The organism is Streptomyces sp. NPDC090741 (assembly GCF_044769045.1).
GTDB lineage: Bacteria > Actinomycetota > Actinomycetes > Streptomycetales > Streptomycetaceae > Streptomyces.
This window is the reverse complement of the sequence record NZ_JBIVXF010000006.1, coordinates 1-56049: the sequence shown is the minus strand read 5'-3', so window position 1 is coordinate 56049 and position 56049 is coordinate 1. Positions and strand designations below refer to the sequence as shown.

Annotated in this window: 52 protein-coding genes and 9 pseudogenes (1 of these 61 only partly in view); 42 read left to right on the top strand and 19 right to left on the bottom strand. The window is 69.9% G+C overall.

The window, feature by feature from the left end:
* Positions 1-539, top strand: partial view of an LLM class F420-dependent oxidoreductase gene (locus tag ACIQU4_RS17830; RefSeq protein WP_403731131.1) — the 3' portion only. Its footprint begins 427 nt before the window's first position; the window shows 539 of its 966 coding nt (coding positions 428-966); its start codon lies beyond the left edge, outside the window; its stop codon occupies positions 537-539.
* 118 nt (positions 540-657) lie between these two features.
* Here the strand turns inward: ACIQU4_RS17830 and ACIQU4_RS17825 are convergent, their stop codons facing one another.
* Positions 658-1008, bottom strand: coding sequence for a hypothetical protein (locus tag ACIQU4_RS17825; RefSeq protein ID WP_403731128.1), 351 nt, complete (start codon positions 1006-1008; stop codon positions 658-660).
* Between the two features lie 402 nt (positions 1009-1410).
* Between ACIQU4_RS17825 and ACIQU4_RS17820 the strand changes: the two genes are divergently transcribed.
* Positions 1411-1734, top strand: a complete 324-nt coding sequence (locus ACIQU4_RS17820; protein WP_403731125.1) for a plasmid stabilization protein — start codon at positions 1411-1413, stop codon at positions 1732-1734.
* Positions 1735-1752: 18 nt separating this feature from the next.
* The gene (locus tag ACIQU4_RS17815; RefSeq protein ID WP_403731122.1) at positions 1753-2460 is read left to right on the top strand and encodes an HAD family hydrolase; all 708 of its coding nucleotides are present in this window, start codon (positions 1753-1755) and stop codon (positions 2458-2460) included.
* 158 nt (positions 2461-2618) lie between these two features.
* Here the strand turns inward: ACIQU4_RS17815 and ACIQU4_RS17810 are convergent, their stop codons facing one another.
* From ACIQU4_RS17810 to ACIQU4_RS17800, 3 genes are all read right to left on the bottom strand, one after another.
* A complete protein-coding gene (locus tag ACIQU4_RS17810) occupies positions 2619-4346 on the bottom strand; it encodes a thiamine pyrophosphate-dependent enzyme (RefSeq protein WP_403731119.1) in 1728 nt (575 codons plus the stop codon).
* Between the two features lie 47 nt (positions 4347-4393).
* The gene (locus ACIQU4_RS17805; RefSeq protein WP_403731116.1) at positions 4394-5995 is read right to left on the bottom strand and encodes an FMN-binding glutamate synthase family protein; all 1602 of its coding nucleotides are present in this window, start codon (positions 5993-5995) and stop codon (positions 4394-4396) included.
* 203 nt (positions 5996-6198) lie between these two features.
* On the bottom strand, positions 6199-6387 hold the full coding sequence (locus tag ACIQU4_RS17800; protein WP_403731113.1) for a DUF6381 family protein: 189 nt from the start codon (positions 6385-6387) through the stop codon (positions 6199-6201).
* Between the two features lie 337 nt (positions 6388-6724).
* Between ACIQU4_RS17800 and ACIQU4_RS17795 the strand changes: the two genes are divergently transcribed.
* A complete protein-coding gene (locus tag ACIQU4_RS17795; RefSeq protein ID WP_403731110.1) occupies positions 6725-7210 on the top strand; it encodes a hypothetical protein in 486 nt (161 codons plus the stop codon).
* An 81-nt stretch (positions 7211-7291) separates the two neighbouring features.
* Positions 7292-7990, top strand: a complete 699-nt coding sequence (locus tag ACIQU4_RS17790; protein WP_403731107.1) for a DUF6766 family protein — start codon at positions 7292-7294, stop codon at positions 7988-7990.
* Positions 7991-8800: 810 nt separating this feature from the next.
* Here the strand turns inward: ACIQU4_RS17790 and ACIQU4_RS17785 are convergent.
* The gene (locus tag ACIQU4_RS17785) at positions 8801-9058 is read right to left on the bottom strand and encodes a hypothetical protein (RefSeq protein WP_403731104.1); all 258 of its coding nucleotides are present in this window, start codon (positions 9056-9058) and stop codon (positions 8801-8803) included.
* Between the two features lie 52 nt (positions 9059-9110).
* The gene (locus ACIQU4_RS17780) at positions 9111-9671 is read right to left on the bottom strand and encodes a TetR/AcrR family transcriptional regulator (protein ID WP_403731101.1); all 561 of its coding nucleotides are present in this window, start codon (positions 9669-9671) and stop codon (positions 9111-9113) included.
* Between the two features lie 121 nt (positions 9672-9792).
* Here ACIQU4_RS17780 and ACIQU4_RS17775 point away from each other — a divergent pair, with 121 nt between their 5' ends.
* The 4 genes and pseudogenes from ACIQU4_RS17775 (at position 9793) to lepB (ending at position 13140) form a co-directional block, all read left to right on the top strand.
* Complete coding sequence (locus ACIQU4_RS17775; protein WP_403731098.1) at positions 9793-10479, top strand: SDR family oxidoreductase; 687 nt, start codon at positions 9793-9795, stop codon at positions 10477-10479.
* Between the two features lie 107 nt (positions 10480-10586).
* Positions 10587-11576 (top strand): hypothetical protein, encoded by a 990-nt coding sequence (locus ACIQU4_RS17770; protein ID WP_403731096.1) that lies wholly within the window; start codon positions 10587-10589, stop codon positions 11574-11576.
* A 530-nt stretch (positions 11577-12106) separates the two neighbouring features.
* Positions 12107-12323 (top strand): annotated as a pseudogene (locus ACIQU4_RS17765) (MerR family transcriptional regulator); the annotation flags it as partial.
* Positions 12324-12486: 163 nt separating this feature from the next.
* Complete coding sequence (lepB, locus tag ACIQU4_RS17760; RefSeq protein ID WP_403731093.1) at positions 12487-13140, top strand: signal peptidase I; 654 nt, start codon at positions 12487-12489, stop codon at positions 13138-13140.
* Positions 13141-14065: 925 nt separating this feature from the next.
* Here the strand turns inward: lepB and ACIQU4_RS17755 are convergent.
* Entirely contained in the window at positions 14066-14386 is a 321-nt protein-coding gene (locus tag ACIQU4_RS17755; protein ID WP_403731090.1) for a hypothetical protein, read from the bottom strand.
* A gap of 289 nt (positions 14387-14675) precedes the next feature.
* On the opposite strand from ACIQU4_RS17755, the gene ACIQU4_RS17750 reads away from it, so the two are divergent.
* From ACIQU4_RS17750 to ACIQU4_RS17720, 7 genes and pseudogenes are all read left to right on the top strand, one after another.
* Positions 14676-14915, top strand: a complete 240-nt coding sequence (locus ACIQU4_RS17750; protein ID WP_403731088.1) for a hypothetical protein — start codon at positions 14676-14678, stop codon at positions 14913-14915.
* 172 nt (positions 14916-15087) lie between these two features.
* Positions 15088-15175 (top strand): annotated as a pseudogene (locus ACIQU4_RS17745) (transposase); the annotation flags it as partial.
* 105 nt (positions 15176-15280) lie between these two features.
* The gene (locus ACIQU4_RS17740) at positions 15281-15757 is read left to right on the top strand and encodes a cupin domain-containing protein (protein ID WP_403731085.1); all 477 of its coding nucleotides are present in this window, start codon (positions 15281-15283) and stop codon (positions 15755-15757) included.
* Between the two features lie 67 nt (positions 15758-15824).
* Positions 15825-15962 (top strand): annotated as a pseudogene (locus tag ACIQU4_RS17735) (VWA domain-containing protein); the annotation flags it as partial.
* A gap of 629 nt (positions 15963-16591) precedes the next feature.
* A complete protein-coding gene (locus ACIQU4_RS17730; RefSeq protein WP_403731082.1) occupies positions 16592-18373 on the top strand; it encodes an N-acetylglutaminylglutamine amidotransferase in 1782 nt (593 codons plus the stop codon).
* A 172-nt stretch (positions 18374-18545) separates the two neighbouring features.
* On the top strand, positions 18546-20633 hold the full coding sequence (locus ACIQU4_RS17725; protein ID WP_403731079.1) for a S9 family peptidase: 2088 nt from the start codon (positions 18546-18548) through the stop codon (positions 20631-20633).
* A gap of 124 nt (positions 20634-20757) precedes the next feature.
* Positions 20758-21291 (top strand): TspO/MBR family protein, encoded by a 534-nt coding sequence (locus tag ACIQU4_RS17720; RefSeq protein ID WP_403731076.1) that lies wholly within the window; start codon positions 20758-20760, stop codon positions 21289-21291.
* Positions 21292-21967: 676 nt separating this feature from the next.
* Here ACIQU4_RS17720 and dhaK read toward each other — a convergent pair.
* Complete coding sequence (gene dhaK, locus ACIQU4_RS17715; protein WP_403731073.1) at positions 21968-22975, bottom strand: dihydroxyacetone kinase subunit DhaK; 1008 nt, start codon at positions 22973-22975, stop codon at positions 21968-21970.
* A gap of 305 nt (positions 22976-23280) precedes the next feature.
* On the opposite strand from dhaK, the gene ACIQU4_RS17710 reads away from it, so the two are divergent.
* The 4 genes from ACIQU4_RS17710 to ACIQU4_RS17695 all read left to right on the top strand — a co-directional run bounded on the left by ACIQU4_RS17710 (position 23281) and on the right by ACIQU4_RS17695 (position 28245).
* Positions 23281-24132, top strand: a complete 852-nt coding sequence (locus tag ACIQU4_RS17710) for an MIP/aquaporin family protein (protein ID WP_403731070.1) — start codon at positions 23281-23283, stop codon at positions 24130-24132.
* A gap of 99 nt (positions 24133-24231) precedes the next feature.
* Positions 24232-25749 carry a glycerol kinase GlpK gene (glpK, locus tag ACIQU4_RS17705; RefSeq protein ID WP_403731067.1) on the top strand — a complete coding sequence of 506 codons (1518 nt, stop codon included), beginning with the start codon at positions 24232-24234 and terminating at the stop codon, positions 25747-25749.
* Positions 25750-25786: 37 nt separating this feature from the next.
* Positions 25787-27499: a glycerol-3-phosphate dehydrogenase/oxidase gene (locus tag ACIQU4_RS17700; protein ID WP_403731064.1), complete on the top strand. Its 1713-nt coding sequence runs from the start codon at positions 25787-25789 to the stop codon at positions 27497-27499.
* A 440-nt stretch (positions 27500-27939) separates the two neighbouring features.
* Positions 27940-28245, top strand: a complete 306-nt coding sequence (locus ACIQU4_RS17695) for a hypothetical protein (RefSeq protein WP_403731061.1) — start codon at positions 27940-27942, stop codon at positions 28243-28245.
* Between the two features lie 567 nt (positions 28246-28812).
* On the opposite strand, the pseudogene ACIQU4_RS17690 reads toward ACIQU4_RS17695, so the two are convergent.
* A pseudogene (locus tag ACIQU4_RS17690) lies at positions 28813-29716 on the bottom strand (LysR family transcriptional regulator).
* Positions 29717-29786: 70 nt separating this feature from the next.
* On the opposite strand from ACIQU4_RS17690, the pseudogene ACIQU4_RS17685 reads away from it, so the two are divergent.
* Both ACIQU4_RS17685 and ACIQU4_RS17680 read left to right on the top strand, forming a co-directional pair.
* A pseudogene (locus ACIQU4_RS17685) lies at positions 29787-30673 on the top strand (SDR family NAD(P)-dependent oxidoreductase).
* Positions 30674-30731: 58 nt separating this feature from the next.
* Positions 30732-31661, top strand: a complete 930-nt coding sequence (locus tag ACIQU4_RS17680) for an SDR family NAD(P)-dependent oxidoreductase (protein WP_403731058.1) — start codon at positions 30732-30734, stop codon at positions 31659-31661.
* 326 nt (positions 31662-31987) lie between these two features.
* On the opposite strand, the gene ACIQU4_RS17675 is transcribed toward ACIQU4_RS17680, so the two are convergent.
* Complete coding sequence (locus ACIQU4_RS17675) at positions 31988-32869, bottom strand: SDR family NAD(P)-dependent oxidoreductase (RefSeq protein WP_403731055.1); 882 nt, start codon at positions 32867-32869, stop codon at positions 31988-31990.
* Between the two features lie 84 nt (positions 32870-32953).
* Here ACIQU4_RS17675 and ACIQU4_RS17670 point away from each other — a divergent pair, with 84 nt between their 5' ends.
* From ACIQU4_RS17670 to ACIQU4_RS17660, 3 genes are all read left to right on the top strand, one after another.
* On the top strand, positions 32954-33409 hold the full coding sequence (locus ACIQU4_RS17670; protein ID WP_403731052.1) for a MarR family winged helix-turn-helix transcriptional regulator: 456 nt from the start codon (positions 32954-32956) through the stop codon (positions 33407-33409).
* A gap of 285 nt (positions 33410-33694) precedes the next feature.
* Positions 33695-34480, top strand: coding sequence for a relaxase domain-containing protein (locus tag ACIQU4_RS17665; RefSeq protein ID WP_403732076.1), 786 nt, complete (start codon positions 33695-33697; stop codon positions 34478-34480).
* Positions 34481-34697: 217 nt separating this feature from the next.
* Entirely contained in the window at positions 34698-35198 is a 501-nt protein-coding gene (locus ACIQU4_RS17660) for a hypothetical protein (protein ID WP_403731049.1), read from the top strand.
* A gap of 675 nt (positions 35199-35873) precedes the next feature.
* On the opposite strand, the gene ACIQU4_RS17655 is transcribed toward ACIQU4_RS17660, so the two are convergent.
* Positions 35874-36101 carry a hypothetical protein gene (locus ACIQU4_RS17655; RefSeq protein WP_403731046.1) on the bottom strand — a complete coding sequence of 76 codons (228 nt, stop codon included), beginning with the start codon at positions 36099-36101 and terminating at the stop codon, positions 35874-35876.
* Between the two features lie 23 nt (positions 36102-36124).
* Positions 36125-36247 (bottom strand): hypothetical protein, encoded by a 123-nt coding sequence (locus tag ACIQU4_RS17650; RefSeq protein WP_403731043.1) that lies wholly within the window; start codon positions 36245-36247, stop codon positions 36125-36127.
* 541 nt (positions 36248-36788) lie between these two features.
* On the opposite strand from ACIQU4_RS17650, the gene ACIQU4_RS17645 reads away from it, so the two are divergent.
* From ACIQU4_RS17645 to ACIQU4_RS17625, 5 genes and pseudogenes are all read left to right on the top strand, one after another.
* Positions 36789-37667 (top strand): hypothetical protein, encoded by an 879-nt coding sequence (locus tag ACIQU4_RS17645; protein WP_403731040.1) that lies wholly within the window; start codon positions 36789-36791, stop codon positions 37665-37667.
* 473 nt (positions 37668-38140) lie between these two features.
* Positions 38141-38527, top strand: coding sequence for a hypothetical protein (locus ACIQU4_RS17640; RefSeq protein ID WP_403731037.1), 387 nt, complete (start codon positions 38141-38143; stop codon positions 38525-38527).
* A gap of 118 nt (positions 38528-38645) precedes the next feature.
* A complete protein-coding gene (locus tag ACIQU4_RS17635) occupies positions 38646-39764 on the top strand; it encodes a sulfite exporter TauE/SafE family protein (protein ID WP_403731034.1) in 1119 nt (372 codons plus the stop codon).
* Positions 39764-40027 (top strand): cation transporter, encoded by a 264-nt coding sequence (locus ACIQU4_RS17630; RefSeq protein WP_403731032.1) that lies wholly within the window; start codon positions 39764-39766, stop codon positions 40025-40027. Before ACIQU4_RS17635 ends, ACIQU4_RS17630 begins: the two co-directional genes overlap by 1 nt.
* Positions 40028-40186: 159 nt before the next feature.
* Positions 40187-40435, top strand: a pseudogene (locus ACIQU4_RS17625) (HAD family hydrolase); the annotation flags it as partial.
* A gap of 45 nt (positions 40436-40480) precedes the next feature.
* On the opposite strand, the gene ACIQU4_RS17620 reads toward ACIQU4_RS17625, so the two are convergent.
* The gene (locus tag ACIQU4_RS17620; RefSeq protein ID WP_403731029.1) at positions 40481-41824 is read right to left on the bottom strand and encodes a hypothetical protein; all 1344 of its coding nucleotides are present in this window, start codon (positions 41822-41824) and stop codon (positions 40481-40483) included.
* Positions 41825-41941: 117 nt separating this feature from the next.
* A pseudogene (locus ACIQU4_RS17615) lies at positions 41942-42580 on the bottom strand (NAD(P)/FAD-dependent oxidoreductase); the annotation flags it as partial.
* Positions 42581-42692: 112 nt separating this feature from the next.
* Here ACIQU4_RS17615 and ACIQU4_RS17610 point away from each other — a divergent pair.
* From ACIQU4_RS17610 to ACIQU4_RS17580, 7 genes are all read left to right on the top strand, one after another.
* Entirely contained in the window at positions 42693-43127 is a 435-nt protein-coding gene (locus tag ACIQU4_RS17610) for a hypothetical protein (RefSeq protein ID WP_403731026.1), read from the top strand.
* A gap of 94 nt (positions 43128-43221) precedes the next feature.
* A complete protein-coding gene (locus ACIQU4_RS17605; RefSeq protein ID WP_403731023.1) occupies positions 43222-43794 on the top strand; it encodes a YceI family protein in 573 nt (190 codons plus the stop codon).
* A gap of 193 nt (positions 43795-43987) precedes the next feature.
* Entirely contained in the window at positions 43988-44698 is a 711-nt protein-coding gene (locus tag ACIQU4_RS17600) for an SDR family NAD(P)-dependent oxidoreductase (RefSeq protein ID WP_403731020.1), read from the top strand.
* A gap of 38 nt (positions 44699-44736) precedes the next feature.
* The gene (locus tag ACIQU4_RS17595) at positions 44737-44961 is read left to right on the top strand and encodes a hypothetical protein (RefSeq protein ID WP_403731017.1); all 225 of its coding nucleotides are present in this window, start codon (positions 44737-44739) and stop codon (positions 44959-44961) included.
* Positions 44962-44981: 20 nt separating this feature from the next.
* Positions 44982-45467: an ester cyclase gene (locus tag ACIQU4_RS17590; protein ID WP_403731014.1), complete on the top strand. Its 486-nt coding sequence runs from the start codon at positions 44982-44984 to the stop codon at positions 45465-45467.
* A 67-nt stretch (positions 45468-45534) separates the two neighbouring features.
* Positions 45535-46191 carry an NADPH-dependent F420 reductase gene (locus ACIQU4_RS17585; protein WP_403731011.1) on the top strand — a complete coding sequence of 219 codons (657 nt, stop codon included), beginning with the start codon at positions 45535-45537 and terminating at the stop codon, positions 46189-46191.
* 182 nt (positions 46192-46373) lie between these two features.
* Positions 46374-47408, top strand: a complete 1035-nt coding sequence (locus tag ACIQU4_RS17580; RefSeq protein WP_403731008.1) for an AAA family ATPase — start codon at positions 46374-46376, stop codon at positions 47406-47408.
* 485 nt (positions 47409-47893) lie between these two features.
* On the opposite strand, the gene ACIQU4_RS17575 is transcribed toward ACIQU4_RS17580, so the two are convergent.
* Both ACIQU4_RS17575 and ACIQU4_RS17570 read right to left on the bottom strand, forming a co-directional pair.
* The gene (locus ACIQU4_RS17575) at positions 47894-48292 is read right to left on the bottom strand and encodes an STAS domain-containing protein (protein ID WP_403731005.1); all 399 of its coding nucleotides are present in this window, start codon (positions 48290-48292) and stop codon (positions 47894-47896) included.
* Between the two features lie 72 nt (positions 48293-48364).
* Entirely contained in the window at positions 48365-49033 is a 669-nt protein-coding gene (locus ACIQU4_RS17570) for an HSP18 transcriptional regulator (protein WP_403731002.1), read from the bottom strand.
* Positions 49034-49162: 129 nt separating this feature from the next.
* Between ACIQU4_RS17570 and ACIQU4_RS17565 the strand changes: the two genes are divergently transcribed.
* The 3 genes and pseudogenes from ACIQU4_RS17565 to ACIQU4_RS17555 form a co-directional block, all read left to right on the top strand.
* The gene (locus ACIQU4_RS17565) at positions 49163-49597 is read left to right on the top strand and encodes an Hsp20/alpha crystallin family protein (protein ID WP_403730999.1); all 435 of its coding nucleotides are present in this window, start codon (positions 49163-49165) and stop codon (positions 49595-49597) included.
* Positions 49598-49705: 108 nt separating this feature from the next.
* A pseudogene (locus tag ACIQU4_RS17560) lies at positions 49706-49945 on the top strand (DUF2267 domain-containing protein); the annotation flags it as partial.
* Positions 49946-49997: 52 nt separating this feature from the next.
* Positions 49998-50540: pseudogene (locus ACIQU4_RS17555) on the top strand (alpha/beta hydrolase fold domain-containing protein); the annotation flags it as partial.
* Here ACIQU4_RS17555 and ACIQU4_RS17550 read toward each other — a convergent pair.
* Positions 50497-51444 carry a LysR substrate-binding domain-containing protein gene (locus ACIQU4_RS17550; protein ID WP_403730996.1) on the bottom strand — a complete coding sequence of 316 codons (948 nt, stop codon included), beginning with the start codon at positions 51442-51444 and terminating at the stop codon, positions 50497-50499. The pseudogene ACIQU4_RS17555 and the gene ACIQU4_RS17550 sit on opposite strands and share 44 nt — an antisense overlap.
* An 83-nt stretch (positions 51445-51527) precedes the next feature.
* Here ACIQU4_RS17550 and ACIQU4_RS17545 point away from each other — a divergent pair, with 83 nt between their 5' ends.
* Complete coding sequence (locus tag ACIQU4_RS17545) at positions 51528-52451, top strand: EamA family transporter (protein ID WP_403730993.1); 924 nt, start codon at positions 51528-51530, stop codon at positions 52449-52451.
* 606 nt (positions 52452-53057) lie between these two features.
* Here the strand turns inward: ACIQU4_RS17545 and ACIQU4_RS17540 are convergent.
* Both ACIQU4_RS17540 and ACIQU4_RS17535 read right to left on the bottom strand, forming a co-directional pair.
* The gene (locus tag ACIQU4_RS17540; protein ID WP_403730990.1) at positions 53058-54401 is read right to left on the bottom strand and encodes a hypothetical protein; all 1344 of its coding nucleotides are present in this window, start codon (positions 54399-54401) and stop codon (positions 53058-53060) included.
* Positions 54402-54440: 39 nt separating this feature from the next.
* Positions 54441-55160 (bottom strand): transposase family protein, encoded by a 720-nt coding sequence (locus ACIQU4_RS17535; RefSeq protein ID WP_403730987.1) that lies wholly within the window; start codon positions 55158-55160, stop codon positions 54441-54443.
* A 339-nt stretch (positions 55161-55499) separates the two neighbouring features.
* Between ACIQU4_RS17535 and ACIQU4_RS17530 the strand changes: the two genes are divergently transcribed.
* A partial coding sequence (locus ACIQU4_RS17530) for a hemopexin repeat-containing protein (RefSeq protein ID WP_403730984.1) occupies positions 55500-56049 on the top strand: 550 nt, incomplete at its 3' end.

Here is a 56049-nt window from a genome sequence, read left to right as displayed (position 1 = left end):
ACGTCAGCCATCACGGCGCCCACTTCGACGTCGAGAACGCCAGACTCTGGGACCTCCCCGAAGATCCGCCCCCGATCGGGATCGCCGCCTCCGGGGACCGCTCCTGCGAGATCGCGGGCCGCTACGGCGACCTGGTCATCGCCACCGAACCGAAGAAGGAGCTGCTGACCGCATTCGGCGCCTACGGAGGCTCCGGCAAACCGCGCGTGGGCCAGCTCCCGGTCTCCTACGACCCCGACCGCGACGCGGCCGTGGCCCGGGCGCACGACCAGTTCCGCTGGGCGCTCGGTGGCTGGAAGGTCAACGCGGAACTCCCCGGCCCCGCGGGCTTCGCCCAGGCTTCGCAGCACACCAGGCCCGAGGACGTCGCGGGTGCCGTCCCCTGCGGCGACGACGTGGACGCCTTCGTCGAAGCGGTGCGTCCGTACATCGACGCAGGATTCACCGAGGTCGCTTTGATCCAGATCGGCGGCGACCAGCAGGAGCCCTTCCTGGACTGGTCCGAACGGAAGCTGCTGCCGGCTCTGAGGGAGCTGTGAAATCGTCTCCTGCGCAGGCAGGGCAGGCGCCACCTTGACCTGTGCGCCACCTTGACCTGTGCGCCACCTTGACCTGTGCGGGTGCTTGACCTGTGCGGGTGCGCCCGGTGCGGATCTCTCAGGGGTAGTTGTGCAGGCCGGCGTCGGTTCTGACCCCGTCAGCGGTGAACACCTGTGCGGCTTGCTCGAGGCGGAGGGCCTCCAGGCTCCGGATCTGCCGCTCGGCACGCCGCAGCGGCTCCTGGACCCGTGCGCCGTCGATGCGTGGGTCGGTGTCGGCCAGGGCCGCGAGCGATCGCCAGGCACACGCCTTGCCCTCGACACCCAGGCGCATGGCTTCCAGCTCAAGGACATCGCTGAGCGGTGAGCGGGAGACGAGACGGCCGTTGAGCTTGAGTCGGCCGGCCTTTTCGGCGAGCCATCCGAGCGCGATCCGGTTTCGCATCACGGGGATGTCGAGGTCGGCCATGATGCGGCGCAGGCTCTCGCGGTCCTGGGCGACTTCCAGCGCGAGGGACGCGAGTGGAGGTCCCAGGGCGCTGCCCCGATGGACTCGCGCCGCGCGGCGAAGGAGAAACCGGGCCTCTACCCGCCGCGCGTTTTCCCGGATGAGATCCGTCCGCGCCCGCGTCCGCCAGGGGCAAGCCCGGGCACCGGGGCGTGAGGAGTGCGAGGGGGAGGAGTGGGTAGACGGCCGACGTGATCCAGTCCTGGCATCCCGCAGGACGACGGGGCGCGGGCGCCGGCCGCCGATGCTCGTTCTCGACGTTCCGGAGCAGGGCAGGGTCTGCGGATCCCGTTCGACCCGATCCGGAAACGGCCGCGCGAAGGCTCCACCGCGTCGGCCGCCCATCTCGCAGAGGAGTCCGTCATGCCCCGAGGATCCAATCCGAAGCGTGAGCGGCAGTACGAGCACATCAAGGACAGTGCGCAGGAGCGCGGCGAGAGCCCGAAGCGGGCGAAGGAGATCGCAGCGCGGACCGTGAACAAGGAGAGGGCCCGCGCGGGCGAGTCCAAGACGGCGAGCAAGAGCTCGACCCAGGAGATGTCATCGGCCAAGCGTGGCGGACAGCGCTCCCACAGCGGCTCGGAGGGACCCACCTACGACCAGCTCTACACGGAGGCCCAGCGCCGCGATCTGCACGGCCGGTCCTCCATGAACAAGGCCGAACTCAAGCGCAAGCTCGGCCACTGAACCCGCCGGGAGGCGCGCATGAACCGGGCCGCGCTGTTCGACGTCGACGGAACCCTGGCCGACACCAACCACCTGCACGTCACATGCTGGTGGGAGGCCCTGCGGCAAGGCGGCCACGACGTCGCCATGCACGACATCCACCGCGCGATCGGTCTGCCCGGTGAGGACCTCCTTGCGCATCTCCTGGGTGAGGATCGCGACACGGACCAGGACGACACGCTGACCAGCGCGCACGACACTCTCTACGGCACGTACTTCGACCGGCTGCCGCCGCTGGACGCGGCATCCGACCTGTTGCGCGAGCTGGACCGGCGCGGCTGGCGCGTGGTGCTCGTCACCTCTGCCCAGCAGGCCGAACTCGATGCCCTGCGGCGTGCCGTCGACGCCGACGACGCCATCACCGCGACGGCCAGCGCAGACGACGTGGAGGAAGGCAAGCCCGCACCCGACCCGGTGCACCACGCCCTCGTCCTCGCGGACGCACCCGCGCGCGGCTCCGTCCTCGCGGACGCACCCGCGCGCGGCTCCGTCTTCGTCGGCGACACGGTCTGGGACATGCGTGCAGGCAGTCGCGCCGGTGTCGCCTGCGTGGGACTCCTGTGCGGCGGCATCCCCCGCGGCGACCTCGAAGAGGCCGGGGCCCGGGCCGTGTACCGGCATCCCGCCGATCTCCTCGCCCACCTCGGCGACAGCCCGTTCGCCGACACGGCCGGCCTCGGCCGCTGAGAGCGAAGCGGCGATCGGTTCCAGGACACAAAGGGCCGACCGGTCACGAAGGCGTCCCGGCGCGACCACGTACCGGCGAGGGCGGGAGACGATGGAGCCGACGGCGTCAGCTCCCCGAGCCGGGCTGGGGAGGCTGACCGCCGGTCCGGGGTGCTCCGTCAGTCCTCGCGGCTCGACAGGGTCTCCTTGACCTTGGCGATGGCGAAGCCCCACCCCTGGGCCACGGTCGGCTTGCCCGGCACGGCCACTTCCTCGGGGTTGGTCAGTACGTCCAGCAGGACCGGCCCCGGGGTCTCGAACGCCCGGTGCACACTGGCGTGGAGCTCGGCTGGATCGGTGACCCGGATGCCCGTCAGGCCGATGGCCGTGGCGACCGCGGCGAAATCGGGGTTGTCGAGTTGCGTACCGAACTCGGGCAGTCCTGCCTGCTCCTGTTCCAGTTTGACCATGCCCAGCCGGCGGTTGTCGAAGACGACTAGCTTCACCGGGAGCCCGTACGCCTTGATCGTCATCAGGTCGCCGAGCAGCATGCTCAGCCCGCCGTCGCCGCAGAGGGCGACGATCTGCCGGTCGGGCGCCCAGAGCTGGGCCCCGAGGGCCTGCGGCATGGCGTTCGCCATCGAGCCGAGGTTGTACGAGCCGATCAGCCGCCTGCTTCCGCGCATGCTGACGAAGCGGGACAGCCAGACGGTGGCCATGCCGGTGTCGGAGGTGAACACGGCGTCCTCGTCGGCATACCGGTCCACCGCGGCAGCCAGGGCCTCCGGGCGGATCTCGTGGTCCCGGTTGTCCAGGGCGGCCCGCAGTTTGCCGGTCCAGCGGCGCTCGTGGCCCGGGTCGGCCACACGCTGCTGCCCCTCCTCCCAGCGTACGAACCGGTCCCGGGCGCCGTCCAGGTGCGTACGGTCGGGAGCCTCCTCCAGCAGCGGCAGCAGGGCGCGCAGGGTGGCCCCGACGTCGCCCGCAAGACCCACGTCCACCGGGACCCGGCGGCCCAGGTGCTCCGCGCGGGTGTCGACCTGAACCACCTTGCAGCCCGTCGGGTACCAGTCGAGGTAGGGGAAGTCGGTGCCCAGCATGAGGAGCGCTTCGCCGCTGTCGAGCGCGTGCGCCGCGGCGGGATTGCCGATCAGGCCGGTCTGCCCCACCTGGAAGGGGTTCTCGCCCTCGAAGCCCTCCTTGGCCTTGAGCGTGAGCACCATGGGCGCGGCGAGCAGCTCCGCGGCCCGGAGCACCTCGGCGCGGGCCTCGCGCGCCCCGCGGCCGACGAGCAGCGTGATGCGGGAGGCGGAGTTCAGCAGCTCGGCGGCCTCGGCGAGGGCCGGGTCGTCGGGGCGCGTGCGGGGCGCGGCGAGAGCGAAGCGCGTGGGGCGGTCCTCGCTCGGCTCCTGGTCGCCCAGGTCGCCGGGGACGGTCAGGACGGCCACGCCGCCCTGGGTGACGGCGGCGCGCACGGCCGACTCGAGCATCCGCGGCATCTGGTCGGGCGAGGTGACCGTGGCGCGGTAGACGGCCACGTCGCGGAAGATCAGGTCGTTGTCGACTTCCTGGAAGTAGTCGCTGCCGACCTCGGCGAGGGGGACCTGTCCGCAGATCGCCAGGATTGGCGTGCGGCTCTTGGCCGCGTCGTAGAGCCCGTTGAGGAGGTGCACGGACCCCGGCCCGACCGTGCCCATGCACACCCCGAGGGTGTCGGAGAGCTGCGACTGCGCCGAGGCCGCGAAGGCCGCGGCCTCTTCGTGGCGGCAGCCGACCCAGTCCAGGTCGTCGCTGGTGCGGATGGCGTCGGTCAGGGGGTTCAAGGCGTCCCCGACGACGCCGAAGACGTGCCGGACACCCAGTTCTTCGAGTGCGTCGACGATCACGTGGGCGACGGTACGTGCCACAGGAGTGCCCTTCCGTCCGGTGCGGCCCCGGGGCGAGGGCCGGCTTGTCAGTGGGTGAAGCGGTCCGGGTCGGCCGCCCGCCAGTCGGATGCCCAGCCCTCGGGCGCTGATGCGAGCAGTTGCCCCGGTGCGAGCAGTTGCCCCGGTGTGAGCCACTCATGTAGTTCCGCGTAGGAGCGGACGGTATGCGGATCCACCCGCTGGACCAGCTGGTGCGGGCGCAGCCCGGACGGCTCGTCGACTCCCATCGCCGCCATGATCTGCAGGGCGCTCTTGACCGTGGCTTCCTGGAAGCGCCGCACGCGTTGCGCCTTGTCGCCGACGTCGAGGGCGCGGGCGCGCCGCTCGTCCTGGGTGGCGACGCCCACGGGGCAGGTGTTCGTGTGGCAGCGCTGGGCCTGGATGCAGCCGACCGCGAACATCATGGCGCGGGCGGCATTGGTGTAGTCGGCTCCCTGGAGGAGGCGTTTGACCAGGTCACTGCCGGTGGCGACCTTGCCGCTGGCCCCGATCCGGATCCGCTCGCGCAGACCTGCCCCCACGAGGGCGTTGTGTACGGTCATCAGCCCCTCGCCGAGCGGCAGGCCGACGTGGTCGGCGAATTCGAGCGGTGCGGCGCCCGTTCCACCCTCCGCGCCGTCGACGATGATGAAGTCCGGCGTGGTGCCCTCCTCCAGCATGGCTTTGCACACGGCGAGGAACTCCCGGCGCGAGCCGACGCAGAGCTTGAAGCCGACGGGCTTGCCGTCGCTGAGTTCGCGCATCCGGGCGAGGAAGCGCACCAGCTCGCGCGGCGTGGCGTAGACGCGGTGAAAGGGCGGCGACACGACGGTCTTGCCCTGCGGAACGCCGCGGACCTTCGCGATTTCAGCGTTGACCTTGGCTCCCGGCAGGACACCGCCGATACCCGGCTTGGCGCCCTGGCTGACCTTCAACGACACGCACTTGACCTGCTCGTGCGCAGCCTTCTGGGCGAACTGCCGCTCGTCGAAGCCCCCTTCGTCGGTCCGGCATCCGAAGTAGCCGGTGCCGATCTCCCAGACGAGGTCCCCGCCCGGGCGCAGGTGGTACTCCGACAGCCCGCCCTCGCCGGTGTCGTGGGCGAAGCGGCCCAACTGCGCGCCGGCGTTGAGCGCGAGTACGGCATTGGCCGACAGCGAGCCGAAGCTCATCGCCGACACGTTGAGCAGGGCCATGTCGTACGGGCGGGTGCAGTCGGGTCCGCCGATCCGTACCCGGGGCGGATCCGTCCGCACCGCCCGCGGCGCCATCGACGGTGTGAGGTACTCACTGCCGGGCCGGTACAGGTCGAGCTCGGTGCCGAACGGCTCCTCGGCGTCGGTCCCCTTGGCCCGCTCGTAGACGATGCTCCGGGTGTCCCGGTCGAAGGGGCGGCCGTCGAAGTTCCGCTCGATGAAGTACTGCTGGATCTCCGGCCGCAGGGCCTCCAGGGCGAAGCGGAGGTGCCCGAGCAGCGGGTAGTTCCGCAGGATCGAGTGCCGACGCTGTACGAGGTCGTGTGCGGCCACCAGCGCGAGCAGGACCAGGGGGACGGCCAGAGCCACGAACCAGGGCGTGGCCAGTACGGCGGCGGCCGACGCACATGCGGCGAGCAGGACGAGCAAGACCACGAGGAGTATCTTCAGCACGTCGTGCTTCTGTCCCGAAGTCTCCTCGTCAATCGCCCACGGGGTGCGCGCCCGGCATGGTAGCCGAATATCGAGAAATCGCCGCCGACGGGCCCGGCATCGTAGAACGGCGTTGGGCTGTTTGGCCGGTCGTACGGTGACGGGGTCGCCGCCGCCGGCGCCCTTCGATCCGGACGGGAGCCTAGGCCACCCGTGGGCCTGGTCTACATGGGGTCCATGGTTCCGCTGCCCCTGCCGTTCTCCTGCTCCGTCTTCTCCCGGATACGCATGGCCTTGTCCTTCAGCCGCTGCCGCTCTGCCGGATCGCTGGCGTGCTGCGCCGCCTGCTCCAGCTCTTCAGCCTTGGCGCGCATCTGCTGGGCTCGCCTGCTCGGCTGGCTGTCGCCGCTCATGATCACTCCTCGGGTCTGGGGTGCGGGTCCCTCCAGGCAAACAGCGGGAGGGCTGACGCGCCACCGCAGCCCTCCGGCCAGGCAGGACTTTCGAGAGCCTCCACAACAGCGCCATCAACAACGCCACCACCGCCCTCCACCAGCAGGCGATCTTCCGCCCCACCCCCTCCTCGACCGGCCCGACGCATCTGAGCCACCCCCACCCGGGCCGCTGGTCCGGGTGGGCGGTCTCCTGCGTGTCCGTCGCTACCAGCAAGGGCCCCCCGGCGTCTGCGGAGGGATGGTGGCCGTCGGCATCCGGTCGCCTCGACCGCACGCCGTGCTGGAGGAGGCGGACATGGACGTGACCGCGCTGCTGCGCGAGGACCACAAGGCGCACCGTTCCCGGCGCGCCCCGCAGCCCCGTGGCCGGGCGATGACGGCGGTGGTCGCCGTCGCAGCGGCGGCGGCAGCGGCGGCGGCGATGCTGTGCGGGTGCGGGGCGCCTGCGCCCCGGCTGGACGGCGCCCGGCACGCTGCGGAAGCCTTTGAACAGGCCCTCGCCGACGCCGACTACACCCGGGCCTGCGCGCTGCTGGCACCGCAGACCCGGCAGCAGCTCGAAGAGGACCAGCACCAGCCGTGCGGCCCGGCGCTGTACGGCCAGGATCTGCCGGCGGCCGGCCAGGTGGACGACACGCAGGTCTACGGGCGGCAGGCGCTGCTGCGCCTGCGGAACGACACATTGTTCCTGTCGCAGTTCGACGACGGCTGGAGAGTGGTGGCCGCGGACTGCGCACCACAGGGCGATCAGCCCTACCGGTGCTCGCTGAAAGGCGGTTGACGTGCGCTTCCTGTTCGCTGCCTGCCTCGTGATAATCCTGGGCGGCTTGGGTTACTTCATCACGATCGGAGCGCTGTACCGGTGAGCGGAGGACGGGAGTACCGCAAAAGCGGCTTCTGGCGGGACAACAGCCTCACCCTCGCCTTCGGGGGTGCGTTCCTGCTCGTCCTGGCGGGCCAGGCACTCGCCGGGCAGACCGGGTTCAACGAGGACCTCGCCGTCGACGGGCTGCAGCAGCTGACACTAGGGGAGTACCTGATGTCGTCCGACTTCGCCGTCGACGTCAGCGAGAACTGGCAGTCGGAGTTCCTCCAGTTCTTCCTCTACATCTTCGGCACCGTCTGGCTCCTCCAACGCGGCTCACCCGAATCCAAGAGACTCCACAAAGCCGGACCGGAATCCGACCAGGAGCAGCGCATCGGCGACCACGCCCGAGCCGACTCGCCCCGCTGGGCGGGTACGAAGGACTGGCGGCAGCACCTGTACTCACGCTCCCTGGGGACCGTGATGGCCTTGCTGTTCTTCCTGTCCTGGCTCGTACAATCCATCGCTGGTACGGCCGCCTACAACGAGCAGCAACTACGCCGACTGCAGCCGCCCGTCTCCTGGGGCGCCTATCTGGGATCCGCCGATTTCTGGAACCGCTCCCTGCAGAACTGGCAGTCCGAACTCCTGGCCGTGGCCGCGATGGCCATCCTCTCCGTCTACCTGCGCCAGCGCGGATCCCCGGAATCCAAGCCCGTCGGTGCCTCCCACGCCTCCACGGGGGTGGAGGGCTGAGACTTCGGACCGTACGGCCTTCCCGGTCGATCTCTGCCCCACAGGGCGGCCGGAGTCGACGAGCTCCGCGTCGCTTTGCGGAGCCCCGCTGGGGAGAGGCAAGGAGACGCCGTCCTCTTGGTGGTGGCCCGCGCGCTCAAGGGCGAGGCGAGGCAGAAAAGTGCAACCGTGCAGCCCATTCCGGAGGCCCGTCGATGTCCTTCATATCTGCTCTGATCACTGTCCATCTGGACGTGATGAGGGGCCGTGTGCCGCTCCTTGCCCGATTCTCGTACGACGGCGAGGACCCGTACGCGGGCCAGGCCAGGTTCCTCGACGGCCCCACGGTCCTGGCCCGTGTCTCCAGCGACACCACCGAGACCGCGTCGTTCGCCACGGCCACGAGCAGGTCGGCCGACTCGCCCGCCTGGGCCGCGCAAAAATGCCGTGCGGACCTACCGTGTAGGGGAGCGCGCCCCGGAGGACTCGTACGAGTTCGGCAAGCCGCCCGGGACTCCGGACGGTTCGTACTGCTTCCGGCACGCGTCCCAGCGCACCCGCGGTGCACCGAGCATTAGGCAGGCCGAACCTTCTGACACCGTGCTGGGAAACGTGAGGAGGGTGTCCAGGATCGTCGTGTGACGAAGGACTTGGACACCCTGCCGACCTCGCTGCCTGTGAAGATCGATGCGCGCTCGCATCGGACTGGCGGATGGGGAGGCCGCCGCAGTTGATCGCTGGAAGCCGCCGGCTCAAGGTGCGCGTCATCGACGCGACGATCACCATCACCACGAGCGCCCAGACGCTCTGCGAGCACCACCGCATCGCCGGTCATCCGCCGGGGCACGGGGTGCTTCGGTCGGTTGTGAGGGGCTCGATGTTGCCCACCGCGGTCGGCAGTCCCCGGCCGCCGGCTTCGGGGCGGATGTAGGCGCGCCGGGTCCAGCATCGGCCGGTGTGGGCGGCGACCTCTTCGCGGACGACGGCGGCCATCAGCTCGCCCTCCGTACCGGCGGCGAGGTCGCGGACCCGGCGGCCCAGCAGCGGGTGCTTCTCGTGTCCGAAGCCGAGGTCGGTGGCCTTCTTCATGCCTTGCCCCCGGCCGCGGTGCCCTGTTGGTCCCCCATTTCTGTCCGTTCCGTCAGGGCGCGGGGGTCAGTGCGGCCCGGGCGGCGTCCAGGATCTCGTCGGAGAGCGGGGTGTCCTTGGTGGCGCGGGCCAGTACGACCGCGCCGAGCATCGTGCACAGCCGGACGATGCCGTCCTGGTCGTCGGAGGCGAGCCAGTCGGCGAAATCGGACACGCCGTCGGCGTAGGTGCGGTGTGCCCCGAGGTCCCCGGGGTCGCGGGCCATGTCGGTGGCCAGCGCGGCGGCTGGGCAGCCGGCGGCAGGGGAATCCCGGTGCCGGGCGGACAGGTAGCTGTCGATCATCGCCTGCTGGGCCGCGAGGCGCTCGCCGTCGTTGTCCTCCAGCGCGGTGGCGCGCCGCTCGGCCAGTTCCTCGAAGGCGTGCGTGACGGCCTCGTCGATGAGCGCTTCCTTGGAGGCGAACTGCTTGTAGAAGCCACCGTGGGTCAGGCCGGCCGCCTTCATCAGGTCGGCGACGCTCACGCTCGTGCCTTGTTCGCGGAAGAGCCGCGATGCCATCTCCACGACCCGCCTGCGGTTCTCCTGCGCCTGCGCCTGCGATACGCGGCCCATGGGCACCTCCTCATTTGGATGACGACTGGCATCTATCCTACTCCGGGTGTAGATTATGGACGTAATCTAAATCGGTCGGGATGAGTGTGTATGCCCGGCCGGCCACCCCTTGGGAGATGTCGTGGAACTGAAGGACGCCGTCGCCGTGGTCACCGGAGCCAACCGGGGCCTGGGCCGCCATCTCGCTGCCCAGCTCGTCGAGCGCGGGGCCAAGGTCTACGCCGCCGCCCGCCACCCCGAGTCGGTGGACCTGCCCGGCGTCGTACCCCTGCACCTGGACCTGGCCGACCCACGGGCGGTGCGGGAGGCTGCCCGCATCGCCTCGGACGCCACCTTGCTGGTCAACAACGCCGGGATCATGACGGGCACCCCGCTGGTTGCGGGTGACTGGGACGCGGTGCGGCTGGAGATGGAGACGAATTTCTTCGGCCCCCTGGCCGCCACCCGAGCGTTCGCCCCGGTCATCGAGGGCAACCGGGGCGGGGCCGTCCTCAACGTGCTCTCCGTCCTGTCCTGGTTCCATCCGGCCGGAGTCGGTGCCTATGCCGCCGCCAAGGCCGCCGGCTGGGCGATGACCGACGCGATCCGGGAGGAACTGGCCCCGCGGGGCATCGCGGTCACCGCGCTCCACGTCGCCTACATGGACACCGACATGGCCGCCCGGATTCCGGCCGGCCAGAAGACCGACCCCGCCCTCGTCGCGGCCCTCGCCCTCGACGGCTTGGCCGCCGGGGCGCGGGAAGTCCTCGCCGACGACCTCACCCGCAGTGTCAGGCAGGGGCTCGGCGGCGTCCCGTCCGCCGCCTGACTCACTCACCCCGACCGCCCGCAGTCCGCCACCGCCGGACCGGGCCAGGAAGACCCTTCATGAAATCCCCCATCACATCCTTTCCGGCTGTCCCTGCGCCCGCCGGGGTGGGCGAAGCCCCCACCCCGCGCGTCCCCGACACCCGCCGTCGCCCGCCCGTACGGGCCTGGCTTCAGCCTGCCGTGATCGCGCTGGTCCTGGCCGCCGCGTTCATCGGCTGTTACATCGGCCTGCAGCGTGACCCTCAGCCCCACCACGTCACCATCGCCGTCACCGGACAGGAACTCGCAGGCCGGATGAGCGGCGCACTCGGCGACAGCGTCGACGTGCACCCGGTCGCCGACGCCACGGCCGCCCGCGGAGCCCTGGAGCGGCACGAGGTCTCGGCCGCGCTCGGCGAGGGCCCCGGCGGCCGGCTGCACCTGGAGGTCGCCGGAGCCTCCGGCCCGTCCACCACCTCGGCCGTCAAGAGCCTCGTCGGCGCGTACGCCGAGGGCGTGGGCCGGCAGGTCACCACCCAGGACGTCGTGCCCCTGACCCGCTACGACTCGCGCGGCCTGGCCGGCTTCTACCTGGCCTTCGGCGTGACCCTCGCAGGATTCGTCCTCGCCCAGAACGCCCTGGGCCTTGCTGGCCTGCTCCACCTGCGTCACCGGTTCTGGCTGCTCTCCGCCGTCTCCGCCGCAATCGGGACCGTGGCCGCGATCCTTGCCGGGCCCGTCCTGGGTGCCGTACCTGCCCCCATCGTCCCTCTGGCCTTCACCCTCACGCTGCTGGCCGCGGCCGCTGCCTTCGCCACCAAGCTGCTGGGGACGTACCTCGGTCCCGTTGGGGTACCCGCCGCGACCCTGCTGCTGCTCACCGTGGGCAACTCCACCAGTGGCGCCGCCATCAGCGCGGATCTCCTGCCGCCGGCCGCGCATGCCGTCTCTGCGCTCCTGCCGCCGGGGGCAGCCGTCCGTGCCATCACCGACCTCAGCTACTTCCACGGCGCCCACGTCACGGGCCCGCTCGTCACCCTGGCCGCCTGGGCCGTGACCGCCGCGCTCCTGCTCGGCCTGCGGTCCCGCCTGCGCCGCACTGCTGCGGCTTCCTGACGCTCCAGCCGTTCTACTCATCCCCGTTCGTACTCGAACCCTTCGCGGAGTTCCTGCACCTTTTCTTCGATGCAGGGAGGGAAGAGATGGTGACGGTATCGGCAGGAGAGATCGGCATTGACTTGGCATGGGTGAGCATGTCGATGCCGGCCTTCCCGTGGTAGTTCCCGTTACCCGATGTGCCCGAGCCGCCGAACGGCATGGTGACGACGAAGAGGTGAACCTCAGGATCGCAAGCGCACGGGTTCGACCACCCAGTTCGAGCACGACGGGTGTGCGGTTCTCTGCTGCTGCGCGGGCGACGCCCCTTCCGGTGCTGCTGCCCGTGACACGCGCTCACCTCGTCGGCGGGCCGGGTGCCGAGGACAGGGTCCGGGACTTGGTGGCACGCGAGGCGGCTGCTGCTCGTTCTTCACCTTCGACGTCACCCCGGCCGAGGGCTGGGTCCGGCTGGAGATCGCCGTGGACCAGGCGCACAAGACGGTCCTGGAAGCCCTCGCCACACGGACCGCTGCCGCCAGAGGGCCGCGGTGAGCACGGGCGTGCGCAGCGGGCAGGTCGCGGAGGCGGCCGGGGAGAACGTCGAGACGCTGCGCTACTACGAGCGGCGCGGCCTGCTGGCCGAGCCGGAACGCAGCAACGGAGGCCACCGCCCGCCTGTACGGCGAGGACGCGGTGACCGCTGTGCGGGTGATCAAGGCTGCCCAGCGGCTCGGGTTCACGCTGGAGGAGGTCGCCGAGCTCCTGGAGGCCGGCCGCCACCGATCCCAGATCCCGCTGTCCGTTGACATTCAACTCAGTCGCCGTGTCATCGAACCCAGCCGAGGATCTTCCTGACCTTGGCGTGCCAGGCTGGGGTGTTGGTCTGGGTCGGTAGGGTGCAGCTCGGACTGCCGGGAGGGGCTGAGGGATGAGACCGGGGCGAAGGCTGCGGATCGCGGGGCTGGTGCTCGTGCCGCTCGGGATTCTGCTGACGATCGGGACATGGCTGTTCGCCGACTTCGCGTTCGGTGGGCACAGCGTGGACTCCGACGGGATGCGGCCGACGTACGAGCAAGGCGACATCGCCTTCACAAAGAAGATCCACGACAGTGAGCTCCACCGCGGAGACGCGGTCTTCTACCACCTGCCCGGCCGGTATACGGACACCGACACCGTCTTCCAGCGTGTCATCGGTATGGGCGGTGACCGGGTCAGCTGTGACGGCAAGCAGGTGCTGCTGAACGGCAAGCCGCTGAGGGAACCGTATGTCGCCGGGGGCAACCCCGCCGGGAACGGCACCACTTATGACGTGGTGGTGCCGGAAGGCCGTCTCTTCATGATGGGCGACAACCGCGTCACCTCCAACGACTCCCGTTACTTCCTCACGGACGGACACAGCGGCACCATCCCCGCGAACACGGTCCGTGAGCGAGCGTTCGAGGACGCGGACGTCGTGGTCACGGTGCTCTTCGTCCTGGTCGGTGGGGTCTTCGTCGCCCTCACCGGGATCGGATGCGGCCTCGCCGGATACCTGATCCAGCGCCACGCCGAACGCACACGGCTCGTACCTGTGGCCATCTGACATCAAGGGCCCGCTGCAAGTGGCCTGAGGCACGCCAACGGCATCACGCGGAGAACGGCAGGTCACAGGCTCAAGCACGCTGATTCGACCCCAGAGCGCACTACCCGCATTGATTCTCGTCCTTCGGCCCTTCCCCCACCCAGACAGACCTCGGCCCCACCACCGGCGCCGTTGCACCCGTACACGGCGGTCGCGGTAGATAGTGGCCAGAGCGGCGATCCCGCTGACGATGCCGAGGGTCGCCGCGATGGCGGTGAGGATGCCCGTTGCGGAGGAGAGGATGTCCCTGCACACGTGTCTCCTCTTTGCTGACTGCAACGCCATCAGGGCACTTCTGGCCGGGCCGCGGGCGCATCGGTAGGGAAGCCTGCTCGGGCTTCGCAGCCACCGGGCCTGGCAGGAATACCGCACGGTTCGAATGACGCTCCCCGCCGGCCGGCGGCTTCGGCTGGGATGCGGCGCGGCGTGAGGCGTCCACGAACGGCCAGGCCTTTTCGGACACCCTGATCGCGGTCTCCGCCGCCTCCAACCGGTCCAAGGCGGACAAGGATCCGGCGCAGTGGATGCCGACGGACGGGCTCGTATCACTGCATCTATGTCGGGACCTGGGCGGGTACGAAGCTGCGTTGGGATCTGGCCGTGGACGAGGCGGAGCGCCAGGCGGTCCTTGGACTTGCGGAGGACTGGCCCACGACCACCGTCGTCTATGAGCCTGCGGTCTGACCCCGATTCGGTCCAGCCGCCTCACGGCGCGGGGGCGTTCACGGATTCGGCTTTGTTCAACGTCCTGGTCCGGGTGCGCAGCTCCCGGTCGGTTGGTGCTGGCCGGGGGCTGCCGGGGCGCCGGCATGATCGGTGAGGTGGGCCTGTCCGAGGGTTGTGACGGCACCGGGTGAAGGGCGCACTGGCCAGGGCTGTGGTGCTCTCAGGTTGGTGGTGGGGGCAGTACGAGGATGTGGTCGTTCTGGGTTTCGGTGGTGAAGCCTGCGGTATGGAGTGCGGCGGCCAGGGCGAGACCGGTGGCGTGGTGCAGTCCGGCCAGCTCCGTACGGGACTGGTCAGGGGTGTTGGTGCCGCTGGTGCGGGCGTGCAACTCGTCGATCTCTTCGGGCATCCAGCCCACCATGACGCCGCGGGCGTGGCGGACCAGATGCACGCCCTCCCCGCCTTCGCTGCCTGGGTCGAAGCCCGCTTCGCGGAGGGCGGTGCGTACCGCGTCCAGGAGGTCCGTTTCGTGATCATCCACAGTTCGCACTGTAGAGGGTCGGTCAGGGCGGTGCGTTGTCCGTGGCGCTGCCCGGGTCCCGCGTGTGTGGACTCTCTTGTCGCCCTGCCACCCTGACATGCCGGGGCCCGCGCTGCGCGTCGGCACGGGGAGGGGTGTGCCGGGCGGGTGACACGCTCACACTTGCGGCTGCGCGGGGGCGCGCCCGGCATCGGCTCACCTGAGGATGGGGATTCCCGCAATTCGCGTTGTGCCCCGTCGAATGGAGCCGTTCATGTTGGAGCGCAGGTCACGCAGGGATGGTACCGAGGTGACGTTCGTTCTGCCGGGGGAGGATCCGCCGGGGCCGGTGAGCGTGGTGGGGGACTTCAATGACTGGCGGCCCGGCGTCCACACGCTCCAGCCGCGAAACGACGGCAAGCGGGCGGTCACGGTCGCACTGCCCGGCGAGACCACCCACTCCTTCCGTTACCTGGCGGCGGGCGACTACTGGTTCAACGAAGAGAGCACCGAGGACCGCGACGGCGCCAACAACTACCTCCGCACCTGACCTGACGCCCGCAGTGCCCTGGAACCCGCCGGCGTCGCCACGGGTTCGCAGTGGACGGCGTTCTATGAGCACCTCGTCGCCCATGGCGTGCTCCGGCAGGCGGCTCTCGCCGCCGTATCAGGCCCGCGGTCGTCTGCGACCGGCACCGATCAGACGCTGGCTTCGCGAAGCACGGGACCTTCCTGAACGGTTCGGTAACTGGAAGACCGTCTGCGAGCGTCACCGGCTTTGGTCGGCGGATGACACCTGGGAGCGGCTCGCGTGTTTGCGGCCAGAAGAGCCTAGGGCTCTGAGAGTGTTGACGTGGATTGGCGCAAGACCTCAGCCGTGTACCGCGTACCGCCTTTGTTGACCGGGAGAGAAGTGTGACCATCAAGGACATCGGGCCGGAACCTCAAAGCTTCGACCTTGAGAAGGCGACGCTCGAGAACACGAACTATCGCGCGGTCGCCTGGTCTGGGAAGTACCTTCAGCTGACCCTCATGTCGATCCCGGTGGGTGAGGACATCGGCTTGGAGGCGCATCCGGAGACTGACCAATTCCTACGACTCGACGCGGGCCGGGGTCGCGTTCAAATGGGCCGCACGAAGGATCGACTCGACTTCGACCGGGAGGTCGAGGATGGCTGGGCGATCTTCGTGCCCGCAGGCACTTGGCACAACGTCACCAACATCGGTGAGGAGACCCTCCAGCTCTACGCTGTATACGCGCCGGTCCACCACGCGTCGGGCAAGATCCATGCGACAGCCGCCGACGCGAAGGGCGACGAGGACTCAGGCAACGACGAGCCGCCAAGCTGGTCGGTCCAGCCTGTCCAGCAGCCATCGGACGAGCACGCCTGACCAGCGAGGGCCTATCGCGACAGTAGTTCCTGGTTCCGAGGGAGCTGCGAGAATCACCAGTTCGTCCATGTCGCACCTGAGCCGCAAGGTGGTCGAAGTCGCCGATCAGCAGATCGCCTATCTGGCCCGCCGGTCACAGGAACTGGACCAGGAAACCCGTGTCACGGTGTACGTCTTCGCGGACAAGGTGGAGTGCGTCATCTGGCGTCCAGCACGAGAGCGACGTGATTGATGTAGTTCTGCTTTCCGGACATGGCGGCTCCCCCTGTTTTCCGACTCGATACTTCGATCCTCCCATCCACCACTGACAATCGATCTTGGAGAGCCGGGTCCGGATCCGGCGTCGGGGACGCGCGCGTGGCTCCTGGACCGGTCGGCGCCGCCACTCGCGGAGCCGACCGTGGTGCCGCCGTGACGCCGTCTTGCCCGCATCCTTCCTGATCGCGGAGCTGCTCGTCTCGAATATCGGGCGTCGGAGTCCGGCCCTTCTCGAGAGCGGTATCCGCGGCGGATCAGCGGCCCGGCTCGGCTGCCGGCAGCGCCCCCGACCGCACGGGCGCCCTCGCCGTCCATATGAGCCGGCGGGGGCGCACCCGAGTCCAAACCCGTGCGCGCCGCACACACGTCCACCGGCGTCGATGGCTGACGCGGTCGCTTAAAGGCCGCTCGGACGGGCAGGCGCCGCGTATGTGATCGCCCGTACGGGCCGGCCGTCCGTCATGGGCCGAAGTGGTACAGGAGTGCAGTGATGGCGAACGCGACCAGTTGGTCCATGGAAAGGCAGGCCCCGAGGGCGCGGCGCCCGCACGGTGCCGTACGCGTGGTGGGTGTCCCGTGTGTGGTGTGAGCGGGGAGATGCGTTTCGACGGCGGTAGACCGGACCTCGCCGCAGTCGAACGCATGACCGATATGTTGGAGCCGCGGGGACCGGACGGCCGCGGGGCGTGGTCGCAGGGCGCGGTGGCGCTGGGGCACCGGCGCCTGAAGATCATCGATCTTTCCGAGTGCGGCGCCCAGCCCATGACCGACACGCAACTGGGTCTCACCGCGGTCTTCAACGGTTGCATCTACAACTACCGCGAGCTGCGTGAGCGCCTGGAAGGGCTCGGACACCGCTTCTTCTCCCGCTCCGACACCGAGGTCGTCGTCAAGGCGTACGCCGAATGGGGCCGGGCGTGCGTCCAGTCCCTCATCGGGATGTTCGCCTTCGCGGTGGTCGAGCACCACACCGGCCGGGTCGTGCTGGTTCGCGACCGGTTGGGCATCAAGCCCCTGTACGTCACCCAGGACAGCGACCGGCTCCGCTTCGCTTCCACCCTGCCCGCCCTGCTCGCGGGCGGGGGAGTCGACACGTCCCTCGACCTGGTGGCGCTTCACCAGTACCTGAGCTGGCACGGCACCGTCCCGGCGCCCCGTACCGTACTGGCCGGAGTACGAAAGATCCCGCCGGCCACCGTCCGCGTCGTGGAGCGGGACGGTACGCACCGTGACCACTGCTATTGGCAGCCGTCGTACACCCGGAACCCCGAACTCGGCGAGGACCCGGCACTCTGGCGGGAGGCGGTGCACGACGCGCTGCGCACGGCGGTTCGGCGGCGCACGGTTGCGGACGTTCCCGTGGGCGTGCTCCTGTCGGGCGGGCTCGATTCCAGCCTGATCGTGGCGCTGCTCGCCGAGGCGGGGCATGAGGAGCTCCCGACCTTCGCGATGGGGTTCGAGGCGGAGAACGGGGAGGACGGAGACGAGTTCCGGTATTCGGACCTGATCGCGCGACAGTTCTCGACCGACCACCACCAGTTCATGATTCCGTCCGATCGGCTTCCGTCGGCGCTGGAAGCCGCGATCGGTGCCATGAGCGAGCCGATGGTCAGCCACGACGCCGTCGCGTTCCACATGCTGTCGGAACAGGTCTCCAAGGAGGTCAAGGTCGTGCTCTGCGGCCAGGGCGCCGACGAGGTGTTCGCCGGATACCACTGGTACCCGCAGATCGCCGCGGCCACCCGGCCGGATGCGGACGAGGCGTACGCGGACTCGTACTTCGACCGCACGCACGCCGATCTCACCGCCATGCTGCACCGGGACTTCACCGCCGGCCACGACGCCTCCATGGAGTTCGTCCGGGCGCACATGGCCGCGCCGGGGGCCGCGACCGCTCTCGACGCGGCGCTCCGTATGGACGTCCACGCCCTCATGCCGGACGACCCGGTCAAGCGGGTCGACAACATGACGATGGCCTGGGGCCTGGAGGCGAGGGTGCCGTTCCTGGACCACGAGCTCGTCGAACTGGCAGCGGCCTGCCCTCCGCGGCTCAAGCTCGCGCAGGGCGGGAAGGCCGTGCTCAAGGACATCGGGCGCAAGATCCTGCCCCCTGAAGTCGTCGACCGCCCGAAGGGCTACTTTCCGGTGCCGGCGGTCCGGTACATGGCCGAGCCCGTGCTCGCTCGCGTACGCGACGCGCTCACGGCCCCGGAGGCACGCCGACGCGGCGTCTTCGACCAGCGCCTGGTCCACGAGCTGCTCGCGGCACCCAACCGCCATCGCACCAAACGCGGAGCCAACACCCTGTGGCAGGTCGCGTCGCTGGAGATCTGGTTGCAGAAGCACGGTATCAAGTGAGCGCTCGACACCTGAAGCGCAAGCCTTGGAGAGGCGGCCCATGCCCCCGGAGCACACCGAACCCTCGGGGCCCGCGCCCGCAACGACCAGCGGGGTGACCGATCCCCCCGCGGGTGGAGCATTCCCGGCGGACCCTGCGCAGGACCCGGCGCCGGCCCCCGCGCCGGTTCGGATGCCCGACCGTCGCGGCATCGACCCCCCTACCGTCCTGGTCGCCCACGGATGCTGGTACCCGTCGGCCGATCCGACGGGCGAGCGCGTGGCGTTCATCTGCGACCGGGCCGGCGTCCCCCAACTGTGGAGCGGGCCCGCCCGGGGGAGCGAGGTACACGTGCTGGACGGCGACCCGGACCCGGTGACCGAGGTCTCCTGGTCGCCGGACGGGCGCTGGATCGCCTACACCTCGGCGCCCGGGGGCGGGGAGCACACCCGGGTCCTGGTGGTGCGTCCGGACGGCACCGGACGTCGGGTTCTCGCGGGTGCGGAGCCGGGAAGTTCGGCTCACCTCGGGTGCTGGACGCGCGACGGCACCGCCCTCGCCGTCACGGTCGCACAGCCCTCCCCGGCGGGCTCGGAGCACGCCGGACCGGGACACCTGCCGCCGGACGCGGAGGGGCCGCCGACGGCTGCCGGAGGGGCACCGGGCCCGGCGTGGTCCGAACGCTACGGCCCGGCCACCCTCCTCGATGGAGGAGAAGCGCAGCAACCGGCTCGGCGGTACCCCGAGCCGTCCGTGCTCGGAGCGGGCCGACCTCCGGGGAGCGGTGCGCCGGCGGCCGACCCCGCCCCGGCGCGCAGCGGCGCACTGGCCGCCTACCTGGTCGACCCGGACGGAGCCAACGCCCCGGTCCTGCTGTTCAGCGAGGAGGGAGCCGCCTCCCTGCGCGTGTGCGACCTGAGTGCGGACGGCCGCTTCGCGCTCGTCCGCCGCGGCCCGCGCGGCCGACGCGAGGCCCTCGTACTCGACGCCGCCTCGGGCCGCACCACCTTCGCGCTGCACGCGGCCGACGGCGACCCCTGGATCGGCCGGTTCTCCACCGACGCGCGGACGCTGTGGCTGCGCAGCGACGCGGCGCGGGAGTTCGCGGCCCTCCTGAGGGTGCGGCTGGACGAGGGGGGCGCGTCGCGGGGGCTGTCCGTCGCCGCCGAGCGGGAGGAGTCCGCGCTCGATCTGCTGAGCGTGCCCGACCACGGCCGGTGGGCCTTCCTCGCCTGGAACGCGCACGGCGCGACAGAGCTGGAAAGCGTGGGGCTGCCCCTCGGCCGTACGGACGGCGGCATCGCAGCGCGACACCATCCGGTCCTGCCCCACGAAGTGGTCACCCGCATCGCGCCCTTGGAGCGCGGCGGATCGTTCGCCGCGCTGTCGGGATCCCGGCGCAGGCCCGGCATCTGGGAACTGGACGAGGCCCTCCTCCCGGCGCGTACCGGCTGGACGGCGCGGGACGAGGACACGGTCCCGCCCGGGCGGCCGCCCGTACGCCCGGTAACCCTGCGCTGCGAGGCCAGGGACGGGCTCGTACTCGGCGGCTGGTACTACCGTGCGCCGGAGCAGGAACCGGGCCGGCCGGCGCCGTGCGTGATCCACCTCCACGGCGGACCGGAGGAGCAGGAGCGGCCCGTGTTCAGCCCGCTGTACCACGAGCTCCTCGGCAGGGGCCTGGACGTTTTCGCCCCCGACGTCCGCGGCTCGTCCGGCCGGGGCCGGTCCTTCGTGGACGCCGACCTCGGCGCGGGCCGGTTCGCGGCGATCGACGACGTCGCCGACTGCGCCGCACACGTGGTTTCGCTCGGGTACGCGGACCCCCTGAGGCTCGGGGTGATGGGCCGCTCGTACGGCGGCTACCTCACCATGGCCTCCCTCGTGTGGCATCCGCACCTCTTCCGCGCCGGTGTCGCGGTCTGCGGGATGTCGGACTTCGCCACCTTCTTCGCCGGTACGGAGCCGTGGATCGCGCAGTCCGCAGCCGTCAAGTACGGCCACCCCCAACACGACCGGGAACTGCTCCGCGCCCTGTCCCCGATGAGCCGCATCGATCAGCTGCGGGCCCCTGTCCTGGCCGTCCACGGTGAGCACGACACCAACGTGCCGCCGACAGAGTCGGATCAGTTCGTCCGGGCGGCACGCGCGCGCGGCGTGCCGGCGCGGCAGCTGACGTTGCACGACGAAGGCCACGAATTCCTGCGGGCGGACAACCGGCGGCTCTACCGGCGCGCTGCAGCGGACTGGCTGGAACGGCATCTCACCCCGGCCCCGTGACCAGACCCACCGAGAACGAAGCGCCATCCCATTGACATCCGGGAGTGCGGCCGCGGGGCTGCGCGGCCCGCCGGCCTTGGCAGCGTGTAGCGCCCGACCGCCGAACCGCCCTCGCCGCCCGGGTGTGGAGCGGCGGGTCCGGGCAGAAGCCCGGCATGCGTATCCTCAGCGAAGCGCACCCGGCGGGCGGCGGCCTGCGGGCCCACGCCGTATCCGCCCCGCGGCGGCAGCGGCCGCGGCGGCCGGCTCCGTCGCCGTCGACCCGGACAGTTCCTGGTACCGGCAGCTGCGCAAACCGGCCTGGCAGCCGCCGGGCTGGGCCTTCGGCGCGGTCTGGACCCCGCTGTACGCGGGGATCGCCTGGGCGGTCGGCCGTGACTGGAACGCGGCGCCGCCCGACCGTCGCGCCGCGCTGGCAGGCAGCGTGGCGGCCAATCCGGCTCTGAACGCCGGCTGGAACGGGCTGTTCTTCAAGGCCCGCAACCCCGCCGCGGGCCTGGCCGGCACCCTCGCACTGGAGCTCAGCAATGCCGAGCTGCTCCGGCGCGCCGCCCGTACGGACGGGGCGGCCGGAGCGGCACTGGTGCCGTACGCGGCCTGGTGCGGCTTCGCCACGGCCCTGAACGCCTCACTCGTACGCCGCGACCGCGCCCGCTGACGCTCCGGCAGCGGGTCGCTGACACCCGGCCACACGGCGGTTCATCGGCAGTCGGGTCCCCGGGCGCAATCCGGCCCGGAGATCCTGGACCATGGACCTGGCCGCGCCCACCGGTCAGGCCCTGGCGGTCGGCACGTGAGCTGGAGTTCGGCGAGGGCTCGGCCGTCAAGACGATCCGTCTTTCCTACGAGCGGGAAGGCGACGACCGCGGCGTACGCAAGGGCTCCCTGACGGCCAACGACATCACCCCGGCCAGGCCGGTCGCCCTCGGCATGGCGATCAACGGCAACGCCAACGGCAAGCCGGCAGGTGGCTCAACCTGCGCTGACGGACCCGCGTAGGCCGATTCGAGGGGCGCTCGTCCCTTCGGGCCCGCGGAGGACGCCGCCTCGCGGATCGAGCCCCTCCCGGGTGGCGATCCGTAGGCGGTCGCGACACCGTCGGCCGAGCCGGGTGCGGCCGACTTTCGTCGCCTCGCTCCGCCACCGGCCGCCGAAGCAGCGGGCGACGCAGATCTTGCGGGACCGGGCAGTTGCGTGCCGCCCTCGCCGACTCTTTCGCGCGGGGCTCAAGGTGCTGGTGGAGGCGCAAGCCGCAGCGGATACGACTCGTGCCTTCGGTTCGACGGCACCGGCCCGGGCTTCCAGACGCCGACAGCAGCTGAGGGGGGTCAGGGTCAGCGGCCCCAGCGCAGCGCTGCCGTCTGCACCGGCGCGTCCCACAGCCGCAACATTTCCTCATCGACCCGACACAGAGTCACCGAGCACCCCGCCATGTCCAACGAGGTGACGTAGTTCCCCACGAGGGTCCGGGCCACCGGGACGCCCCGAGCCGCCAGTACCCGGGTCACCTCCGCGTGGAAGCCGTACAGCTCCAGCAGTGGCGTTGCGCCCATCCCGTTCACCAGGGCCAGTACCGGCCCGTCGGCAGCCTGGGCCGTGTTCGCCATGTCGTCCAGCACGGAGTCCACCGCGACCTCCGCGATCTCCCCCGCCGGCATCATCGGCCGCCGCTCCCGGCCCGGCTCGCCGTGGATCCCGATGCCCAGCTCCAGCTCGCCGTCCGGCAGGTCGAAGGTGGGACTGCCCTTGGCAGGGGTGGTGCAGGCGCTCAGCGCCACGCCGAAGCTGCCCGAGGCTTCGTTGACCCGTCGGGCGACCGCGGCGACCTGCTCCAATGGCGCACCCTCCTCCGCTGCGGCCCCGGCGATCTTCTCAACGAAGAGCGTGGCCCCCGTGCCGCGACGCCCGGCGGTGTAGAGGCTGTCGGTCACGGCGACGTCGTCGTTGACCAGCACCCGCTCGACCCGGATGCCGTCCTCCTCGGCGAGCTCGGCGGCCATGTCGAAGTTCAGCACGTCCCCGGTGTAATTCTTGACGATGAACAGCACCCCCTGGCCGGAGTCCACGGCCTTGGCCGCCCGCACCATCTGGTCGGGCACGGGGGATGTGAACACCTCGCCCGGACAGGCGGCGGACAACATTCCGTATCCGACGAAGCCGGCGTGCAAGGGCTCGTGTCCGGAGCCGCCCCCGGAGACGAGACCGACCCGCCCGCCCTGCCGCGCGTCCCGCCGTAGGACGACCCGGGCGTCGGCGTCCACGTCCAGTTCCGGGTGGGCCGCGGCCAGCCCGCGGAGGGCGTCCGCGACCACGGTCTGCGGACTGTTGATCAACATCTTCATCGTGTGCCTCCCGGTCGGAGCAGCTGCGGGTGAGCAGCCCGGTGCGGCCACGAGTACCGAGCGCCGTGCGCCGGGCGGGCGCGTCAGCGAGGGCACGCCCTACGCACAGTGTGCTGCCACGCCGCGGACATCCGCGAGGGCTCGGGCGACCGGCTCGGAGAATGACCGAGGAGCCCTGTGCGGGCACCGGTCCCGGCGGACCGGACTGTCCTCGCCTTTCCCGTACGGGCGACCCGATCTACCCTGAAGCCGGGGGGCTCGGGGCAGGCGAAAGCCGGTCTTCGACCGGCGGGAAGCGGGCACCCATGAAGGAGCGTCTCAAAGCGTCGGGGCTGGTCGGTGAATTGTCAGCCGAATTCGCCGGCACCATGATCCTCATCCTCTTCGGCTGTGGTGTGGTGGCCCAGGTGGTCGCGGGCGGAGCCCTGACGGACCCTGCGGGCGGCCTCGGGAACCACGACAGCATCGCCTGGGCCTGGGGCCTCGGCGTCACCCTGGGTGTCTACGTCGCGGCAAGGCTCAGCGGCGCCCACCTCAACCCCGCTGTGACCGTCGCCCTGGCCGCCTTCAAGGGCTTTCCGTGGAGCAAGGTGGCCCCCTATGCGCTGGCCCAGCTGGCCGGAGCCTTCGTGGCGGCCCTGATCGTCCGCTGGAATTACACCGAAGCGCTGGCCAAGGCCGACCCCGGTCACACCATCAAGACACAAATCGTCTTCTCCACGCTCCCGGCCAACGGAAACACGAACCTGCCGGTGACCGAGTGGGGGGCGCTGCGCGACCAGATCATCGGCACCGCGATCCTGCTGCTGCTGATCTTCGCGGTCACGGACCTGCTGGGCACGCCGCCCGGCGCCAACCTGGCACCGTTCATCGTCGGCCTGATCGTCGTGGCGATCGGCATGGCGTGGGGTACCAACGCCGGGTACGCGATCAATCCGGCCCGTGACCTCGGCCCCCGTCTGGCCAGCTTCCTCACCGGGTACGGAGGTGCATGGAGGGATCAGTACGGCAACTTCTACTTCTGGGTGCCGATCATCGGCCCCTTCATCGGCGGTCTGCTGGGTGCTGGAATCTACAAGCTGTTCATCGGCAGGTTCCTGCCGACCGCAGAACCGGAGCCTCCCGGACGCGTACCGGCACCGGAAGAGACGAGCTGACCGGGTCCGCTGCGGGACGGGCAGCGGCACGTCCCGTCCCGTCGCGTCCCGTTCCGTACGACAGCCCCCACACGGCATCCCAAGAGGAGGCGGCACCCCATGGCTGACTTCGTCGGCGCAGTGGACCAGGGAACCACGAGCACCCGTTTCATGATTTTCGACCACGCCGGCAACGAGGTGGCGCGGCACCAGCTGGAGCACAACCAGATCCTCCCGCGCTCGGGGTGGGTCGAACACGACCCGGTGGAGATCTGGGAACGCACCAACTCGGTCATCCAGAACGCCCTCCGGCACGGAAACCTCGACGCCTCGGACCTGGCGGCCGTCGGCATCACCAACCAGCGCGAGACGACCGTCGTCTGGGACCCCCGCACGGGCCGCCCCTACTACAACGCCATCGTCTGGCAGGACACCCGTACCGACTCCATCGCCGCCGCACTGGAACGCGGCGGCCAGGGCGAGGTCATCCGCCGAAAGGCGGGGCTGCCACCGGCCACCTACTTCTCCGGCGGAAAGATCCAATGGATCCTGGAGAACGTCGACGGCGTGCGGCAGGCCGCCGAGCAGGGCCACGCCCTCTTCGGAAACACCGACTGCTGGGTGCTGTGGAACCTCACCGGCGGGCCGGACGGTGGCGTCCACGCCACCGACGTCACCAACGCCAGCCGCACCATGCTCATGGACCTGGAGACCCTCGACTGGGACGACGAGCTTCTCGGATTCTTCGACATCCCCCGCTCCATGCTGCCCACCATCAACCCGTCCTCCCACCCTGAGGCGTACGGACAGACCCGCACCTCCAGGCCGCTACGCGAGGCCATCCCCATCACCGGTGTCCTCGGTGACCAGCAGGCGGCCACCGTCGGGCAAGTCTGCTACGCGCCCGGCGAGGCGAAGAACACGTACGGGACCGGCAACTTCCTGGTGCTCAACACCGGCACGGAACTGGTCCGCTCGCAACACGGCCTCCTGACCACCGTGGCGTACCAGTTCGGCGACAGCCCCGCGATCTACGCACTCGAAGGATCCATCGCGGTCACCGGCTCCGCCGTGCAGTGGCTGCGCGATCAGCTGAAGATCATCGGCGACGCCGCCGAGAGCGAGCGTCTGGCGCGCACCGTCGAGGACAGCGGCGGCATCTACTTCGTCCCCGCCTTCTCCGGCCTGTTCGCCCCGTACTGGCGCTCCGACGCCCGCGGCGCGATCGTCGGCCTGGCCCGCTACCACGACAACGGACACCTGGCGCGGGCCACCCTGGAAGCCATCTGCTATCAGACCCGCGACGTGGTGGAAGCCATGGAGCAAGACTCCGGCGTCCACCTCGACGTACTCAAGGTCGACGGCGGAGTCACCGCCAACGACCTCTGCATGCAGACCCAGGCCGACGTCCTCGGCGTACCGGTCAGCCGCCCCGTGGTCGCCGAGACGACCGCGCTCGGCGCCGCCTACGCGGCCGGGCTCGCCACCGGATTCTGGCGGGACACGGACGAACTGCGCACCCACTGGCAGGAGTCCAAGCGCTGGCAGCCCGAGTGGTCGGAGGAACGGCGCACGGAGGGCTACGAGGGCTGGAAGCGCGCGGTGGAGCGCACGCTCGACTGGGCCAAGGTCGAATAGGTTCCGGCCGCGGGCCCGCAGCACCGAGGAGGAGACCATGGTCGATCCGGTAGCCCTCTCAGCCCGGGCCCGCACCCAGGCCCTCGCCGCGATGGGACGGGGCGAACTCGACGTCCTCGTCGTCGGGGGCGGAGTCGTCGGCAGCGGGGCCGCCCTGGACGCCGCCACCCGAGGCCTGAGCGTCGGGCTCGTCGAAGCCCGCGACTGGGCCTCGGGTACGTCCAGCCGCTCCAGCAAACTCATCCACGGGGGCCTGCGCTACCTGGAGATGCTCGACTTCCGCCTGGTCGCCGAAGCGCTCAAGGAACGCGGCCTCCTGCTCCGGTACCTCGCCCCCCACCTGGTGCATCCGGTGCCGTTCCTCTACCCCCTGCAACACCGCGTCACCGAACGCCCTTACGTCGGCTGCGGGGTCCTGCTCTACGACGCGATGGCGCGGGCCTCCGGTACCTCCGGTGGTCTGCCCCACCACCGCCACATGAGCAGGCGTCGGGCCCTGCGCGAGGCACCCGCCCTACGCTCCGACGCCCTGGTGGGCGCCATCCAGTACTGGGACGCCCAGGTCGACGACGCCCGGCACACGCTCTTCCTCGCCCGTACGGCAGCTTCGTACGGGGCGCTGACCGCCAACCGCACCAGCGTCAGCGGCTTCCTGCGGCAGGGCGAGCGGGTGGTCGGGGCCGTCATCACCGACCTGGAGAGCGGCGACGAAACGCAGGTGCGGGCCAAGCAGGTCATCAATGCGACCGGGGTGTGGACGGACGACACCCAGGCCATGGCCGGCACCCGCGGCCAGTTCCACGTCCGCGCCTCCAAGGGCGTCCACCTGCTCGTCCCCCGTGACCGGATCAACTCCCGCACCGGGCTGATCCTGCGCACCGAGAAGAGCGTGTTGTTCGTCATTCCCTGGGGCCGGCACTGGATCATCGGGACCACCGACACCGACTGGACACTCGACAAAGCCCACCCTGCCCTCAGCTCCAAGGACGTCACCTACCTGCTGGAACACGTCAACAGCGTGCTGACCACCCCCCTGGCCCCCGAAGACGTCGAGGGTGTCTACGCCGGCCTACGCCCCTTGCTGTCCGGCGAGGCGGCGGAGACCAGCAGGCTGTCCCGGGAGCACCTCGTCGCCCATCCCGTACCCGGACTCGTCGTGGTGGCGGGCGGCAAGTACACCACGTACCGGGTGATGGCCAAGGACGCGGTCGACGAGGCCGTCCGAGGCCTGGACGAGAAGGTTCCCCACTGCGTCACACACCGCGTTCCGCTGCTGGGCGCCGACGGCTACCTGGCGCTGTGGAACTCGCGGCAGCGGCTCGCCGAGCGCTCCGGGCTCCATGTCGCCCGCATCGAACACCTCCTGAACCGCTACGGCTCCCTGGCGCCCGAAGTGCTCGCCCTGGTGGCTGCCGACCCCGCGCTCGGCGAGGCACTGCCGAGCTCCGACGACTACCTGAGGGTCGAGGCCGTGTACGCGGTGACCCACGAGGGAGCCCGCCATCTGGAGGACGTCCTCGCCCGGCGCACCCGGATCTCCATCGAGTCCTGGGACCGCGGGGTGGACGCGGCGCCGACCGTGGCCCAACTGATGGCGCCCCACCTGGGATGGGACCAGGCGCACCAGGACCGCGAGGTCGACCACTACCTCAAGCGCGTCGCCGCCGAGCGCGAGGCCCAGCAGCAGCCGGACGACCTGACCGCCGACGCGGTGCGGCTCGGCGCCCCCGACATCATCCCGGTGAACTGAACGCCTGCCGGGGGCCCGGCGTCAGCGGGACCACGTGCCGATGCCGGCCCGGGCGAGAACACCATCTCCTGGCGCGACCCGAAGAAGGCCACAGAGCACCTGGTTCTGGGAAGAAACAACAGGCGAAAACGACCTCTGAGACGGCATGGTCCCTTTGCTTGCGTCGCCTTTCGTCACGACGGGGCGGTGTCCGTCGTTGGGCACTGGTGACTCCTCCCACAAGCAGCGGCGACAACGTCAGGCTTCTGAGGCCGGCGGCTGCCGCACAGTCCTGCCATCTGTGCCCGGACGACGACCAGGCCCTCGCCGACCCGAGGCTCACCGTCACCTTCCGGCCCGGCTTCGGGCCGCCACGCCTGGTGACCCTGTGCTCGCTCTGCTACTTAGGCAGACCCAGCCGAAGGCAAACCGAGCTCGGCCCCGTCGATCTTGCCTGGAGGGTGCTGGAACGCGATGTCACCCACCTGCTCGCCGCGCACGGGCAGGGACACTGGATCCCGTCGGACGGGGAACTGGGCTTCGCCGCCGGTCTGGCGCGGATGCCGTGGACGGAGGAGTCGATGCGCGCGGCTGTGCGCGAGGTGGACAACCTCGTCTACGCCGGGCGCCTGCTCCGGGCCCTGGACAACAACGCAATCGTCGTCCTGCGCCACACAGCCGCCGACGATCTCGCACTGCACTCGCTCTGCCGCCTGATCGACGCCCTTGCCGTGGAGGCGGAACGGCCTTCGGACGGCCGGGGCTGACGCGGCATCCCGTCAGTCAGCCTGAATCCGTACACCGGCCCGCTCACGAGTCGACCCGGACGCACCCTTCGCCTCCGCACTCCTGCTGTGGTCGGCCCGGCACGGCGTCGTCTCCCTACGGCTCCACAAAACTGAGTGGGACTGGGGAATGACCCCACAGGAGGCGAATCGCCGATTGGTCCACGTATTGGCGACCAAGAGGACCAAGACCACCGATGCGGACAGCCCACCGGCCCCTAGGAAGCAACCTGTCACCGCGTGGATCGCTGCGCCTATGACTTCGCGGATCGGGCCCCGCGTCATGGGTGACGCCATTCGCGCTGTGCGTCCTCGACGACGTCCGGGCCCCAGCGAGAGCGCAGCCCCTGGCATCTGCCGATGAGGCCAAGTGGAGCGCTCGGTCACGGCAGCTACTCCGCTGGCGACGCGGTTATAAGCCCGCATTTGTCGCACGTCCTTTTCTCGTTGAGGGTGGTCTTTGCCCGGCCCAAGGGACAGCGAGTTGAAACGAACTTCCGTCTGAATCTTCCGCCCGTAGTAGTGCTGATGACTCTGGCGGGTGTGTGTTCACTGGCGCTCTGTGTCGAGAACTGTGGTGCGCAGGATTTCGGCGACGCGGGTGGCGGGTTCGTCGAGCGGGGCGGGGAGGTGGGCGAGGAGCAGGCGGCGTTGTTCCTGTGGGCCGCCGCGTACGGGGAGGATGCGGACTCCGGGGGGTGCGGCAGCGGTGAGGGTGGCGGGTGCGGTGGTGATGCCGCAGCCGGCGGCCACGAGGTGGAGTTTGGCGAGCCAGTCGCGTGCGGTGTGGGCGATGTCGGGTTTCTCGTCGAGGCCGGGCCACACGCCCATGAGGCGGTCCTCTTCGGAGGCCGGGCCGGTGATCCAGCGTTGGCCCCGCAGCTCGGTGACGTCGATGAACTCGCCCCGGGCGAGGGGATGGCCGGCGGGGACGGCGATGTGCAGGCTGCGCTCGCTGAGGGTGTGCAGAGTCAGCGCTGGTGTTTCGGTGTCCGGCGGAGCCGAGCAGGGCGAGGTCGATGCTGCCGGCCCGCAGTGCCCGGACCAGGGCGGGGGTGCTGCCCTCGCGGGTCGTCAGGGTGATGGCGGGGTCGGTGGTGCGCAGTGCGGCGAGGGCCCGTGGGACCAGGGCGGCGCCGGCGCTGGGAAACCATCCCAGCCGTACGGTGCCGGCCTGGGCGGGCAGTCCGGCGAGCTGGCGGGCGGTGGCGTCGATGCCGTCGATGACGGTGGTGGCCCGGCGCAGGACGAGGTGTCCGGCGGAAGTGAGACGTACGCCGTCCCGGCGCCGTTCGAGGAGCAGGGTGCCTGAGGCTCGTTCCAGGGAGGCGATCTGGCGGGAGACCGCTGACTGGGTGTAGCCGAGCTGGTGGGCGGCGGCGGTGAGGGTGCCCCGCTCGGCCACGGCCCGGAAGACCCGCAGGGCGGTGAGGGTGACGTCCGTGAAGTCCATGACTTCTACGCATACCAGGCGTTCCAAACTTTCGTTGGCCTCATGCCTGGTATGTCCCTGGCGTGGATGCATGAACACTCCACGGATCGCGCTGGTGACCGGCGCCAATCAGGGTCTCGGCCGTGCACTTGTCGAGGGGCTGGCCGCCCGGATGCGCCCGGAGGATCTGGTCCTGTTGACCGGCCGCAACGATCGTCGGGTCGCCGAGGCGGCCGCCGAGGTCGCACGGGCCCCGGCCACGCGGAGCCGGGTGGAGGGCCGGGTCCTGGACGTCACCGACGTCGATGCCGTTGACGCCCTGGCTGCCGGGCTTCGCCGCAGCGTGGGCGGGGTGGACATCGTGATCTCGAATGCGGTGGCCCGGCTCCTGCCCGACCGGTCCCAGTCCGAGCAGGCCGACGAGTTCATCGATGTCGCCAACGGCGGCACCCACGCGGTTCTGCGCTCCTTCGCGCCGGTGCTGCGGCCGGGTGGCCGGCTGATCGTCGTCGCGAGCACGCTGGGCGCCCTGGGCCATCTGGATCCGCGGCTGCACCCGCGGTTCGACGGTGCGACGCTCGACCAGGTCGAGTACGCGGTCGAGTCCTGGCGCAGCGCGGTCCGCTCCAGGACGGCGGAGGAGGCGGGCTGGCCTCGCTGGCTGAACGTGCCGTCCAAGGTGGCGCAGGTCGCGGCCGTGCGGGCGGTGGCCGCCGAGCGCCGCGAGCGTGACCTCGCCGAGGGGACGCTGGTCGCCGCGGTCTGCCCCGGCATGGTCGACACGGCCACCTCCCGGCCCTGGTTCGGGGACTACAGCCAGGCCCAGAGCCCGGCCGAGGCAGCCCGCGCCGTGCTCGACCTCGTGCTCAGCGAGGGAGTCGACCCGGCGCTGTACGGCGAGCTCGTCCGGTTCGGGAAGGCCCTGCCGTGGCACGGCGGGACACCCCCACCGAGCAGGACCAGCTGCTCACCCCGTGAACGGGGTTCGCCCTGATCCCGCCTCCCGTCGAATGCAGCTCACAACAAGGAGTTCACCATGACTGCCATCAAGTCCCCGTTCGGCTTTGCCAGTTCCGCGGCCGAGGTCGCCGCGGGCATCGATCTGACGGGCCGGCGCGTGGTTGTCACCGGCGGGTCGTCCGGCATCGGTGTGGCATCGGCGCGCGCTCTGGCCGGCACCGGCGCCGAGGTCACCTTGGCCGTACGCGACACCGAGGCGGGCGAGCGTGTCGCCAAGGACATCGCCACGACCACCGGGAACCGACACGTGCATGTGGCCCCTCTCGATCTCACCGATCCGGCGTCGGTGGCCGCGTTCGCGGCGGCCTGGCAGGGCCCGCTGCACGTGCTGGTGAACAACGCCGGGGTGATGGCCTGCCCCGAGCAGTACACCGAGCAGGGCTGGGAGATGCAGTTCGCCACCAACCACCTCGGCCACTTCGCCCTGGCAGGCGGCCTTCACCAGGCGCTGGCCGCCGACGGCTCGGCCCGGATCGTGGTGGTCTCCTCCACCGGGCACCAGTCCTCGCCGGTCGTCTTCGACGACGTCAACTTCGCCTTCCGCGCCTACGACCCCTGGCTTGCCTACGGCCAGTCCAAGACCGCCAATGTGCTGTTCGCCGTCGAGGCCACCCGTCGGTGGGCCGCCGACGGCATCACCGCCAACGCCCTGATGCCCGGCGCCGTCTACACCAACCTCCAGCGCCACACCGGCGGCCGGGGCAGCGGAAAGGTCCCCGCCGAGCTGATCAAGACCGTCGAGCAGGGCGCGGCCACCTCCGTGCTGCTGGCCACCTCGCCCCTGCTGGAGGGCATCGGTGGACGCTACTTCGTCGACTGCAACGAGACCGAGACCGTCGAGCGCCGCACCGGAACCCTGCACGGGGTCGCCCGCTACGCCCTTGACCCCGACAACGCCGAGCGCCTGTGGACCCTGTCGGAGAACCTTCTCGCCGCCGGCCGGTGACTCCGTGAGGCGTCAGTAGTACTCGCCCATCAGTTCAACGGACCACTGGGGCTGCGTGGTCTCTCCGCGGGGGCCGAACTCGCGGAGGTAGGGCTTGATGTCGAGCACCGGCGAGTCCGAAGAGTGCGTCTTCGCCGAAGCGGGCGGAGTCGAGGCGGATCACGGCGGGAACCTCGCCCCAGTTGTCGTCCGAGAGGTCATTGCGCGGGCTCACCACGTGTCCGACGGGTTGCAGGGTCACCGCGTCGGGCTGGTCGTGGCTGGTCGGGTTCATTGCAGCCTCCTTCGAGCGGGGCTGGCGGGGCGGGCGGTGTCGGTCAAGGGTGTCAGGCGCTGTGCGGCCGCCGGGTCGTGTGGACGAGGTCGGCCGTGGCGTCCCACAGAGCACGCTGGATCCCTTCTCCGCGCCCGATCTCCGGGCACTGCAGGGGCTCGGCGGTCTTGGCGGCGAAGTAACCGCCGTTGGCGTCGGCGAACGCGGGGTCGGTTGCGAGTTTCACGATGATGTCGGCCCCATGCTGGGGGTTGCCGATGTTCAGTGCGGTAAGTGCTTTCTCCAGGGCTCCGGCGAGGGGGAGTTCGCGCCCCAGGCCGGTGGTGTTGAAGCCGGGGCAGCAGCAGGTGACCGTGACGTCCGTGCCATGCAGTTGGCGGGCGAGTTCCTGGGTGAACATGATGTCCATCAGTTTGGACCGGCCGTAGCGGGGGCTGGAGCCGCGGCGCGTGAAGTCCGCGGTGTCGGTCAGGTCGTTCAGCGGGTCGATGGTGCCGGCCTGCTTCGAGGCCCGGGAGGCGACGGTGACGATCCGGGTGGGAGTGGATGCGATGAGCCTGTCGCGCAGGGCGTCGGTGAGTACCCAGGGTGCGAGGTAGTTCACCGCGGTCATCTCCGCGTATCCCTCGGTGGTGACCCGCTGGGAGAAGGCATGCAGGCCCGCGTTGTTGATCAGTACGTCGATCCGCGGGTACTGCGCGGCGATCTTCTCGCCCGCGGCGCGGATCTCGGAGAGCAGCGACAGATCGGCTTGGAAGACGTCGACCGGGGTGCCCGGCGCGACCTGCTCGATCTCCTGCCACAGTGCATCGGCCTTGGGCCGGCTGCGGGCGACGATGCCGAGGCGGGCACCGCGGCGGGCCAGGTCGAGCGCGGCGAGCCGGCCCATGCCGTTCGTCGCACCGGTCATGACGATGACGGGCTGCGTATCCATGGGTCCTCCTTCGCGGGTTTATATTGAGGTACCTCACCAACGTAACATTCGATGAGGTACCTCACCAATCAGTCCGGAGGAGCGATGACCGCGAGTGCCCGGAAGGCGACCCCTGAAGAGGTCGGACTGCGCTACCTGGCGCTCGGGTACCACCTGCGCAAGGTGGTCGACGAAGGAATGACGGCCGGCGGCCTCTCCTTGGCTCGAACGAAGGTTTTGCAGGCACTCGACCGCCTGGGAGCCGTACGGCAGTCGACGCTGGCCCAGGAGCTCGGGCAGGCTCCCCGGTCGGTCACCCAGTCCGTCGAGGCTCTGGACCGGGCGGGGCTGGTCGAGCGGGCGGCGGATCCGGATGACGGGCGCTCCAAGCTGGTGCGTCTCACCCCAAAGGGCGCCGAGGCGCTGGCAGCGGGTACGGCAGCGGGGGAGAAGGTGCTGCGGGAGGTCTTCGGGACCATGCGGCGCGAACAGCTGGCGGACCTGGACGAGCTCCTCGACACCCTCAAGGCGGGCCTACCGGGAGCCGCAAGAGATCTTTAACCGTCGGGTCAGCCGCACGCGTCCGCGCCCTCCCGCTGCGACCGAAGCCACACGGCAACTGCCCTGTCGGCTCCGGAGTCGACAGGGCACTGCTCATTGAGGCAACTGCAGGCCGCGCGCGGAAGCGTTTCGGAGACGCTGCGACCCTGCCCGCTGCACTCGCTCCGCACCCGTGGGCCGGCGTGAGCCGGCGGGCAAGGCCCCGGAGGAGGTGCACAGGACGCGATCGTGAGACGAAGCTCCCCTGTCCTCGGATGAGACAGCCCGAGAACGCCCAGGTCATCAATTCGGAATAGGGCATTCCAAATTGGAACCTACAGCTCGGTCCACTCCGAGGTCTTCTTCGAGAACACCGTCGCCGCCTCCGCGCTCTACAGCGAGCTGGTGTCAGCCGAGGTCTGCGCGACCCTCGGCCTGGCGACCGAGCCGCGTACCGTCAGCGCCGGGCGCCGGCCGGTGATGGAACTCGCGGGGATCCCGCACGAGCTGATCGCCTGGACCGCCCGGCGCGGTGAGCAGATCGAAGCGTGCCGCGAGGACCTGGAGCGGGAGTACGTCACCGCCGTCGACGACAACGGCGAGCCGAAGTTCCTACCCGTGGTCTCGGAGCGCGCCCGTACGAAGCTCAACCAGATGGCGGGGAGGAAGACCTGCCCGCCCAAGCGGAAGACCCAGCCGCTCGCGCAGCTGCGCGTGTGGTGGAAGACGAACGCCATCCTCAACTCCGGCGTGAAGGCCAGCATCATCGACTCCCTCCTCGAGCACGCCCGCGCCGCGGCTATGGCGATCCGGGCCCGCATCGCCCAGGTCGTCGACGTCGCCCTGGCGGCCCTCGACGTCACCGCGATCGTGTTCGTCATGACGCGACGGATGGTTCCACCGCCGGCACCTGCTCGCCGGAAGCCCGCCGTCACCTCGCCCTCGTCCTCCGCGGCCGCCGCCGCGATCCCGGCCTGGACGACCAGGTCGTGGACGCAGCTCTCGCCGCGCACTGCGTGGACATCAGCGAACCCAAGACCGTGCGCGGCCTCATGTCGGACTAGCGCCTCTACACCGCCCGCTGGGCCCTGACCGACCCGCTGCCCACCCGCTGGCGCCAGCCCACGGCCGCACCCGACCCGGACCAGCCGGCCCCCCGGCCGGACCCGGCAACCCTGACGCGCCCCCGCTGCCGCTGGAGGCGGGGGAGTGGGACATCCCCCGCGTCCCGCTGCGCTACGACCGCGCGGTCATCGCCTCCACCATGCTCGCCGCCCAGCTGCGCACCGCCCGCCGTACGGGTCGCGTCATGTACGACGTCACCACCCACCAGCAGGCCGCGATGCCCGAGCAGCTCCTCGTCCCGTTCCCAGCAGCCGATCCCGATGCCGAGTTGGCCCGCCTGGACGACAAGGCGGTACTCGACCTGACGGCCGTGCGGGCCCTGAAGAAGTCACGCACCGACGTCGAAGCCCTGGAGTTCACCGACGAGCAGCTGCGCCACCTCCAACTTGTGCTCGTCCTGGTGGATCGTGGAGACGGTCACCGTCCCCAGCGGACTTTTGATGTAGTCGCGGTGCTGGTCGATGTCAGGCCACGTGATCTGCCGCAGCCGCCGGTCGGCGAGTTCGGGAAACCAACTCTTGATCAGCTTGGCTCAGTCGGCCTCCCGCATCGGCGGCCCGCCCGGCGTGATCCCGGATGCCTCCGCCGGCTCCAGGCACTTCCTGATCGTCTTGCGGCCCACCCCCAGACGCGGCCGGCTCACTCTTGGAACGGCCCGCGTACCAGTGGACGTAGATCTCGGTGATGTCGACCACGACGAACGTTCTCCTTGCCATCCGGGCTGACCATCGGCCTTCCAAACCACAGGCCCAGGGCCGCCCACGCGCCTCCGCGATGACCAGGTCCCTCGATCTCGAACTCCATCCTATCCATGGCCAATTAGGAGAAGTCGGGATGAGGATTCAAATGAATCCCAAACCACCCGAGATGGGGAAAAACGTGAACGCTCACACCCCGGGTTCGAAGACCGCCTGGACGCCTGCGGTCTCGTGTGACCAGGGACCGTGCGGCACTTGGTGGCAGCTGCGTTCTCTACGACGACACCCGCATCCTGTGCGCTCCGAGCGGCAGCGGATCCATGGCAAGCGGGGACGATCTCCGCATCGAAGGAAACCTCGCTCTGCGGAGCGCGGCCCATCCTGCACCCCTTCCGCTGACGCCACCTGGTACGAAAACACCGGCGCCCCCGACAGGAAGCCGGCCGACGGAACCTCGGACGACTGGCTGGCCCTGACCACCAGCGGCCGCTGCACGTAGCCCCAGCGTCCGTAACTCGGCTGTCGGCGCTCTCGCGGAACCCGTGCTTGCGAGTGGCCGCCATCGCCGTTACAACGGCCCACCAGGACGCCGGGGCCGGGGCCGGCCGCTGCAGTGCGGGTCGCCACCCGGCGACGGGGACGGCGGCCCGCACCGCTGGGGCTCACTCCTCGCCGGTGCCCGGGCTCCAGACGGCCGGCCCGCCGCCACGCCACTCGATGAGCAGCGCATCGTCGAGGTGGACGTCGTCGAGATCCAGGCCGGCGCGCTGCAGGAATTCGAGTAGGTCGCCGGGGCCCAGAGCGCGGCCGAGGATCTCGGCGTCGCAGTGCACACGGCGCCCGACTTGGGTGTCCGGCGGGTAGACGATCACGCGCAGGTCAGGGCGCATCCCTCCACCCTGCCGCTCCCCGCTTACTCCAGCTTTCCGAGGGCAGCGTCGGGCCGGCGGCGCGGGCAGGCGGGTACTCCCTCGGCCACCGCCCGGCGCACCGCCTCGCTGCTCAGGGCGTGCAGCGCTTCCGTGTGTCCCAGCACGCCGCGCTGGTGGGTTTTGGCCTGGTCCAGGACGGTCTCGTCCTCCCACCGCTGGGGGTAGAGCGCAGGCAGGTCCGCGGCCGGGGCGAGGGCGTTCAGGAGAGGTTCAGGTCGCGGCTGGCAGGGGCGGCCGTCGTGATTCCTTGCGCAACCGGGACCACTGAGGCGGCGGTGGAGCGTGGTCCTGCTACCTGGGGCTATAAGCCGTCGGCGGGACGTGCCCGACGGGTTCGAGGCGAAGAAGGCGAATGGCGAGCCGGCCGGCAGATAGCCGAGGCCGTCGGTCACCGTGTCGCGACGCACAAGGGAGGTCGGCTTCCGGGACGCTGAAGGACAAGACCACCACCGCGTCGTCGCATGCATCGAACCGGGGTCCTTCGTATTCCGTGTGAGGGGAAAGCAAAGGCACACCCGGACGCGATTACTTCACCGCCTCATGCAATGAGATGCGCCGGCAAAACAGCTGAACCCGCTCGTTCCCCACACGGCGTCCCGCTCCAAGCGAGTGCGGCGTCGATGCACCGACCAGGAGTAATGGACATTGGAAAAGTCAGAAGCGCTGACCGGCCTGGACGTCGTCGGCACCGGAAGGTACGTCATGAAGAAGCTCCCGGAGGTCACGCTGGCTTTCTGGATCATGAAGATCGCCGCCACGACTCTCGGTGAAACAGCTGGGGACCTCTTCGCTCAGACCCTCGGACTGGGCTACTTCCTCACCACGATCGCGCTGTTCCTGATCTTCGTGGTCACGCTGGTGGTCCAGCTCGGCTCCAAGCGGTACAACCCCTTCTTCTACTGGACCGTCATCCTGTCCACCAGCATGGCCGGCACCACGATGTCCGACTTCATGAACCGTGACGCGAGCGCAAAGTACCTCTCCAACGGGTCCACTTCGCTGGGCTGGGGCCCGCAGGGCCTGGGATTGGGCTACCCGGTCGGTGCGGGGATCCTCATCTCGATCCTGGTCGCGATCTTCGTCGTCTGGAAGTTCACCGGCATGACGTTCGTCATCCGCGACATCACCACGCTTCGCGGTGAGGCCCTCTTCTGGTCGGCGATCCTCGTCTCCAACACACTCGGAACCTCCATGGGCGATTTCCTGTCCGACAGCTCCGGGCTCGGCTACCTGGGCGGCGCGCTCCTCGTCTCCGCACTGCTTGGCGTACTTCTCGTCCTCGTGCCGGTGCCCGTGGTGCCGAACGTCCTGCTGTTCTGGATCGCCTTCGTACTCACCCGCCCACTCGGGGCCACCGCGGGCGACTTCCTCACCAAGCCGATCGCCAAGGGCGGCTTGGACCTCGGCACGATGGGCTCGTCCGCCGTGCTACTCGCGGTCCTCATCGGGCTCATGGGCTACGCCCACATTCAGGAGCGCAGGAACTCCGTCCCGCGCGGTGAGGGCGTGGCCCGGAACTCCTGAAGCCGGGTCGGGAAGCGGCATGGCGGCGTCGGCCGCGAGATCTGCAACCCGGCGGCGGGGTGCGCTGCGTGGAACTGGCAGCGGTCCGTCGGGCGGAGGTCAAGAACGGGTCGCCACCGCACTGACCACCAGAGGCTGGACTGTCCAACGCTGCGGCCAGGGCACCTACCCCGCCCCGATCCGCGGCCCTGGCCCGCACCGACTCCGCACTGCGCCGGTTCCCCGACCTGATCGCCGCCCGCGGAACCGAGCTCGTCACCATCGCGCCACGGACCGCCTCCCCAGCACCCGCACCGACCGCTACGCCATCAGCACCGCGACCCTCAACGCCGGCCAAGCGGCGGAACGGGGGGAGAACGCCGTGGTCTGCCAGATCATCGAAAGCGTCCCCGCGGGATCCTGACCCGCGCCCTGACACACGGGCCCGGGGGTGCTGAGTGGCTGCCGATGCGGCTTGGCCTAGCATGGCGCGCATGTCGCGACGCCTGCCCCTGTCGCTCCGGACGTGGTCCGGAGTGCTGCTGGTGTGCGCGCTCTTCGCCTGTCTGACGGGGCTGGCACGCCCCGCGATGGCGATGCCGGGGCTGATGGGGATGTCCCCGCACGTCGCGATGAGCGGGCATCTCGCGGTTCCGGCCGTCGCTGAGTCGCCGGACCACGGTCCGAGCTGCCCGATGGCCCAGGAACAGTGCGTGGCGCCGAAGGGCATCGTCGCCCAGGACGGCCCGGCCGTTCCCGTGCTCGCCACTGTGTCGCACGCGACTGGCTGCTCGCCCGAACTCCTGATGACGCAGCCCAACGCCCCGCCGCCAGCGGCGGCCCGTCCCGATCTGCACCGGTTGTGCGTGTCACGGACGTGACGTCCGGCCCCCCGTGAGGCAAACGCCTCCCGGGACGCCGTGTCTTCTCACGTCCGCCTCGGCACGCCCGGATCTTCCGTGTGCGCGTGCCGTCGTCGCAGAACAGGAGTAACGACGCATGCCGTCGTCCATCGCTTTGCTGATCACCGGTGCCAGCACCGGCCTGCTCGCCGGTGGCGCCTCGTGCGCAGCCGTACAGGGGGGCCTGCTGGCAGGCGCAGTGACCCGGCGCCGCACCCCCACCCCCGCCTCGAAACCGGCCGTCAAGCCGAACGCCTCCCAGCCGGAAGTCGCTACGCCGCCGGCGCCGGTCGGAGCCTTCCTCGCCGGGAAGCTCGCCTCCCACACCGTGCTCGGCGCACTGCTGGGCATCTTCGGCAACGCCCTGCAGCCCAGCCCCCGCACCCAGGCGGTGCTGTTGCTCGCGGCCGGGGTGTTCATGGTGCTGTTCGCCCTGGACCTGTTCGGGGTCAAGGCCGTGGGGCGGCTGCTGCCCAGGCCCCCGGCATCGTTCGGCCGTCTGATGCGGCGCAGCACGAAGACCGACACGGTCGCCACCCCCGCCCTGGTCGGCTTCGCCACCGTCCTTGTGCCGTGCGGTGTGACGCTCTCGATGGCGCTGCTCGCCATCACCTCCGGATCGGCGGTGTCCGGGGCCGCGGTCATGGCCGGGTTCGTCGTGGGCACCGCGCCGCTGTTCGCTCTGCTCGGCTACCTGTTCCGGCGCAGCAGCCAGGCACTCTCGGGCGAGCTGGCCGGACTCACCGGTGTCGTGGTGCTGGCCGTCGCCGCCTGGACCATGCTCTCCGCGCTGCAGGCAGGCGGCTGGGTCTCCTTCGACTCACCGAGCCGGCAGGCCACGGCGAGCGGCCCGTTCATCGTCGAAGGCGGCGACGGCAGTGGTTCCGGGGGCAGCGGCGACTCGCATGAGCCGCCCGAGACCCCCGTACGTACGGACGCATCCGGGCGACAGATCATCACGCTGACCGTGACGGACTTCTACGCCCCCACCCAGTTCACCGCGAAGGCCGGCGTGCCCACCACGCTCGTGCTGCACGGCAAGGACTCGGGCGGCTGCGCCAGGGCGTTCACCATCCCCGAACTCGGGGTGCAGGAGATCGTCAAACGCGACGGTGACGCCGACGTCGACCTGGGCACCCGTAAGCCGGGAACCCTCCGTTTCACATGCGCCATGGGCATGCAGACCGGCGCCATCGAGTTCAAGAAGGACCTGTAATGAAGCTTTTCGGCCGCAAGAACAAGACCGATACCGACATCGGCTCTCAGGTCGAGCTCTTCATCGAAGGCATGCACTGCGCCAGCTGCGGCCTACTCATTGACGACGAGTTGGAGGGCCTCCCCGGAGTCCGCTCGGCCAACACGGACACACGGAGCGGACGCAGCATCGTCCGCCTGGATGAGGGCGCGCACGTCGACGGCGCGACTCTCCTCGCCGCGGTGGAAGGGGTGGGCGACTACACGGCCCGGCTCGCCGACTGACAACGCGCAGCCTTCTACACCTGAGCACCTTCAGAGTCGACGACTTGCGGTGAATGAGCCGCAGCCGCTGCGCGAAGGCGCTCCGCACCCAGCTCAGTGTTGGGTGCGGAGCCTTCGTGCGTTCGCGTGTCCGGGTGCGCGGTAGCGTCCGCTGTGAACATCGATTCGGTGAACCTGATGGGCCGGGCCTGGTCCGGGGTGCCGGCGGCCCGCCGCATGGCTGCCCTTGCCCGCGCTGCAAGGCCCGCCGGCCACCGGCTTGCCATGCTGTCCAACGGCTTTGGCATGGACCCGTTCAACCCGTACGAGCACGTCGGCATCTGGGACCTGTTTGACGTGCACGTCGTCTCCGAGCTGGTCGGCATGGCCAAACCCGATCCGGCGATCTATCGGCTGACCCTGGACCGTGCGGCCTTCTGGGAGTCGACCGGCTCGCAGAAGGCCTGCGTAGCATCAGCGCAGACGGAGGCGGCGCAGCGCCATCACGGTGCCGTCGGGGTGCAAGGAGACGGGGCCGCGCCACTTTGCGTCCCAGGGGTCGGCGGGCCAGGAGGAGCGGAGTGCATGCGCCTCGTGGCGGTACTGCTCGACCCTGCCTTCTCGTAGGTGCTCGAAGAGGTCCTCGGCGAGGCCGGAGAAAGCCTCGACCCGGATCCCGTTGAGGCGGAAGACGTGATCGGTGCCCACGAAGTTCCTGCCGTGGATGGTGTGGGTGACGTCTTGAACGATGCCGGTGCCAGCGTGGGTGAAGGTCTCGAAGTGCCGCTTGCCCTGGCGCTTGGTGAGGTAGCGCGCTGTCGGTTCACCGCCGCCGGCGAACGCCATCAGACCGGCGGCATCAGCCTGGGCGAGAACGCGGCCGAACCAGCCGTGCTCCTCCGGCTGGAGGTGGTATCCGGGCAGGACGACCGGCTTCTCTTCCGGCTCGATGGGCACGTGGATGCCGGGGACGATGGCGCGGTCCTCGACCGGAGGGTCGAGGGTCACCGTCGCTGGCAGCTGCAGGGTGCCGTCGCCGGGGGCCTGGAGCAGGTAGACGGTGATGTTCTCGCTCTTCTTGGGGAGCGTCGTACCGAAGACCAGGGACGGAGTCTCGTTGTACGGGCCGATGTGGATGCCCTCCACGTCGGCGGAGGCGGTGGCGAGCTGCTTGTGGACCTGGGACACGTTGCCGTGGGTGCCCTTGCAGGTGACCGGGATGACCCGGGACGGCTCACCGGGTTTCCAGACCTCCAGGAGGAAGTTCGGTCGCCTTGGGGCGCTGCTGCGCCCGGCCTCCTTGCCGGTCAGCTCCCAGCCGGCCCGCATGGCTATCTCGGCGTCGATGACGGAGACCGAGTGATCCGGATACTGCGCGGAGAGCACGTGCTGGGCGAGCGCGAGGGCGAAGCCGATGCTCAGCTCGCCCGACTGGGTGGCAGCGTAGTGGCGCCGCGGGTTGCGGCCCTCTGATGAAAGGGCCATGTAATGGCCGTCGTTACCGGTCAGGGCCTGGCAGTACTTCAGGCTTGCCCAGTGCTCGGCGAGGCCTCGTCCGGCGCCTTGCCGGGCGAGGACGTTGGCCCGGCCCAGGGTGTGGAGGACGTCCCAAGGGGTGAGCTGGAGCGACAGGCCGAGCGGTTTCAGGGGTAAGGGGCGGAGTTCCGGTTTGCGGCGCAGGGGTGCCTGGTTCTTCTCCTGCTTGGCCTTGTCGTCCGCGGCAGCCGCTTTCGCGACGCTGCCCGCCAGTTCCGTTGTCGACTGGACGGATACGTGCCACGGTTGCGCGAGATCCCTCAGTACGTCTGTTTCCTTCAAGCTGTTTCCCCCTACGGCTCGTACGGGTGTTACAGGCCAACGTCGCAAGCTACGTGGGGGAGTAGGGGGGTATGAAGGGCGTACGCGCGCACCCCGCCCGAGGCGGAGGCCACCCAATCAGGCCTTGGCCGGCTCCAGTTCAGCTTCTGTGCGGTTCCCGTCGCTGAGCGCGGCGAGGTAACGCTCGGCGTCGAGGGCCGCGGCGCAGCTGGTGCCAGCTGCGGTGATGGCCTGGCGGTACGTGTGGTCGACCACGTCGCCGGCGGCGAAGACGCCTGGGACGTTCGTACGGGTCGACGGCGAGGCGGTCTGGATGTAGCCCTCGTCGTCCAGGTCGAGCTGTCCGGTGAACAGCTCGGGCGCGGGTCGTGCCCGATCGCGATGAACAGGCCGGTGACGTCCAGGTCGCGGAGCTTGCCGGTGAAGGTGTCACGCAGGACGACACCGGACAGCATGCCGTCCGCTTCCTTGAGCTCGGCGATCTTGCTGTCGAAGGCGAAGGAGATCTTGTCGTCGGTGAAGGCCCGGTTCTGCATGACCTTGGAGGTGCGCAGGGTGGAGCGTCGGTGGACGACGGTCACGGACATCGCGAAGCGGGTGAGAAGGTGGCTTCCTCCAAGGCGGTGTCGCCGCCGCCGACCACGACGATGTCACGGTCGCGGAAGAAGAACCCGTCACAGGTGGCACACCATGACACCCGCGGCCGGACAGTTCCTCTTCCTTGGGCAGGCGGAGCTTGCGGTAGCCGGAGCCGGTGGCGTCCTGGCGGACTGGCAGCTGCACCTGGGTGGGGGAGAATCGGCCTCCGTTTGACATGTTTCGAACGGATGGCAGTGTGGTATCTGGGGTCAATGTTGGGAGGCTCGGCATGGCATCCGGTTGGGCACGATGTTCCGCAGCGCGGCAGCTTCCGCTCAGGCTCACGGTCGGCACGTTCTTCCTGCACTCCGGGCTCTCGAAACGCGGTGCGGACGAGGCCACCGCCGAGAGGCTGCAGCAGTTCGCCGCCACGACCTACCCGTTCCTGGGCAAGTGCGACGCCCAGAAGTTCGTCCGGCTGCTCTCCGCCGGGGAGCTCGCCATTGCCACCACGTTGCTCCTGCCGGTCGTCCCTGCCGCTGTCGCCGGGGTTGCTCTGACCGCATTCTCCGTCGGCACCGTCGGGCTGTACCTGCGTACGCCGGGGATGCGGCAGGAAGGCAGCCTGCGCCCGACCGAGCAGGGAATCGTGCTGGCCAAGGATGTCTGGATGCTGGGCATCGGCATCGCCCTCATCGCCGAGGGCCTGAACGAACACCGGTGACGCGCCACGAGCACGTCGGCCCCCACGGCTGCCGTACGCGCTCCGTGACCGTCATTGGCTCCGTTTTGGGCGAGGGGTAAGTCAAGGGGCGCACATGGCCATGACTAAATGGTTCTTCGAGCCCGGTCATACCGCTGCGGAGTTCCGCGCCAGGCACATGATGGTGACCTACGTGCGGGGGCAGCTCAAGAACGTGCAGGGCCTTCTGGAGGTCGATCCCGACGAGCCGGAGAAGGCGCGCGTCGAGGCGACGGTCGACGCGACCCAGGTGTACACCGGTCAGCCCCAGCGTGACGCCCACCTCCGCAGCGGTGATTTCTTCGACGTCGAGCACCACCCGACCTGGACGTTCACCGGGTCGCGCATTCACCAGGTGAGCGGAACCGAGTTCGAGGTGACCGGAGATCTCACGGTACGTGGCGTGACGCGCCCCGTAACCTTCGACGTCACTTATTTGGGACAGTGGGATACCCCTTGGTGGGAGGAGGGGCGGGATCTCGGGCCCAGGCGCCGCGCCGGATTCACTGCCACGACTCGTATCAATCGGCATGACTTCGGTGTGAGTTGGAACGATGTGGTCGACCGCGGCGGAGTGGTCGTCAGCCCCATGGTCGATGTCATGGTTGACGTCGAGGCTGTCCTCGAGCCCAGCGAAACGGCCGACTGAGCACGACCGGCTCGGGCGGCGAGCCGAACGGCTCGATAGCGGGCGGCTATCGCTGAAGCCGGCAGCAGGTCTTGGACGACAGTGCGTGAAGAGGCTCGGCTGGTTGTTCAAGCGGACGAATTGTCTGTGGCGGCTGGTCGCCGAGGCGGGCAGCCCGGGTGCCGACGGATTCGGCAGTGAGAGGAGCGCAGCAGTGTCTACCGCGTCTTCTGAGACCGTTGGGAGCCGCCGGGTCGCGGTCGTAACCGGCGGCGCCGGTGCGATCGGCGGTGCGATCGCCGCGCGGCTTGCGGTCGATCACACGGTGGTCGTGCTCGACCGCACGGGCGATGTCCCGGTCGATCTGGGTGATCCGGCCGATGTGCGCCGGGCTGCGCAACTGGTGCTGGATCGATACGGCAGGTGCGATGTTCTGGTCCACTCGGCCGCCATGGTCGCCTTCGGACCGTTCGAGGACTTCGAACTCGACCTGTGGCGTCAGCTCCAGGCAGTGAATGTGGAGTCGGCGCTGCTGCTCACCCAGGCGTTCGCGCCGGGGATGCGTGAGCGGGGCTTCGGCAGGGTGGTCTTCATCGTGTCCAACACGTTCTGGCGTCCCCCGGGCGCGCACATGCTCGCGTACGTGGCGTCCAAAGGGGCGTTGATTGGTATGACCCACGCCCTCGCCGTCGGGCTCGGCGGCGACGGGATCGCCGTCACGGCTGTGGCCCCGGGGCTGACTCGCACTTCGGCTACCGGCGTCGTGCCGGTGGAGGAGTTCGAGGAGGTCGCGGCGCGCCAGGCGCTGTCCCGGCCGCTCACCCCCGACGACACCGCGGCTGTGGTGGCGATGCTCGTCGGCGAGGACGCCGCCGCGCTGACGGGCCAGGTACTCACGGTCGACGGCGGTCTGGTGATGCGTTAGGGACGGGCGGGGTCTGGGAATCCCGACAGGGGACTCCCGTGAGTGGATCACGTAGCGCCGGCCCCGACGGCTACGTGGAAGGTCTCGGGGTCGGGTTATCGGTGCTGGTCTCGTCGTCCGTGGACAGCAGCCAACCGAGCTCCTCGGCGCATCGCCGGGCGCTCCCCACAAGACGTGCGACGGCGGCGGACCGGGTGCGCGCGGACCACAGGATCGACCACTCCACGCGGATCTCCGGCTGGACGATGCGGCGCGCGGCGTAGCCGCGGTCGGCCGCGGCGGTGTGGTACGCGAACGAGGCGGGCGGCAGACCGACCTCCCGGTTCGCCCGATCGGCACCGAGTTCGGCAAGGCCGCCGGGCGGCCGGTGACCCGGGAGGAGTCCCGCGCCGTGGTGCGTCGCCTCTACGACGGTGTGATCACCACGGGGAAGCCCGAGGACGTCGACGTGGTCGGCGAGGAGTACCTGCAGAACTCGGGCTGGACACCCGACGGCCGCGACGCGTTCGCCAGCGCGTTGGCGATCAGCCGCGGGGCGATGCCCGACGGGCGGGCCCTGCAGACGCACATGGTCGCCGAGAACAACCGGCTCGCCTCCCGGAGCGTGTGGGACGGCACCATCGCCGGGAGCGGGCGGGCCGCCGACTTCACCACGCTCGACTTCTTCCGCATCGAGGACGGGCTGATCGTCGAGCACTGGGAGTCGGTCGACTGGGTGCGGGCGTATCAGGCATTCGGGCTGCTGTCCGACGACCTCCAGGACGCCTGAGACATCTGAGGCATCTGGGACGTCTAGGCTTGAACTGATTCCACGTCAACGGAGAGGAAGGCCGGAGATGACCACCGCCATCGTGGGCGTCGGCAACATCGGAGCCGTGCTCGCCCGGCATCTGGTGGCCGGGGGTGAGAGAGTCGTCCTGGCGGGAAAGGGCGCCGCGCGAGCCGCGGAGATCGCGGACGAGCTCGGTCCCCTCGCCCGCGCTGCCTCTGTGCAGGACGCGATCACCGATGCGGACACGGTCGTGTTCGCCGTCTGGCTGGACGCCATGAGGGAGCTGATCCCGCAGGTTGCGCCTCTGCTCGAGGACAAGGTCGTGATCGACCCCTCGAACCCGATCGCCTTCGACGAGAATGGCCAGATCGTGCGGTCGCTGCCCGAAGGGGAGTCGGCCGGGTCGGTGGCTGCCGGCCTGCTGCCCAAGAACGCCCACTACGTCAAGGCGTTCGGAACTCTCGCCGCGGAGGTGCTCGCCGCGAGCGCGAACCGCACGCCGCGACGGGCGGCGCTGTTCTACGCCACCGACGACGAGAGCGCCGAGGCGACGACCGAGCGGTTGATCCGCACGGCCGGGTTCGACCCCGTCAAGGCCGGCGGCCTGGCCGATGCCGGACGCATCGAGGCGCCCGGCGGTGACCTGGATCAGTACGGCTCCGGTGGCGAGGTCGTCGACCTCGCCCAGGCGACCGCCGCCGTGCATGACGCCGGCCACTGAGTTCCACACGTAGAGGAGGAAGGCAGTGTGTTCCTCGGAAGCAACTGGCCCGGCAGCGACCGAGAACACTGCTCCCCGGTCGTTGGGCCGTCAGGGTCTCGGCCGTGCCGGTGAGGTGTCATCACTGGTTTCGGGTGATCTCGTCGGATTACGCTGGCGGCCCGCCTTGAGGAGAATGGGGCATGGCTGATGGGCCGGGCAGAGTCGGGCTGATCGATCGGCATGACCTGGTCGCCGCCTTGGACCGTTCCGCACGTCGGCGAGTGACGGTCATCTCGGCGCCGGCGGGAAGCGGCAAGACGTCCCCGCTGCGGGCATGGGCCGATCGTCCGGGTCAGGAGCGACCCATCGCGTTCGTCACGATTCGGGCCGGCCAGCAGGACGCCCAGCTGTTCTGGCTCGACGTGGTCGGCGCGATCCGCACTGCTCTGGACAAGTCGGCGCAACCGCCGCACGCGACGCCCGGCTTCGACGGCAGCGCCATGGTGGACCGGGTCCTGTCGGAGCTCGCCGGTACCGACGACCCCATCACGCTGGTCCTCGACGACCTCCACGAGCTCGACTCGTCGGAAGCCGTCGAACAGCTCACCTCGCTTCTGACCCGCCTTCCCCGTCACGCGCACGTGGTCCTCGCCACCCGCCGAGATCTTCCCCTACGACTGCACAGGCTGCGCCTCACGGGCGATCTGGCCGAGATCCGCGGCCCGCAGCTGCGCTTTGCCGAGGCCGAGACCCGCGCGTTGCTGGCCGCGTCAGGCCTGGAGCTGCCTGATCACCTCGTTGCGACGCTGCAGCAGCGGACCGAAGGCTGGGCCGCAGGGCTGCGGCTCGCGGCGCTCTCCCTTGCGGGCCACCCCGACCCCGAGCATTTCGTCGCCGCATTCTCCGGAACCGACCGCACGGTGGCCGAGTACCTGATGGCGGAGATGCTGGAGCGTCAGCCCAAGAACGTCCAGCGACTGCTTCTGCGCACCTCTGTGCTGGACCGAGTCAATGGCGAGCTCGCGGACCTGCTCACCGGTTCGACCGGGTCGGAGCGGACCCTTCTGGAGCTGGAGGACGCGAACGCGTTCGTCATGTCGCTCGACGCGGACCGCACCTGGTTCCGCTACCACCACCTGTTCGGCGGGCTCCTCCAGCTGGAACTTCGCCGGACACAGCCCGAGGAGGGTCGTCTTCTGTCACGTTGCTGCCGGGCAGGGGCCGGACGTCGGTGACGCGCGGTGTGCCTCCGGTGAGGGTGCCGGTCTTGTCCAGGGCGACCGCGTCGACCTGTCCCAGGCGTTCCATGACGACGGCGGAGTGCACCAGCTCGCGGTGGAGAGGATCGGGGGCGGTGTCGTGACTGTGGCTCCAGCCCCCGGACACCTCGGCCGCGCCCGCCAGGTGCGGGTGGTCGCGGGTTCCTCGCCCCAGACTGCGCGTGTCCGAGTACGCGCTCGGCGCGGCTAACCTCGGCACCCGCTGGGGTGTCGGCACACTCCACCTGGCCGCACGACTGCCCGGGGCGAACTCATACCCCTCTACCCCGACGCCGGACACGAAGGGATCGTCCAGTACCACGACGAATTCGTCTCACGGGCGCTCGAGTTCCTCGACTCGTAGCCAGGCGTGGTGCGCCTCGTCCGGGACAGGGGTTCGGCCTGGAAAGGCGACCCGCCTACGCTATCCGCCGATCGGTGCCCGCACGCCACCAGCCTGCCTACTGAGGGAGCCTGTCCGTGTATCCCCTCGGGAAGTGGCCGGCTGTCGGAGGGTCCTGGTCCAGGGGGAAGAGGGGCGCTGTGCCGGTCATCTCCAGTAGGCGCTGGAGCTGGTGGTTGGGGGCTGCGAGGCGGATGACGGTGTCGGTGTCCTGTGCTGTGCGTCGCGCGGTGAGGAGTGCGTTGAGTGCCGAGGAGTCGCAGAAGGTGAGGCGGCTGCAGTCGACCACCACGGGCTTGGCCGGTGAGGCGTGGGCGAGGGCTTCGCTGAGGGCGAGCCGCAGAGAGGGTGCTGTTTCGATGTCGATCTCGCCCGTGGGGCGGACCGCGACCGCGTGGGCCAGGACGTGCACGGCGATGTCGTTGCCGCCGACCTCCAGGTGGGGCTGTTCGACCATGGTGGATCACTCCTTGGGTCTACGGGCGTGGCCCCCGGCATGTGTTGGCCGGTCGGTGGTTCGGGGTGCGGGTCACGTGCTGCGCTGGTCGTGGGTGTCCTGGCGGAGCTGGTCGGTGTGCCGGGTCAGGGCGTCGATGCGTTCGGCGAGCTCGGCGTCCTCGGGCCGCAGATGAGGCCGGGTGTCGGCCAGGGGGCGGACGAGGCGGGCGGCGTCGTTGTCGGCGAGGGCCAGGTTCAGATCGCCGACGGCGCTCTCGGCGCCGGCGGGCAGACCGGTGAGGGAGGTGACCTGGCCGGCGAGGCGTCGCAGGCCGGCCGCGTTGTCACGGGCCCATGCGGTCACGGTGCGGTCGGCGGCGCGCGTGTCGCGGGTGGCCTGGACGCGCTGCTCGCCGGTGCTTCCGGCGTTGCCGGGGCGCAGCCGCAGGTAGCGGCGTTCGGCGGCCTGGCGGCTGGCGACCCCGAGGGGCCCTGCGAGGTCGGCCCAGCTGGCGCCCTGGCCGCGGGCGGTTTCGATCAGACCGCTCTCCCAGCCGGCGAGCTGCTCACGGACCTCGCGGAGCATCAGCAGAGCGACCAGAGCCGGGTGCGGGCCGGAGTGCGGCGCCATCGCCGTATCGGCCGTCGTCGTTCTCGCGAAGGGCTGCTGCGCGTTCTTAACGGCCTGGTTGATGGTCTCCAGGGCTGCGGCGGCGGCCAGGAAGGGGACTGGTGCGGTCGGCTCGGTGGCCTCGTTCATGACGCTCTCCGTCGGATTGTCATCCTCCAGATGACTCCTTGCTTGTCATCGTTTCGATGACATGTTACAACGGGAGCACGTTGAAGCGCATTGGCAGTTTCTGCCTGAACCAACTGGAGGTGTTTCGCGATGTTGATGCGCACTGACCCGTTCCGCGAGATGGACCGGATCGTCCAGCATCTGTCGGGTACGTCGGGCACGTGGTCGAAGCCGTCCGTGATGCCGATGGACGCCTACCGCCAAGGCGACGCGTACGTGATCGCCTTCGACCTCCCCGGCGTGAGCACCGAGGCGATCGACATCGACGTCGAGCGGAACATGCTGACCGTGAAGGCCGAGCGCCGGCCCGCGGAGAAGTCCGACGGCGTGCAGATGGAGCTCTCCGAGCGGCCCCTCGGTGTCTTCTCCCGCCAGGTCATGCTGGCCGACACCCTCGACACCGAGCACATCGAAGCCGACTACGACGCGGGTGTCCTGACCCTGCGGATCCCGATCGCCGAGCGCGCCAAGCCGCGGAAGATCAGCATCGGCGGCGAGTCCGGCCGCAAGCAGATCTCCGGCTGACCAGCCCCGCCCCCAGCGGCGGAGGGCGGGGACCCGATTCCCCCTCCGGCACCCCGCCCTCCGCACCCCCTTCGCCCCCTCACCCCTCCACGCCACGGAGGTGACGTGATGACGATGCGCAGGGAAGCCTTCCCGGCCCACGTCCAGGAACGCGGCTAGTACCCGACCCCGGCGGAAGCCGAACGGGCGGCCCGCGTCGTCCTGGCCCTGCTGGGCGCACACCTGGCCGGCACCGTGCGGGCCGAGCTCGCCGCCCGGCTCCCCGAGACGTACGCCCTGATCCTCCTCAACCCGCTGCAGGCCGCAGAACCGCTCTCACCCGAGCGTTTCGTCCGCGCGACCGCAGCACCCGTTCCCCGCCCCCTACGACGACCGCCTCGCCGCCGCACGCCATGTCGCGGACCACATCGAGGACTACGGCGGCCGCGCGGACTGGCTCGCCGTCGCGGGGGACAGCGCGGGGGGCAACCTGGCCGCCGCCGTCGCGCTCACCTTCCGCGACGAAGAGCGGCTGCTCGCGGCCCAGCTCCTCGCCTACCCCTGCCTCGACTTCACTGGTGACCACCCTTCCCGCACGCAGAACGCCACCGGTTACCTCCTGCGGACCCAGGACGTCCTGGACTCCCAACACCTCTACGCGGGTGACGACCCCGCCGTACGCGGCTCCTCCCATGTGTCCCCGCTGCGCGCCGACCGCTTCACCGGCCTTGCCCCCACCGTCATCGGCACCGCCCAGTACGACCCGCTGCGCGACGAGGACAACGCCTACGCCGAAGCGCTCGGGAACGCCGGAGTGAGCGTCTTCGCCCGCACCTACGAAGGGCTCGTCCACACCTTCCTCAACCTCTTCCCGGTCTCCCCGGCGGCGGACGCCGCCGTCACCGAGCTCTACGCGCAGCTCAAGAAGCGGCTCGACCGACCCAGGGCCCAGCCGTCCCGGTGATCAGGGAGGTCACGGCCGCGATGGGCGGCCAGGACCACTGGCCGGCGCGCACCAGGAGCGAGGTGCGGCGGGTGCCGGCCAGGGGGTCGAGGGGCCGGAAGGCGACATCGATGCGGTCTCTCTCGATGCCCGACTCGGCGAGCAGGGCTACGCCGAGGCCGGCCCCGACGAGGCTGTTCACCAGGTGCAGGCTGTCCATGCGATGCGCGATGCGCGGCGCGAAACCGGCGATCGCGCACACCCGCTGGACGAGCTCGTCGTCATCGGTGCCCCGTGAATTGGCGATCCAGCCCGCTGCGGCGAAGTCCCGCAGTTCGCTCAGCGCGACGGGCCGCCCGGCGTCCGCGTGACGGGCGGGGACCGCGAGGAAGAGCGGCTGCTCGTCGAACTGCCGGGCGCTGAGCTCCTGTGGGACCGTGCGCGGCACCAGACTGTAGTGGTAGACCACGCCGAGGTCGATGCTGCCCGAGCGCACGAGGCCGATGGTGTGCTCCGGCTCGTGCTCGTACGTCTCGACCTCGATCCGCGGATACTCCGCACGCAGCCGCGCGAGCATGGGCAGCACCACCGGTTCGACCGCGGTGAAGAAGCTCGCGAGCCGCACACGGCCCGCCGGTTCGGCCCCGCCGCTCAGCTCGGCCCGCGCCTCCTCGACAGCGGCGAGGATGCCGACCGCGTGCTCGGCCAGACGCTCGCCCGCCGGTGTCAGCCGGACCCGCCGTCCGACCGGCCTCAGCAGCTGTGCACCGACCTCGGTCTCCAGGACGGCCAGGTGCTTGGAGACGGCCGAGGTCCCGTATCCCGTGGCCGTGGCGACCGCGGCCATGGTGCCGAGGCGGCCCAGTTCGACGAGCAGCCGGAGCCGGCCGAGATCCGGAAGGGGGCGCATGTCCTGGGGTGCCATCCGGCAATCATCCACTAATAGAGGCCATTGGAGCCACTATTAGCCCGTGGACAGAACCGGACGGCGGCCGCTCCAATGACGGGATGAACGCCACTGCCGCCCCCGTAGCACCCCACGAGGCTGCCGCCACCCTCCACGGCCCGGTGCGGTCCGCCGACCGGCCGCGCCGCCTGCCCGGAACGGTGCTCCTCCTCATCGCCATGACGGTGCTGCACACCGGCGGTGCACTGGCGACCGAGCTGTTCGAGTCCCTCGGTCCGGCCGGGACGACCTGGCTGCGTCTGTCCTTCGCGGCCGTGTTCCTGCTCGCCTTCACCGGACGGTCCCTTTGGCGAGTGGTACGAGCGGCCTCCCGTGCCGACCTGCTCGGCGTCGTGGCCCTGGGCGCGGTCAGCGCCGGCATGATGCTGCTCTTCTCGGAATCCGCCGCCCGGCTTCCCCTGGGTACGGCGACAGCGCTGGAGTTCCTCGGACCACTCGCCGTGGCCGTCGCCGGGTCCCGGCGCCCCAGGGAACTGGCGTGGCTGGCGCTGGCCGGATCAGGCGTCCTGCTCCTCACCTCGCCCTGGACCGGTGTCACCGATCTCGCCGGAGTCCTCTTCGGGCTGGGGTCGGCCGCATGCTGGGCGTCGTACGTCATAGGCACCGCGCACGTCGGCAGCAAGTTCTCGGCGCAGCACGGGCTGGCCCTCTCCCTTGCGGTCGCGGCGGTCGTCGCCGCGCCGTTCGGGGCGCGGGAGGCTGTCGCGAACCTCAGCTGGGAGGTGGCCGCCGCTGCGGCAGGTATCGCCGTGCTGATGCCGCTGGTGCCCTTCCTGTTGGAGATGAAAGCCCTCCAGCGCATGACCAAGACCACCTACGGCACCCTGGCCGGCCTCGAACCCGCCGTAAGCCTGCTGGCCGGCGTGATCCTCATTGCCCAGACCCCGACCCTCGTGCAGACGGCCGGCACCGCACTCGTGGTCACGGCAGGGATCGGAGCGGCACGCCGGGAAACAGGTCGTTAAGGGGTTCTACAGAGTTCCCCAGGGCTCTACTGCCGTGCCAATGGTTCAAGCATTGACGAGCGCCCAGGACGGTGCGCACGGTCTTGGGCAGGGGCGCGTACAGGGTGGGCGCGGCCAGCGGGAGGAGGCCGAAGCGGAGGGCGGTGGAGGCGACGGTCAGATTCCGTCCGTCACCGATGTCGGACTTCGCCAGGGTACGCATGGCTCTGGCGGCCAACGTCGACCTTGGAGACGTAGGCGCTCGTAGGGACTACCTGTACTTCGCCGGACCTGTTTCCGATGACCCATCATGTCGAGTGCGTCGCGATCCTTGAACCGATCGCAAAGGGCCTCTGACCTGCGGGTTAGGGCAGTGTGCATTATGGGCGTTGTGTGCGTCGTGTGCGTTGTGGGCGATATCTTGACGCTCGTGACGCACGTTTGACGCACGCCGTCGGCGATGTCTGACGCGCCGTCAGGCGTGGAAGGGTGCGTCCCGCAGCAGATTGTGATCTTGCTGTGGGAGGCGCCCTTTCCGGTAGTGGGCGACTGAGACGGTCGGTGTCAGACCCGCGCTCCATCTTCTCTCTCCGAATACGCTCTGTGACAATTCGAGGGGGCTCGCGACTAGTAGCCGGGACCGTAAGGGTTCCATCCGTGCAGGAACGGCTGCAGGTCGCTGGCGCGAGGTTCGGGAATGTCGGGCAGCCGGAGCGTCCCGTTGAGCGGGTTCAGGCGCTCCACGTGGTCGGCGGCCCGAGCGATCCATGCCTCGGCTCCGTCCCTCTCCGGTCCAGTCGCCAAGGCCTGTGCGTGGAGGCGGAGAGCGTCGACGTACTCGGCCAGGCCCGCTGCACGGCGCCATGCTCGTTCCTGCGCTTCGAGATGCTGGACTCGGGCTGCCTCGGCGAATTCGATCTTTGCCCGTTGCATCGCGGCTTCCCACTTCAGCCGCTTCTCCCGTGCTGCCTCCAGGTCTGCCAGTCGTTTGCGTTCGGCGGCCTCGCCTCGAAGTCCCACTTCCTGCACGATTTCGGCGAGCTGGTCCTCAAGGGGGCGTGAGGTCGTATCGGCCCACTCACCGGTCCTGTGTCGCAGCCCGCCACTGACACAGATTCTCAAGCGTTCGGCGGGGGAGGTGTCGTACCGGGGAATCCTGACCCAGGGGTTCTTCTCCGCGTCCGCGATTTCCTTCTTCGTGGGGATGTGTTCGGTGCGGTCCTGTTCCTGCAGGATGAGGAAATCGCATCGCTGACCCTGGGCTGTGATGGTGAAGTGGGGCGGGCCGCTTCGCCGGCGGTGTGGTGCGGGGGCGCTCTCAGCCGTGCCGAACGCGCTGGCATACCCCAGCTTCTGCGTCGCGGTGAGCCGTGCCGGTACGGGGACGGGTGGCAGTACGGCCAGGCGCCAGGCGGGGGTGTCGACGAGCCGGATTTCGTATCCGTCGTGGCACCAGTCTGCGTGCAGTTCCTTGGTCGCAGGGATCTTTCCGGACCGGCGTGCTGCGGCAACCCGGATCGGCCATTTCTCGGTCTCCCGACCGCTGGCTTCGCGTTTGACGATGCGGCCGCCGGCGTCGACGAGCTCTTCCAAGAGCTGCTCCGTGACGGTCCTGGCCTTCGTCCGTGGAAGGGAGCTGGTTCGCTGCACCGGCACGGGCACGGCTGCCTTGACGCCGGGTTTCTCGTTCTTGGCCACGTCGGGTGACTGGATTCCAGCCTGCGGCGCGGGAGTGGTTTCTTTGCTGCGAGGTTGTTCGGGCGGATGGGATCCGTGGTCCAGGTATTCCTCGCCGGCCTTGGTGAGGGCGACGGACCATTGCCCCTGTCGCTTGAAGACTTTGACCAGTCCGCGGCTGTGCAGGGCTTGGCAGCTGAGTTTGTGCCCGGTTCCTTCCCACACGCCGTCAGGGCAGCCTCGGCCGACCCATTGCAGCATCTGCTGCTGCCGTTCGTTGAGCTGTCGTGACACCCGAACTCCCCACCGTGCGAATACCTCACGGGCATGCTCTCAGCCGCACTCCGCCTGGCGCGGTTGGAAGAGGATGGAGGTTGGCTGGCGGCGATGAAGATTCGGACAGATGTAGGCATGGCCGCTTGTGGTGGCTAGGCTCGCAGTCGTTCGTTGGTGGCTGCCGTGGACGCTTGCTGGTCGGCCTGGGAGCACATCGACCATGCGATGGTCTTCGACGCTGGTCAAGACGGTGGAGTAGGTCTGGCCACGACGGGTCGCGAAGTCGTCCACGCCCAGCACACGCGGAGTACTGAACTGCGGATCAGGCAGTGCCATGACCCTGCGTAACAAGGTCATCCGTCCCGCGCCGAAGCCCAGCTGGGCAGCCAGCCGAGCGCCGGCCCGCCCGGCCAGTGCGAGCCCCACTCGCTCCAGGGCGCGGTTGAGCCTCTTGGTGAACCGCGCGTGCGGGGCGGCCAGCTGGGAGAACGGCTCGGCAAACGTCGGGCGCGGGCAGTCCGGTGACGCGCAGATGAATCGCCGGACCGTCAGCCGGATCACAAAGCCCTGCTCAGCCAGCGGAAGGTCCTTCAGCCTGCGCATGTATCGGTCGTGGACTCGGTGCGAGAAGCAGCCGCAGTCCGGACATGCCGCCCCGGACCCGCGGCCTCTCGCCACCACCTCGACCATGCCGAACGCGGCCGTCACCGCCTCGACATCCACATCGTCGATCCCGTCGAACACCAGCGAGTCCCAGAACCGTGCATCGGTCCGCATGACCAGCACCATCACCGTCCACAGCCGGCCACAGCATCGACCAGCAGGAACCTGAGGGAGCGTCACATCCGACTGTCAGACGACAAGGCGCACGCGGTTTCACGCGATCCCGTCTACGCGCAATCGAACAACGAGGTAACGCTCGGCGACGACTCCCCAAGATCTGTGCCAGAACCCGTAACTCACGTACAAAGCCAGCCCTACTGGGCTGTGCGGGTGGTCATGTCCATTGCAGAAACGATCAAGCTCCGGGTGGTCCCTCTTCGCGCCGGACGGGTGTGGAACGTTGCCGGGGCAAGGTCACAACGCGACCGCGACACTCAGGAGGTGTTCGGGCAGATGGTCACCGCACCAGTGCTCTGGAACAACGGCAAGGCGTACCTGTTCGACGGCGGAAGCTACTACCGCTACGACGTCGCCAACGACAAGGTCGACCCCGGCTATCCTCAGCGGATCTCCGGCCACTGGCCGGGCGTCTTTACATCCCGTGTCGACGCCGGCGTGGTGTGGAACAACGGCAAGGCGTTCTTCTTCCGCGGTACCGAGTACGTGCGGTACGACATGGCGACCGACAAGGTCGATGCCGGCTACCCGAAGCCGATCGCCGGGAACTGGCCCGGCCTGTTCCCGGACCACATCGACGCTGCCGTGGTGTGGAACAACGGCAAGGCGTTCTTCTTCCGCGGCTCCGAGTACATGCGGTACGACATCGCGGCGGACAAGGTCGATGCCGGCTACCCGAAGCCGATCGCCGGGAACTGGCCCGGCCTGTGGGCCTCGGACCTCGACGGCGGCGTGGTGTGGAACAACGGCAAGGCGTTCTTCTTCCGCGGCTCCGAGTACATGCGGTACGACATCGCGGCGGACAAGGTCGATGCCGGCTACCCGA

Coding starts and splice junctions, on each gene's coding strand:
- ACIQU4_RS17820 (WP_403731125.1), top strand. CDS start 1,411: ATGCCCCGAGGATCCAATCCGAAGCGTGAGCGGCAGTACGAGCACATC.
- ACIQU4_RS17635 (WP_403731034.1), top strand. CDS start 38,646: ATGCCGTCGTCCATCGCTTTGCTGATCACCGGTGCCAGCACCGGCCTG.
- ACIQU4_RS17550 (WP_403730996.1), bottom strand. CDS start 51,444: ATGGCACCCCAGGACATGCGCCCCCTTCCGGATCTCGGCCGGCTCCGG.
- ACIQU4_RS17815 (WP_403731122.1), top strand. CDS start 1,753: ATGAACCGGGCCGCGCTGTTCGACGTCGACGGAACCCTGGCCGACACC.
- ACIQU4_RS17575 (WP_403731005.1), bottom strand. CDS start 48,292: ATGGTCGAACAGCCCCACCTGGAGGTCGGCGGCAACGACATCGCCGTG.
- ACIQU4_RS17585 (WP_403731011.1), top strand. CDS start 45,535: ATGACCACCGCCATCGTGGGCGTCGGCAACATCGGAGCCGTGCTCGCC.
- ACIQU4_RS17535 (WP_403730987.1), bottom strand. CDS start 55,160: ATGCGGACCGATGCACGGTTCTGGGACTCGCTGGTGTTCGACGGGATC.
- ACIQU4_RS17640 (WP_403731037.1), top strand. CDS start 38,141: ATGTCGCGACGCCTGCCCCTGTCGCTCCGGACGTGGTCCGGAGTGCTG.
- lepB (WP_403731093.1), top strand. CDS start 12,487: ATGAGACCGGGGCGAAGGCTGCGGATCGCGGGGCTGGTGCTCGTGCCG.
- ACIQU4_RS17785 (WP_403731104.1), bottom strand. CDS start 9,058: ATGAAGAAGGCCACCGACCTCGGCTTCGGACACGAGAAGCACCCGCTG.
- ACIQU4_RS17580 (WP_403731008.1), top strand. CDS start 46,374: ATGGCTGATGGGCCGGGCAGAGTCGGGCTGATCGATCGGCATGACCTG.
- ACIQU4_RS17710 (WP_403731070.1), top strand. CDS start 23,281: ATGAAGGAGCGTCTCAAAGCGTCGGGGCTGGTCGGTGAATTGTCAGCC.
- glpK (WP_403731067.1), top strand. CDS start 24,232: ATGGCTGACTTCGTCGGCGCAGTGGACCAGGGAACCACGAGCACCCGT.
- ACIQU4_RS17630 (WP_403731032.1), top strand. CDS start 39,764: ATGAAGCTTTTCGGCCGCAAGAACAAGACCGATACCGACATCGGCTCT.
- ACIQU4_RS17655 (WP_403731046.1), bottom strand. CDS start 36,101: ATGCGCCCTGACCTGCGCGTGATCGTCTACCCGCCGGACACCCAAGTC.
- ACIQU4_RS17795 (WP_403731110.1), top strand. CDS start 6,725: ATGGACGTGACCGCGCTGCTGCGCGAGGACCACAAGGCGCACCGTTCC.
- ACIQU4_RS17825 (WP_403731128.1), bottom strand. CDS start 1,008: ATGGCCGACCTCGACATCCCCGTGATGCGAAACCGGATCGCGCTCGGA.
- dhaK (WP_403731073.1), bottom strand. CDS start 22,975: ATGAAGATGTTGATCAACAGTCCGCAGACCGTGGTCGCGGACGCCCTC.
- ACIQU4_RS17670 (WP_403731052.1), top strand. CDS start 32,954: ATGACCGCGAGTGCCCGGAAGGCGACCCCTGAAGAGGTCGGACTGCGC.
- ACIQU4_RS17570 (WP_403731002.1), bottom strand. CDS start 49,033: ATGAACGAGGCCACCGAGCCGACCGCACCAGTCCCCTTCCTGGCCGCC.
- ACIQU4_RS17725 (WP_403731079.1), top strand. CDS start 18,546: ATGCCCGACCGTCGCGGCATCGACCCCCCTACCGTCCTGGTCGCCCAC.
- ACIQU4_RS17700 (WP_403731064.1), top strand. CDS start 25,787: ATGGTCGATCCGGTAGCCCTCTCAGCCCGGGCCCGCACCCAGGCCCTC.
- ACIQU4_RS17565 (WP_403730999.1), top strand. CDS start 49,163: ATGTTGATGCGCACTGACCCGTTCCGCGAGATGGACCGGATCGTCCAG.
- ACIQU4_RS17545 (WP_403730993.1), top strand. CDS start 51,528: ATGAACGCCACTGCCGCCCCCGTAGCACCCCACGAGGCTGCCGCCACC.
- ACIQU4_RS17780 (WP_403731101.1), bottom strand. CDS start 9,671: ATGGGCCGCGTATCGCAGGCGCAGGCGCAGGAGAACCGCAGGCGGGTC.
- ACIQU4_RS17660 (WP_403731049.1), top strand. CDS start 34,698: ATGTACGACGTCACCACCCACCAGCAGGCCGCGATGCCCGAGCAGCTC.
- ACIQU4_RS17800 (WP_403731113.1), bottom strand. CDS start 6,387: ATGAGCGGCGACAGCCAGCCGAGCAGGCGAGCCCAGCAGATGCGCGCC.
- ACIQU4_RS17610 (WP_403731026.1), top strand. CDS start 42,693: ATGGCATCCGGTTGGGCACGATGTTCCGCAGCGCGGCAGCTTCCGCTC.
- ACIQU4_RS17675 (WP_403731055.1), bottom strand. CDS start 32,869: ATGGATACGCAGCCCGTCATCGTCATGACCGGTGCGACGAACGGCATG.
- ACIQU4_RS17605 (WP_403731023.1), top strand. CDS start 43,222: ATGGCCATGACTAAATGGTTCTTCGAGCCCGGTCATACCGCTGCGGAG.
- ACIQU4_RS17680 (WP_403731058.1), top strand. CDS start 30,732: ATGACTGCCATCAAGTCCCCGTTCGGCTTTGCCAGTTCCGCGGCCGAG.